The sequence below is a fragment of the Coleofasciculus sp. genome, assembly GCF_046565525.1.
In the GTDB taxonomy this organism is placed as follows: Bacteria; Cyanobacteriota; Cyanobacteriia; order Cyanobacteriales; family Coleofasciculaceae; genus Coleofasciculus.
In genome coordinates, this window is sequence record NZ_JBKHUP010000069.1 from 1 (window position 1) to 45,012 (window position 45,012).

The following is a 45,012-nucleotide window of genomic DNA, read 5'->3' on the forward strand; positions in this document are numbered from 1 at the left end:
ATGCTTCTTAAACCGCTACCGCGTGTTCCTCCCTGGTCTAAAGACACAGGGTTTCCCACAACGAAGGATTTTTATGATAAATGACAAATAAAGACATTATTGAAATCCTCAAACAGGACTATCAACGCTTTCCTGTTGACCAAACCTACAGCATCTACGCCAACGATGTCTTTTTCAAAGACCCCCTCAACAAGTTCCGGGGACTTAATCGCTACAAACAAATGATTGGATTTATCCAAACCTGGTTCATCAACCCCCAACTTGACCTGCATGACATTTCTCAATCCGGCGATACCATCAAAACGCGCTGGACTCTAAGCTGGACAACACCCCTCCCCTGGAAACCGCGAATTTCTATACCCGGTTGGAGCGAATTACGTCTAAATGCAGATGGACTAATTTCCTCCCATATCGATTATTGGGATATCCCCCGTTTTGATGTTCTCAAGCAACTGTTTCGGTGAAAACCCGATACAGTAAATAAATGTAAAGGTTTCTCAGGTGAGCGGAATTATCTATGCGAGTAATTTTAATGACAGGCAAAGGCGGAGTCGGTAAAACCTCCGTAGCCGCCGCAACAGGTCTGCGTTGTGCCGAATTGGGTTATAAAACCTTAGTGCTGAGTACAGATCCAGCCCATTCTCTCGCCGATAGTTTCGACATGGAACTCAGTCACGAACCCCGACTCGTCCGTCCTCACCTCTGGGGGGCGGAGTTGGATGCGCTGATGGAATTAGAAGGGAACTGGGGTGCGGTGAAGCGCTATATTACCCAGGTACTGCAAGCACGGGGACTCGAAGGAGTTCAGGCTGAAGAGTTAGCCATTCTTCCGGGAATGGATGAAATTTTCGGTCTGGTGCGGATGAAGCGTCACTACGACGAAGGCGAGTATGACGTGCTAATTATCGATTCAGCACCCACGGGAACCGCCCTACGACTCCTCAGCTTACCGGAAGTCGGGGGTTGGTATATGCGCCGCTTCTATAAACCCCTGCAAAAAATGTCCGTGGCGTTGAGACCTCTGGTTGAACCTATATTCAAACCCATCGCGGGATTTTCTTTACCCGATAATGAGGTGATGGACGCTCCCTATGAATTCTACGAGCAAATTGAACAGCTCGAAAAAGTCCTCACCGATAATACCAAAACCTCAGTCCGTTTAGTCACCAATCCCGAAAAAATGGTGATTAAGGAATCCCTCCGCGCCCACGCCTACTTAAGTTTGTACAATGTTTCTACAGATTTAGTCGTCGCCAATCGGATTATCCCCGACGAAGTGACTGATCCGTTCTTCCAACATTGGAAAGAACATCAACAAGAGTATCGCCAGGAAATCCACCAAAATTTCAGTCCGCTTCCGGTTAAAGAAGTTCCCCTGTTTGCGGAAGAGATGTGCGGACTTGAGGCGCTAGAACGACTCAAGCAAATCTTATATGGCGAAGAAGACCCAACTCAGGTTTACTACCAGGAAAACACAATTCGGGTTGTCCAAAATCAAAACGAATATAGCTTAGAACTGTATCTACCCGGTGTGCCGAAAGACCATATCCAATTGAACAAAACTGGAGATGAGCTAAATATACGCATTGGCAATCACCGCCGCAATCTCGTCCTCCCCCAAGCCTTAGCCGCGCTAAAACCCGCTGGCGCCAAGATTGAGGACGATTATCTCAAGATTCGCTTTGCTGCGGATACGGCGAAGGTTTAGAGATAAGGGATGGGGATACTCCGGGTGCATGTAGAGACTTAGCATTCTACGTCTGGGAGCAGGGGAGAGAGTAATTCACGCACCAGGTTCCCTCGAAGGTCGTGAAGGGTCAAAACTCAAAAATCAAAACTACTTTCCTCTCCCTGATTGTTCCGAATGTCAACTATCCCCTGTGAAGAATTTTAAAGGTTGGTTGGTGTTTCTGGAGCAATAACTTCAGTGTCGCCTTTAATTCGAGCCTGCTGCTCAGTAATCAAATCGCTGACTTGAGTAATTTCGATACCCATGCGATCGCATGCTTTCTTGAGTTCTGCTGTAAAGGTTGGAATATCGTCTCCATAGCCACAAAGTTTCGCTGCTGTTTCCGGTCCCTGCTTGGCGTTTGCTTTAGCACAATCAACTAAATCAGTGCCTTTGAGCGGAGTTGAAGCTGCCATACTGTAACCTGTCCTTTTTTTCTTTAATCCTCACTCTCAACCTAGTTAAAACGTTGCGAGTACACATCTATCAATAGATGGAAATTTAACTTTTGACAAAGGACAAAGGACAAATGACAAGATTCATTCAGATCCCCAACTTCTTGAAGAAGTCAGGGATCTAATTAATTGGCTCACACGGGAACAGCTAACGATGGTTTAAGGGCTTCTTTGAGCAATTCAGCTTTATCCGTATGTTCCCAAGGTAAATCCAAATTAGGACGTCCAAAATGACCGTAAGCGGCGACATCTTGATAGAAGCGACCGCCTTGTAATCGCGGGAGTTCCAGCAAATTAAAGGCTTGAATAATCCCTGCTGGACGCAGTTCAAAATGCTGTTTCACCAGGTCTAGCAATTTTTCTTCTTCAACTTTACCCGTGCCAAAGGTTTCCACCATAATACTTACGGGTCGGGCAACACCAATGGCATAACTGAGCTGAACTTCGCACTTTTCTGCTAAACCTGCTGCCACAATATTTTTGGCAACATAGCGACAAGCATAGGCGGCAGAACGGTCTACCTTGGTGGGGTCTTTGCCCGAAAATGCCCCACCGCCGTGACGGGAATAGCCACCGTAGGTATCAATAATGATTTTACGCCCCGTGAGACCTGAATCTCCTTGAGGTCCACCAATTACAAATTTTCCTGTGGGGTTGACTAAGAAACGGGTGTGATTATCCGGCTTAATCTCAATATCTCCAAAGGACGGTTCTACCACGGCTGACCACAGGTCGTCTTTTATTTTGGCTTGGACAGCAGCGGCATCGGTAATCTCGCCAATGGTGGCGGTGTGTTGGGTTGAGATTAAGATGGTATCAATGCCGATGGGTTTGCCATCTTCGTAGAGTACTGTAACTTGGGTTTTGCCATCGGGACGCAGGTAAGGCAACTGTCCTGACTTACGGACGGCGGTTAACTGCCGTGACAAGCGATGTGCCAGACTAATGGGCATGGGCATGAGTTCTGGGGTTTCGTTGCAGGCAAAACCAAACATCAACCCTTGATCCCCTGCACCAATAGCATCGAGTTCATCGTTACTCAACTGGTCTCGCGTTTCCTGGGCGGTGGTGACACCTTGAGAAATATCTGGAGATTGTTCATCCAGGGCGACTAATACAGAACAGCTATTGGCGCAGAAGCCGTTATCGGCGTCGGTATAGCCAATTTCAGCAATTTTTTTGCGGGCTATATCAACGTAATTGACATTGGCTTTGGAGGTAATTTCACCCGTAATCAATACCAATCCTGTATTAACCACTACTTCTGCAGCAACACGGCTGCGGTTGTCTTGGGTGAGTAGAGCATCTAAGATCGTATCGGAAATCTGATCGCAGATTTTATCGGGATGACCTTCTGTAACTGATTCGGACGTGAATAGGTAGCGACGAGGCAATGGACTAATCTCCTTAATAAACGGCTGCTTATGGATTAAGGGTTTAAGATGGTGCCTGAGGGTTGTAGCTTGTTATCATACACGATATATCGAGGGGATTGCCCACGGCTCACAGAAATTTAACAGAATGTGCGGAATTCTCCATCCAGATTAGATTAAGTCAGGGAGAGTTTTCTATGGAGGCTGGACTTGAGACAGGATAAGCGCGATCGCGTCCTGGATGGCTTGCCCGCTCAAAGACATAAAAGCCGCTTGATCCGCCGTTTTTTCCCATGCCAATAACTGAGTTTGAAATAGAGGATCGCGTTTCGCCCGCCTGAGCATGGCTTGACGAATGATTTTTTGCACAATATCTTGGGTGGGAATATTCTGTTGACGTAAAAAATCCAACAGTCGCTGTATACCTTCGACGCATTTGTCAGGGGGTTGGGATAGAATAATTTGTTGGATTTGATGAATAACCTCCTTATAGATACGGCGGCGATTATTGACTAAAACTTGAGTCGGGTTGGGTGATGTAGAAGAATTTAACGATGATTTCACCGGGGAGTCTCCAGACTTGTCTATCTCTAGCAATTGCCAAATTGTTCGACGGTGATAGGCAAAACGCTGGTACATTTGGGGATAGAGTTGCAGGATGCGTTGACTCACCGCTTGGGGATTGACTCCTGTTTTTGCCGATAGGTGAAGGATATAGTGATCGATTTTTTTACTCAAGCTTTTGAGTGACAGTTTTAGGTCAGGATATTCCTGTTCAACTTGGGCGAGGGTAAATACCAGTACCTCTCTATTTGGCATCTCCGAGAAAGGAACTTCGATTAAAAACAAATCAGTCATTTTCTCTTGAGTCAGTTGTCCCGGTATCAAGTCACCTGTAGGCGGATAGCGTTTGTTCGCTGTTTTCGTTGCCCAATTAAACTGAGTAAATAGATAGCGACAATTCACGTTTGTCAAATCCACCTCTTCTAAATGCCAGTTGTGGATACAGCATCCGGTGAGTTGGGCTTGCTCAAGTTGGGGGCGAATTAAATAGCTGCCGATCAAATAGGCATCGGTCAAATTTGCCTCGGTTAAAATCGTTTCCTTTAAATAAGCTCCACTTAAATCCGCCTGTCGTAAATCTGCCCCTTGCAGATTAGCCGCCGTCAAATTCGTCTGTAAACAATAGACATTTTGTAGAACCGTGCGTCGCAAATTAGCGCCAACTAAGCTAGCTTTAAGTAAATACGCCCCCATAAGATTTGCCCGACTCAAGTTTACGCGATCGCCTGTGACTTCACTGAGATCTGCATCGGTTAAAATGGCTCGATACAACTCTGCCTGAGTCAGATTGGCACAGCGCAAACAAGCTTGACGTAAGTTAGCTTCGGTTAATATCGCACCGACTAATATCGCGTCTCGTAAATTGGCTCTTTCGAGTAAGGCTTCCCGGAGGTTGGCTGTGGTGAGATTGGCAGCAATAAGACTGGCGTGACAGAGATTAGCCGCCATTAACTGCGTGCTGATTAGCTGGGTTTTATCCAGGGTAGCCCCGGTGAGATTACTATAATTCAACTGAGCTGCCTGGAGATTTGCACCACTCAAGTTACAGTAGGAGGCTTGTACCCAACTTAAATTGGCTTGGCAAAGACGGGCTGAGTGCAAATCCACCTTGCTGAGATTGGCACGGGTCAAGATTGCTTGGTTACAATTACTATGCTTGAGGATTGCGTTATGTAAATCTGCCTGATGCAGACAAGCGCCACTGAGATTTGCATAGTCAAGAGACGCCCAACTGAGGTTGGCGTTCGTCAGGTTAGCCCCGCTCAAGTTAATCGTCCGCAAATCTGCTCCCTTCAGGTTAACACCACTCAGGTCAACCTGGGCAAAATCACGGTCTCCTTGTCGGTAACGAGTGAGAAAGTTCTGGACTTGCATTATTTCCAGTTTTGCATTTAAGGGGATTGGGGAAGTTTTGACCCCACGGGCTTGCTAGTCGGATAGAGTTTGTAGGGGCAGGTTTCACTACTATCTTTTCTGTTTCACAACAGATGTGACTAAACCCGCCCTGAGCGAGTTTTGACCCTTTGCTTCCCTATCTCCGTCTCTTTTATTTTCCCCGTCTCCCCTGCTACTCTGCTCATAGACACACCATGGCACGTCTCTACATGCTTTCAGCTTCAGTTGACACCAATGACTGCTATACGTCCCTACTTTTATAAATTATGTTGATTTTTCTACCTCACAGGGGAACCTTATGTATGAAGCGTAACACTATGGGTTAGCTTAGATACAGTAATTTTGTCTATTTCTAGATGAGCAACTGCAAAAGGGTGAGACGGCGTTTCCAGTTTCATTGACACTGAAAAATTCAATTTTTTCTAGTGTCTCAATGTGAAAAACCTTGATGGGGAATGGGAAGGAAATGCTGCTGAAAACAGATTATCATGAAAGTTTGGGCTTATTTCTCAGTTGTCATTTAGCCGAACTCCACCACGGGAAACTGTCGGTACAGGGCTTGTCGGAATCTTGCGATCGCTATATCATCTTGGACTTTGGACAAAAAAGTATATTAGCGTAATTTCTACGCAAATATATTCTCCAATTAATTGGCAGGAATTTATTGGAGAATGACCGAAAATTTTTACTCGTCTTTGACTCCCTCATTTTCCGAAGAGAGATCCGTTTCAGTTTCTCCCCAGAAACAAACATTCAAGTAACTTTCCTGGAGAGAATTGATAACTCTTTCCAATTCGTCGATAAGTGCTCTTCTTGTTACTTTATCCACCGCATCAATATGAGCCTCACTTCCCGCTTTACCTAAATATAAATATTTGCTTTTTTTATTATCATTAGCCCTAGGAAAAATTGGTTCAGCAGCTTGTAGTTTATAATACCAGTAGATCTGAAGTCCATCATGAGGAGAATTGGTTCCAATTGACCTTGTTAGCTTATGTAAACTTGTGGAGGGCGAGGAAATTAGCTACGGTTTTACCCCGTCCTTGGGAGAATTATTTGACTCAAACTGAATCGCTCAAAGTTACACCCAGCTTAGTTCAACGAGACTTCTACCGAATTATTTCGACTTTGGGTACTCCGGCTCAATCTCCCAAACGTCGAGGTTATTCTCCCGGACGGATTAAAGGTGAAAATATTGAGCCGAGAACCCGCCATCAAGTTATCAAGAAACAACCACTTTGTAAAAACAAAAAGAGTAAAGTCTTCTAAGCTTTACCCTGTAACCCTCACTCCGTAGACATTTCTGAGCTTTTTTGGGAGCTGAGATAGAGGAGCTATTGTCTCTCCTTTTATTTGCGTAAACTTTACGCAAATTATTTTTTTGTCCAAAGTCCAATTCTACAATGGGACGCAATAACCCACTCATAAACACTTCAGCCAGATGAATCTGCCCCGATTCTGGTAGCATGGTTTGCTGAATCAGACGCACCACTGGCAAGGTTACCGGAATCGCCGCCATTAACCCAGCCAAGCGTCGGGCGGTGGGAGACGCCGTTGCCCGAAAGTGCTGGACTAACTCTGATGCTGAATGTGAGGAGATTGTCTGTTCCATCTCCTCTGCCATCGCCTCCATTAACGCCGGATCAAATAACACTCCCGGCATCCGCGTTCCCCCTGTACCCGCCACCAGACGCGCCCACTGTGCCAAGGGTTCAGGCTCCAGTGTTACCACAGGTAATGGTAATGCTGTGGCTAAATTCACCTCCAGCCAAGGGGGTATCTCTTCAATTACCAGTTGGGAATTAGGAACCCCCGGTGCAAACGCCCCCAGTTGCACGGAAATCCCTGCACCTAAACCACTGCGTCTCCAATAGGGTTCGGGTAATAACTGAAGCACTGACACGGGATTCTGATTTGCCCACCGACGCAATAGAGTCTGGATGTTGCCTAAACGCCACATATCAGATACACAGTCGCTAACCAGGAGAATTAACCGCCGCCCTGAGGGATCAATCAATTCCTTGGGGTTGCGGGGGCGTTGTTTGAGTGCGGCTGAACCCTGTCCCGGCAAGAGGTACAATGACTCATTAGCATTGGCATTTAAGCGCCAAGTGCGAACATCGCGAAAGGCACCCTGGCGTTCGAGCAGCGTTTGCAATTCTGCAATCGTTTCTTGCCAAATCGGGAGGGAACTCGATTCCTCGATAACCAGTGCTAAATCTAACCAGCGTTCGGGTGCAGGTTCTAGCACCGGAATCCAGATATTTTTTTCGGCAATTTGTCGGGCTGTGGCTTCTTCATCCAGGATGGTTTCAGTACGAGATGGAACTTTCCGCATCAGGGGACGAATTGCCCGGGCAATGGCTAAAGGATTCCGCAGGGCGGGCGCGGCTGGTGTTTCAAAGGGAAGGAGTTGAGACGGTGGGGGAGAATCCGGCTGAGGGGATGGAGAAGAAGGTAATGGGGAAGAATCCGCCTGGGAGATAGGAGGAGGTGGAGTAGAGGGATAGAGTTCTGCGTAGGGTTCGCTAGCCGTAACTGTTGGTGGATTTAGAGTTATCGGCGGCGTTTCTGGGGAGAAGTGTTCAGGTATTGATTGTTCAGATAAGGGCGTTTTCGAGATAGATGGAGACTCGGATATAGATTCAGTTTCCCCCATTTGCAGCGCCAACCAAAAAATATCGGCAATCTCTTCTGCCGTAAGTTCCAAGCCTACCTGATTGAGAAGTGCGATCGCCTGTTGAATCATAGGCACATTGTACAGCAGGTTTTCTCTAGACTTCTCTCTTTCCTTCTGCTTTATTTGACTTAAGCTACAATTCCTCTCAAACAAACCAACAACCTAGTACAAAACTTCATCCCTTATCCTTTCCGTTATAATGTTTCAAACAATTCAAGCCAGAGATGTCACGCTAGAACAATTAGAAACCCACTTCCAGCTTCAGCGAGTTGACGATGAACAGTTTTTCCCGGAGTGGCAATCCGACTTACCCGAACTCACCGACTGGCAAAAACAACTCCTCGAACAAGTCCGCGCTGGCTATTTCAATTTACTCAAACAACCACCCCTGCTAGAAAAACCCATTAATCTGGCAGTTGTCTCCCCCTTATTATTTATCGGACAATTTTATTTAGCGCCTTTGAATTTAAGAGCCGAGAGCAGTGTTCAAATCTCAACCCCAGATGAAGAACGAGGAATTCTCGTCAAAGGGAACCTCGACACCTTAGTTTTGAAAGACAAACTTTGGGTGATGGTGATTGAATCAAAACAAGCTCATTTCTCCGTCGAAGCTGGATTAGCCCAAATTCTTGCCTATATGCTAGCCAATCCCAATTCAGAGCAACCTAGCTTCGGTATGATTACGAATGGGGGGAGTTTCCTGTTCCTCAAATTAGTCAAAGCCGCTACCCCTATGTATGCCATGTCTGATTTGTTTGGAATTGGCAATCGCCAAAATGGTTTGGGTGATGTCCTGAGAATCTTAAAAAAACTCATTCATCTATCAATCTCTGCAAATGTGAGATAAATAAAGTCAGAATTGTAGGGGCGCACCGACGTGCGCCCTTTCTCTAACGTGTGTCCTTTCTCCAACCTGCGCTCTTTCTGCAACAAGGTTTTTAAGGTGAATGGTACTGAATTAAGGTTTAAGGTTGGTGGGCAATGCCCACCCTACGATAAAGGATTTCGGTGATCCAACAAATGCAAATTTTCAGTGCCATTGTTTTCAAGGTGTAGAATAGTGAATCGTCGGTGGGACGCGCTCTGGATCTTCCCACATTAGGGAAAGATGAGAGCCAATATGCAGTCCCCGCAGGTGGGGATGAGACGAAAAAGCCGCCGCACGTTTTCCTTGTATCATGGTTGGAAGTTCAGAGATACAACACTCTAATAATTGATTTAATTCTTTAGCACAATTTAAATGGGCTAAATTACACCGCACCCAGATCGCTAAAGGTATCGCTGTGCCTAAAATCACATTAAAAACGCTTTCTTTTCCCATCGGTTGAGGAACCTTGGCTAGAGTACAGCCAAGGATATCGTCTTTTCTTAACTCAACATAGAGTTGATTCCAAGCACAATCTCCTGAAGCAACAAGTTTAGAGGAAGGGTAATGGTTGAGGCGCTTGAGTCGCTGCCATTTTTTCTTTTTGAGACAATAATTTGATGAAAGTCGCTCCTCAGAACGCACGACAACGCTACATTCAACGCCAAGGGGAATTAACAAATCCTCACTGATCTCAATTTCCCACCGATCAACCTCATGATTTAGTAACTGGCGAGGTAAGAAAAATTCAAAGGTTAAGTCACTTATCGCACATTTCTGGCTACTTTGAATCAGAATCTCTTTCAGTAACTGGGGAATCTGAGTTAAGGGAAAGGGTTCAGCTTCAGCGTTGGCTAGGGAAATGGGTTCGTAGTCATAGTTGCTTCCACTCAGACTAGATGGGTTAGGAATCGCTAACCAAGCTTTGATAAAATAACAATTCTTTTGTTGCTGGCTGGGCTGAATCCATACCATGAGATAGAATTGTTCTGGCTTGGTTTCCGGTTGAATTTGCGTCAATAATTGGGCAACATCATCAACGTTTTGCTTCAGCCAATCCTGTAACTGTTGCTGTAAATGCGGAGATATCTGAGCATCGGCACTTAGATGTGCCACAAACAGATCAATGCGCTTGTACCCACTATCAGCAGGAGGCATATCAGCTAAATCAGCCAACAGTTGTTCTATAGTGGTGGGAATGGCTGGACGAAAATCACTCCAACTGGAAGGGCGAGATGCTAGGTAAGCTGCCTTGATCCGTTGGGTTGTTGGCGGATCAACGGAGGCTAAAATAGCCATAAGGCGCTGGGTTTGAGTTCCTGTCTCTCCCTGTTTTAGCTGGTTGATCTCCTGCTCAATGTAGTCAATTTGGTTCGCGATCGCATGAAGTTGTCGTTTCAGGTTATTCTGTTCTTGGAGATTAGATTCGCGCCGCTTCTTTTGGTCAATCTGTTTGTAATCTGCCTCTAGCTTTTGCAAGTCATCCTCAAGGCTTTCAATTCTCAGTTTTGTAACTCTCGACAGTTTTTTGCTGGGCTTGTGTGACGTTGGAGTGGGTACAAAACCCCCCGATTCCCGGAGAACCGACCAAGTTTGACTCAGTACCTTTGTCGGAATCATAAACGCCGCCTTAACCCCCTCCCGTTGTCGTTCCGCCGCCACCGCCATCCCCACAACTCCCGACAAGGTTTCATCCCACACAGGCGCACCACTAAACCCCGGTTCTACCCGATAACCGGGAACATTAACCGCTTCCATCTGTATCCAACCATTGCCTAATTCCCCCCGCAGTACCCCCGTCGCCCAAACACCCTCATTATGTCCACTGGGAAAGCCAAACACCCGCACTGGATGTTGCCAAACATCGTCTGCTGTCACTAACCGCCCCCCAAAAATTGTGCCAGTGGAGAAATGTTGATTACTATTAAGTCTGGGAAGTACAACTAGGTAATGCCATGACAATAACCATTTCCCCAGACCAAATCGATCGGATTGTGAGCAATCGACACCATGATCCGTTTGAAATACTTGGGTCTCATCCCATTGAACGGGATGGTAAAACAAGCTGGGTTGTAAGGGCTTACCTGCCTAAAGCAGACGCAGCTTGGGTGATTCGTCCTACGGAACGGGAAGAATACCCGATGCAAGCAGTTAGTCATCCTCATCTTTTTGAATGTGAGATTGATATACCAGAGTTAGCCAACTACCAACTGCGGATTAAAGAAGGCGAGCATGAACGGGTGATCTATGACCCCTATGCCTTTCGCTCTCCGCGTTTGACTGATTTTGATATTCACCTATTTGCCGAAGGAAATCATCATCGCATTTACGAAAAATTGGGCGCTCACCCCACTGAATTTAAGGGCGTCCAAGGGGTTCACTTTGCCGTTTGGGCACCGAACGCCCGCAATGTCTCAGTTATTGGTGATTTCAATAACTGGGATGGACGAGAACATCAGATGCGCCAAACTGGTAACGGAATTTGGCAACTGTTTATCCCGGAAATTGGCATTGGGGAACATTATAAGTACGAAGTGAAAAATGACGTTGGACATATCTATCACAAGTCCGACCCCTACGGCTTTGAGCAAGAAATTAGACCCCAAACCGCGTCAATTGTCAATAGCCTAGACTACACTTGGCATGACGAAGACTGGCTAGAACGGCGTCGCCAGAATGACCCCCAAGAACAACCCATTTCCGTTTATGAGGTTCACTTGGGTTCATGGTTGCATGATAGTGCAGAGAATCCACCCCAACTACCGGATGGGGAAACTCGACCCGTGGTGAAAGTCTCCCAGAAACCCGAGGGACGCTTCCTCACCTATCGGGAATTAGCCGAACGACTGATTCCCTACGTCAAAGAACTGGGATTCACTCACGTCGAACTCCTCCCCGTTGCCGAACACCCTTATGATGGGTCTTGGGGTTATCAGGTTGCCGGATACTACACCTGCACCTCCCGTTATGGGACTCCCCAAGATTTGATGTATTTCATCGACCAATGTCACCAAAATAATATTGGTGTGATTGTGGATTGGGTTCCCGGTCATTTTCCCAAAGACAGGCATGGTTTAGCCTTCTTTGATGGCACTCACCTTTACGAACACGCTGATCCGCGCAAGGGTGAACACAAAGAATGGGGTACATTAGTCTTCAACTACGCCCGTAACGAAGTTCGCAACTTTCTGGTTGCCAATGCCCTATTCTGGTTTGACCGATATCATATTGATGGGATTCGCGTGGATGCCGTGGCGTCTATGCTATACCTGGACTACGATCGCAAACCCGGTGAATGGGTACCCAATCAGTACGGTGGTAACGAAAACCTAGAAGCCGCCGACTTTTTGCGCTATCTGAATTATCAGATATTCGGCTACTATCCCGGCATCCTCTCCATTGCCGAAGAATCCACCGCTTGGCCCCTCGTCTCTCGTCCTACCTATTTGGGAGGCTTAGGCTTCAGCTTCAAGTGGAACATGGGTTGGATGCACGATATGTTGGATTATTTTGCCAAAGACCCCCTGTATCGTCGCTACCACCAAAATAGCGTCACGTTCAGCATCATGTACGCCTTCAGCGAAAACTTCATGCTGGCGCTATCCCATGATGAAGTCGTACATGGAAAAGGCAATCTGCTGAGTAAAATGCCCGGAGATGACTGGCAAAAATTTGCCAATCTCCGCTGTTTATATGCCTACATGTACACCCATCCCGGCAAGAAAACCCTATTTATGGGTATGGAATTCGGGCAACGGAATGAGTGGAACGCTTGGGCAGATTTAGATTGGGGGGCGTTGCAACATGCACTCCACCAACAACTGAAGCGGTTTATGGCGGATTTGAATCAACTGTATAAAAGTGAACCCGCCCTCTATACCCAAGACTTTTCTCATGAAGGGTTTGAATGGATTGACTGTAACGATGCTGAAAATAGTATCGTCTCGTTTATTCGTAAAGCCAAAGACTCGGATGACTTTATCGTCACCGTCTGTAACTTTACCCCTCAACCCCATCCCCACTATTGGATTGGTGTCCCCGAACCCGGTTTCTATGCTGAAGTATTGAACAGTGACGCTGGAGATTACGGCGGTAGCAATATGGGGAATATGGGCGGGCGCTGGACAGGTGAATGGTCTCATCCGAGATGGTCTCATTACATTGATTTGTGCCTACCCCCCTTAGGGGTTTTAGTCCTGAAATTAGACCGGAATAAGTAGGTAGGAACAATCAAAGTTAACGGAGGGGTTTGTCATTTGTCATTTGTCATACTCGCTTTCATCGAGAAGCAAGCTACGTAAGAGTTGAAGTAGGCGGTGGGCGCACAGCCATGCGTCCCTACCCCCAAAACCCTCTGCGCCCCTCTGCGCTTTTCCTCTGCGTCCCTCTGCGTTAAAAAATTATGCCACCGCTTACCGGACAAAACTTTTTTGTTGATTACTGACCAGAGAAACATGACAAAAACCGCAACCAAAAGAACACCCATCACATTAATCGCAGACGAAACCCAAAAACTCCTCGATTGGGCTGACCAAATTCAGCAATCTGATGAAACAATCTTCAACAAAGCCAAAATCATAGCCACCCGTCTCGGTGCCCATTATCGTGCCGATGGACTCACAGAAATTGGCTTCTGGACACCCGAACTCGCCGCAGATATGTTCCAACCCAAGAACATTTATCTAGAAGTTCTCACTCCTCTTGACAAAATTGACCCCACCTTACCTAACCAAAAGGTAAAAGTTCATCGGGAACACCTGCAACTGGAAAAACAAGGCGAATATTTCTGGGGCGTCGTTTCCGGAATGTGTCCAGGAACCAAAGACCAGATGGGTTCCTTCTATTGGCTAAAATACCTGGATTTCCAGAATGAAATCCAAACCATTGGCGATGTTTTAGCCTATTCCTTACCTTATGGCGTCTACGCCCCAGCCGAACTCTATGACCTAAATCGTCTACAAGAAAAACGCCGTGATCTGGATTATTTTGGTCAAGGTGATGCCGATGAATCGGGGATGATTCGCGTTCATCCCCCCCGTAATATCTTACAAATTCATATCACCACCGCCGCAAAAGAAGGCACTCTGGCGGGGTTAACCCGGATCTATCAACGGATTGCCCAAAAATTAAACAGCAATGAAGCCTTAACCCCAGCCGAACAATGCTATATCGGCTATGACGCCGTGCAAATTCTGCCCATTGAACCTACCGTGGAATATCGGATAGAACATGATTTGGGACAAGGGTTTTTTATCTTCAATGAAGATGACTTAGATGAAATCGATCCTGACACCGAACAGGTGGATTACGAAACCGAGGATATTAAAATCACCCTGAAAAAACCGGATATCCAAAACTGGGGCTATGATATCGTTATTTTTGGGTCTTCGGCAACGAATCCATCAGTCCTAGAAACCTTGCGCCCGGATGAATTAGTGGAGTTTATTAGTACACTCCACACCTTCCCCACGGGTTCAATACAAGTCATCTTTGATATTGTTTATGGTCATGGGGATAACCAAGCTATAGACGTACTCAATGGGCGCTTTCTCAAAGGACCGAATATGTACGGTCAAGATGTGAACCATCAAAATCCAGTCGTGCGGGCAATTTTGTTGGAAATGCAGCGGCGGAAAAATAATTTTGGGGTTGATGGAATTCGCGTGGATGGCGCACAGGATTTTAAGTTTTTTAATCCTCTATCAGGGCGGGTAGAATATGATGACGCCTACCTGAAAGATATGGGGGAAGTCGTGCAAGAAATTGGATCACACCAACGGCGACTCTTTGCCATTTTTGAAGATGGACGCCCGTGGCCCGCACAAGGGTGGGAAGAAATTTCTACCTATCGGGATATTGTTGAATTTATGCCCGATGCGTTTCAGTGGGGTCCTTTAATTTTTGCCCATAATACGCCCGGTTTGCAGAAGTTTTGGGATAAGAAATGGCGTCGGGTTTGTGATGTGATGCAGGTTGGCGAAAACTGGATTACTGGGTGTGGAAACCATGACACTCTACGTCGAGGAACCCAGGTGGAACCCGGATTACCAATTAATTGGAATTTGGGGAAAACCTTACCGGAAGTGTTGAATACGGCGTATAATAATCCAGCCGTGACGCTATGGGTGTATGGTTTTAGTCCGGGTTTGCCGATGGACTTTATTAACTGCACCATGGAATCCGCTTGGGGCTTTTTCCGTAATACTGATGATCGGTATGGGGTGAAAGTCGCGGCGGAAGAGGCGGGATTTTTGGATTGGCAGGTGGAAAAGTCTGTTTATAATGACCAAGGGGATATTTTTCCTCGGCTGAAGCAAATGGGGTTCCACAAGATTGATGAATTACGTCAATTTATGCGGGGACTTTATGACGCGATCGAGGAAACGAATTACGATTTAGAAGAAGTGGCAAGTTTATGTCAGCGTTATCTGGGGGCGGAGTCGGAGAAAGAAGAAGTTAAGCAGGAAGCAACGAAACGGAAATCGGCGGCACAATTACAGAAGCTGAATGTACCAGAAAAATCTCAGGTGTTAACTGATTTAGATGTCGGTAAGCTGAAGGTTTTTGCCAGGGCGTTTATGGAAGATATGCACCAAGCTTGTAATGTGTGGAATTATGAGGAGTATTTGGTTTCAGAATTAGCGGCGTTTAATTTAGCATTGCGGCGTTTCCGTCATGATCATTCTTGGCTGCGGCATAATTTATCGGCGTTGGATCGGTTTAACCGGATTAGTGAGGATAACTATACCATTTTCTATGGCTTACGGAGTCAACCTCTAGAAGAGGGGGCGAGTGAAAAGCCTGATCAGTTAGCGATGGTGTCTCACATGGGCGGTGATCCAATTACTGTGACGCTGGGAGACTGGCTACAACTGGATTTGGAGGAATGGCGGGTTGCGATCGCGTCTCCAGGATTAGAGGTGAGTGATTTGCGATCGTTTGAGTTACGAGATACTCAGGCGCTGCTATTGGAACGAGTGGGTTAAAAACTATATCGGTAATTTCTACTGCACCATTGTAGCTTTACCCGGTTGGGTTCGTAGTCAGGGATGCGAGCCCTAAAAAATTGTGGGCGAGTTTTCAACACTCTATATGATAGGTGGGCATTGCCCACCCTACTCAACTTACAATTGTTCTGGGTCAATTCCTCTAGCTCGTAGTTTCTCTATCAATGCTTGATAGCGCTGTTGTTCTTGTTCCAGTTGAGCCATTGCTTCCTCAGCGCGTTGGCGTTCTTCTTCTGCCCGTTGGCGTTCCTGTTCTCTGAGATGATCGAGTTCAACTGGGGTGAGAAATCGTTGTCCATCGGGGCGATAAATGACCAGGGTATCGGGTGTAAGTTCAAAGCGTATTCCTAATCGTGAACTTACCCATCCATTTATATCTTCAATAGGTTCTAACCAATCTCCAGACCGCAATAAACCCGTTAATTCGATGTCATCTGGATCATAAATGTAATATTCTTCAACACCATAGCGTTGATAAAATAAGAGTTTCTCTGCCATCTTTTTGGCACGATTTCCTGGGGATAGAATCTCAAAGACAACCTGGGGGGCAATATTATCTTCTCGCCATTGCTGATAGGAACCTCTGTCACCTTTGGGTCTACCGAAGACAACCATCACATCAGGGGCGTAGCAGATTTTGGGTTTTCCCTGAACCGGATACCAAAGTAAATCGCCAGCTACGAATACGTCAGCATTAGCAGCAAATAATATTTCTATATTTTCCTTAACTGTAACAATCCAGCGAAATTGTTTGGTGTTGTCTGCCATGGGTTGACCATCGCTGTCGGGGTAGATGATATCGGTGGCTGGGTCAGTTTTTAATTGCTGTATCATATCACTAAGTCCCTTGAGTTGGGTTCGTAGTAAGGGATGCGAGCCCTAAAAAATCCTCGGCGAGACTCCAACACTTGTGGACGAGTCTCAGAAAAAAGCTTACTGAGACAAATATAGCGTTCTCATAAGATGAGATACAGGGAGTTAGGGCGCACGTCAGTCTCTTGCCAAAACTTATCCTGAAGTCGATTAACTTCATCTGGAGTAAGCTGATTGGATAATGTATTAGTCAGGGTTTTAACTACGCATCGCTCGCTTGGTGGAATGGCAGGCTCCTGCCAGGCTGGTGGGCAATGCCCACCCTACGGTATATCAAGGGTTTCGGCGATTCCCAAATGCACGCTTTTCAGTGCCATCGCTTTTAGGTGCGATCGCGTGCTAAACCGGAAACAATCAACTAATCACCAATCTATGAATTCAGTGTGGCAACAGCTTACTCTATCAAACTTACGTTTCTATCAGTGGCGCGGCGCTAGCTATTTATATCGCGTCGTGGGATTGCTGCAAGCTTGGCGGCGGGGGAGTTGGCTGCTTCAGTGGGCTCAACCCTTGGGCGCCTTGTTAGTGGCGATTGTTTTTGCAGTTGCGCCCTTTGTCTCTACTGCACTCATTGGGGTGTTGTTAATTGCTTGTGCAGGATTTTGGCTACTGCTGACACTCTCGGATGAGAGAGAACGCCCCCTGGTGACACCGATTCATCTGTTGGTGTTACTGTATTGGTCTATTGCCACCGTTGCTACAGCGATGTCCCCGGTGAAAGTTGCCGCCCGTCAGGGATTGGTGAAACTGACGCTATACTTATTACTCTTTGCCCTAGTGGCACGGGTACTGCGGTCAAACCGTCTGCGTTCTTGGGTAATCGGCGTTTTCCTGCATATCTCCTTAATTGTCAGTGTTTACGGGATGCGACAGTGGTTTTTTGGCGCAGAAGCGTTGGCAACTTGGACTGATCCCACTTCGGATTCTGCGGGTTTGACGCGGGTTTATAGCTATTTGGGGAATCCGAATCTATTAGCGGGTTATCTGATTCCGGCTGTGGCGTTGAGTTTAGCGGCGGTGTTTGCTTGGACGAGATGGCTACCGAAAGCGTTAGCTGTCACCATGTTTGTGGTGAATTCGGCTTGTCTGGTTCTCACCTTTAGTCGCGGCGGCTGGATTGGTTTTGTTGCTTGTCTGTTTGTGTTTTCCGTCCTTGTCGTGTATTGGTATAGTATCCAGTTACCAGAACAATGGCGTCCTTGGGCAATGCCTGTGATGTTGGGAAGTTGTGCGGCGGTAATTATTCTGGCGGTGCTATTTGTTGAACCGGTGCGAGTTCGGGTGGCGAGTATTTTTGCAGGGCGGGAAGATAGTAGTAATAACTTCCGGATGAATGTATGGGCGGCGGTGATTGATATGATTCGCGATCGCCCAATTATTGGTATTGGTCCGGGAAATGATGCATTTAATAAGATCTATCCCCTGTTCCAACGTCCTAAATATACCGCGTTGAGTGCCTATTCTATCTTTTTGGAAGTGGCAGTTGAAACGGGTTTAATTGGCTTATCTTGCTTTCTCTGGCTGCTAGTGGTTACGGTAAATCGCGGGATACAACACATCAACCGACTCCGCACCCTACAGAATCCTCAAGGCTTTTGGTTAATCGCCGCGATCGCAACCATGGCGGGAATGCTGTCTCATGGGTTAGTAGACACGGTTTGGTATCGTCCCCAAGTAAGTACATTATGGTGGTTGATGGTGGCGATTATTGCCAGTTATTATCTGCCTCCCCAGGATACCTCAACGGCTGTAGGCGATAGCTAGGTGTTGACAATAAGAGGGCGCGATCGCGTCCTCTTGTAAAATACCAATAGGTAATTATCCCAACTTATTTCGGAGCTACCTAAACCGATGACAACGCTCAATGCGAAAAACTTAACCTTAGATGAATGTCAGCTACAACAGACTGACTCTGAAGGTTAGCAGACACAACAGCAGATGAGTGCAACTCTATATTGATAAACGTTAGTCTAAAAAAATATCAATTCTTTCAAGTGTAATCTCTATGATCGAAGTGGATCGTCTGAGCAAAATCTATGGCGTCACTCCAGCCATTCAGGATGTCAGCTTTAAGGTAGAACCGGGGGAAATCCTGGGGTTTCTCGGACCCAATGGTGCTGGCAAAACTACCACTATGCGGATTTTAGCAGGGTATTTACCCGCCACCAGTGGTACTGCCCGAATTGCTGGGTATGATGTCCATGAAAATTCTCTAGCTGTGCGTCAACGCATCGGCTATTTACCGGAAACGCCTCCCCTCTACCCCGAAATGACGGTTGAGGGATTTTTGTACTTTGTTGCTCGTCTCAAGGGCGTATCCGCAGGCGATCGCACGAAGCGGGTGAAGATGGCGATCGAACGCTGTAACCTAGTTGAGAAGAGCAAAGTCCTGATCCGGAAACTCTCCAAAGGATTTCGTCAACGAGTTGGAATTGCTCAGGCGATCGTTCATGATCCGCCGGCGATTATTTTAGATGAACCCACCGTCGGACTCGATCCTCGGCAAATTATTGATGTCCGCAACTTGATCAAAAGCCTTGCAGGTGAACATACGATTATCCTTTCTACTCATATTCTGCCAGAGGTGAGTATGACCTGTAGTCGCGTCGCGATTATCAACCGAGGTAAAATTGTCGCCACCAATAGCCCAGAAAACTTGATGGCGCAATTAACTGGAGGAGCTGGCTATGAGTTAGAAGTGGATGGGGATGCGACTCAACTGCAAAAGCTTTTACAAGTTTTACCCGGAGTCTGTTTAGTGGAAATTGTCCCCACTCAACCTTTACCCGCTAATCGCACCTTAATTCGGATTGTGACGACACCCGGTACTGATCCGGGACGGGATATTGCGGCTGTAACTGTGGGCGCTGGGATCGGATTGCGTGAAATGCGCCGCACTCGCGCTACCCTGGAAGATGTCTTTTTAGAACTGACTACCCAGGAACGGAGGGTTGAGAACCGGGAAATAGAGATAGGGAACAATTTAACTGAATCTCCTATCTCTGATTCCCCATCCCAAGTCCCTGAATCCCAAGTCCCTGAATCCCAAACCCCTGAAGTAAAAGTTACTGAATTCCAAACCCCTGAAGCAAAAGTTACTGAAGTAAAAGTTCCTCAATCCCAAGCGCCTGAATCAAAAGTCACTGAATCAGACGTTTCCCAATCTGGAGAAAACACCTAATGCGTATAATATTTGGCAATATCGTGGCAATTTTTCGCAAGGAATTGCAGGGCTATTTTGCATCGCCCTTAGCTTACGTGGTGGCTGGGTTTTTCTGGCTGTTGTCGGGGTTATTTTTTGTATTGATTCTGTTAAGTCCGGAGGGGATTATTCAGCAAGTCGCGCAACTAGATCAACTGGGAATGCCTACACCACCACGAGATGTGGCTTATGAGTTTATAAACTGGTTTTTGAGCGTCATGGGTTCTTTGAGTTTATTCGTTTTACCCATTCTATCGATGGGACTCTATGCGGAAGAACGGAAACGGGGTACTTTAGAACTTTTGGCAACTTCGCCCGTGACGAATTGGGCAGTAGCTGTGGGAAAACTACTCGGTGTACTAACCTTTTTTACAATTATGGTGCTACCGTTACTCCTGTATGAAGTAATCGCCTTGAATGCAGCTAATCCACCCATTCAACCCTGGGTTCCGTTATTAGCCCATGCTGGATTAATTTTACTCGCCGCATCAGTACTTTCCCTGGGAATGTTCATTTCATCCTTAACCGATAGTTCAATTTTGGCAGCTTTTCTCACGTTTGTTTTGGTATTATTTCTCTGGATAATTGATTTAATTGCCAATACTATCGGTGGTGCTTTCGGAGACGCATTAGGTTATTTATCGTTAATGAAAAATTATACCAATCTAGTTCGGGGTGTTCTCGATACCAGTAGTCTTATTTTATTTGCCAGCTATATCTTTCTCGGCATATTTCTCACGGCTCAGTCTATTGAAGCCTTCCGCTTCCAACGGTCTTAATTCCTTCGTCATTTGTCATTCGTCATAAATTATGTAGGGGGCATGTAGGGGGCATGTAGGGGCATGTAGGGGCATGTAGGGGCATGTAGGGGGCATGTAGGGGCATGTAGGGGCATGTAGGGGCATGTAGGGGCGAAGCATTCGTGCCAAAATATTAGTTCTGAGAGGATAAACCTTATCCACGAATGCTTCGCCCAGCCCCCCAATTAAATTGTCAAAAAAATCTCTTATCTATTTGATTAAACTATGACAACTAAGCCGATTAAGTGGACGTATTTAAAATATCTATTTTGGTTTGGTCCCATCCTGACAATTATGGGAATTACCGCCCAAGAAGTTGCTGGTGAGTGGTCTGCAGTATCGTTGGCGCTGCTAATTGCTGGACTGGTGATTATTGGCTTGTGGGTGCTACTTCTCGATCAGTTAGCCCCCGGCTTTTGGGGACGCCGTTCCACCCAGGTGGGGACAAATGCGGTGATCGCGACAGTGGCTATGTTTGTAATCATCGGGCTAATTAATTTTTTAGGCGTGCGTTATGCGGTACAGATTGATTTAACCGAAAATCAACTGTTTACCCTTTCACCTCAATCACAGCAGGTGGTAAGAAATTTAGATCAAGCGGTGAAAGTTTGGATATTTGAAAGCCCCGCAAATCCCGCCGATCAAGAACTTCTAGAAAACTACCGTCGCTATGGATCAAACTTGGAATTTGAGTTTGTTGACCCCCAGCTACAACCTGAATTAGCCCAAAAGTTTAATGTGAATTATATTGGTGAAGTTTATTTAGAATATGGGAATCAACGCGAGTTAGTCCAAACCATCAGCCAAGGAGAACGGTTATCGGAAATCAATCTAACCAATGCAATTGAACGCATCACCCGCAACCGCGCGGAGTTGGATAAGGTCTATTTCCTCCAAGGTCATGGTGAACGCCCCTTAGACACCTCAGAGGAGGGGGGATTATCTCAAGCCGTAAGTGCGTTAGAGACGAAAAACTTTACCGTAGAACCCCTCAATCTCGCTGAACAGCCAGCCGTTCCTGACGATGCTTCTTTAATCGTCATCGCTGGACCCAAACGAGCGCTGTTTGAACCGGAAGTACAAGCATTAGAAGCATATCTGGCTGACGGGGGAAGTTTATTGGTTATGATAGACCCCGATACCAATCCCGGATTAGAGTCTTTACTCTCAGATTGGGGGGTGACGTTAACCAATCAGATTGTAATTGATGCGTCGGGTCAAGGACGGTTAGTCGGTTTGGGTCCGGCTACACCTTTGGTGACTCAATATGGAGATCATCCAATTACCCAAGATTTTGGTAGCGGATTTTCGATTTATCCCTTAGCGCAACCCGTGGATACGCAACCTGTAGAAGGGATTAAGGAAACCCCTCTAGTCCTGACAAACCCCCAAAGTTGGGCGGAAAACACTCCAGAACAACAACCTTTGGAGTTTAACGAACAAGAAGGCGATCGCCCCGGTCCTTTAGTATTAGGTGTAGCATTAAGTCGTCAAGCCGAATCGTCTACCCCTTCACCGAGATCAGAACCGGAAGTAACAGAGACTCCAGAAGCGTCTCCTGACACCGATGAACCGGAAGCAACAGAGACTCCAGAAGCGTCTCCTGACACTGATGAACCGGAAGCAACAGAGACTCCAGAAGCGTCTCCTGACACTGATGAACCGGAAGCCACAGAAACTCCAGAAGTCTCTCCAACTCCTTCACCAGAGGAATCTCCAGAAGCCTCACCTTCACCAATCCAGACAGATAAGTCTCAGGTTGAACAAGACAAGGCTGAATCACGATTAATTGTGTATGGTAATTCAAACTTTGCCACAGATAGTTGGTTTGATCAGCAACTCAATCCTGATGTTTTTGTCAATTCCGTAAGTTGGTTAAGCCAGCGAGATGAACAAGCACTTTCGATTAGTCCTAAAGAACCAGAAGACCGTCGGATTAACTTAACACCCGTTCAATCCGGAATATTGGGGTGGTTAGCACTTTTAATTGTTCCAGCTTTTGGCTTTTTGACCGCAGGTGCGCTGTGGTGGTTGCGGCGGTAAAGGTGCGTCTGTAGGGGCGGGTTTTACGATTATCGTCTATTTTTTACCCAGATGTGACTGAACCCACCCCGACCGAGTAATATCAAATTTGTTCCCATCGACATTATATTTTTTTAAACGCAGAGGGACGCAGAGGTGACGCAAAGGAACGCAGAGGAGTAATGAAAAATGACGAATGACGTAATTTGCTTCTGGCTCTCTTGAGTATGACGGATGACAAATGACAAATGACAAATGACAAATGACAAATGAAGCTACAGAAGACTACTTGGGTTTTATTAATCGTCGCCCTTTTACTGGGAGGGTTTGTCTATTTTTATGAAATCGTGGGAACTCCCCAACGGGAAGCCGCGAAGGAAGCCGAAAAGCAACTGTTTGGTTTTGAAGAAGATGAGATTCAACGGGTAAGCATTTATATCGATGAAGACAGCTTAAAATTTGAGCGGGTGAGTGAACCTGAACCGGGCTGGCGAATGACGGAACCGAAGGATGTACCCGCTAGTGATCCATCGGTTTCATTCCTATTGAATTTGCTGGTTGAAGGAAAGAGCGATCGCACGATTCCCAATGTCTCCCCGGAAACCCTGAAGGAATATGGCTTAGACAAACCCCAAGCCATGGTAACGGTGCGACTCAAAAATGATGAAACTCATGAAATTCTTTTAGGTAAGCCAGATTTTAATAACAGTTTCCTCTATGCTCAAGTTGATTCTTTCTCAGACAAATCCCAGCGTTCTAATGTCTTTTTAGTCCCAAGGGACTTTGAATATGCTGTCAATCGTCCCTTATCAGAATGGGAGCAAAGTAAAGAGGATACACCTGAAGAAACTGCTCCATCCGATATGGAAAACGATGAATCAGCGCCTGAAGCAGAATCCCCTGTAGAGGAAAAAGAATCGTCTGAGAGCCAAGCCAAACCCACCCCTGAGAACTCCGATACCGAAATAGAAGAATCAACTCCTGAAAAAACACCGACATCTGAGAACAAAAAACCGTCTGCATCTCCATCTCCTGAAAACGCTTCGTCTTCCGAAGACAAAAAGCAACCAATAGAGGAAGATAACGCTTCTCCCAGTGAGAAAACAAAACCAGAAAGTACGCCGAATGAATCCGAGGAAGAAGAAGTCCCTGCTGAATAATACCAAATCCGGGTTAGCCACCCCCTTTATAATCTAGTCCGCGCAGGCGGACTTTGTTTGTGTAGCAGCGATTTCAATCGCCTCCTCTTGCTAATTTTGTCCTAGTATTTATTGGTTTAGAGGATGGCTGATGAAGGCATACCTGTTATCAATTCTCACTCTAGCTACCCCCTGATGAAATGACCATACACTATCGAATTGAGGCTTGATTACTAAATTACCCATTTTATTAATATAGCCCCACTTCTCGCCTATTTTTATCGCTATTAATTCTTCAGAAAAATTATAGGTATTATCAAACTGGGGAGCAATTATCGTATTTCCCTGCTTATCGATATAGCCAACTTTATCGTCTATCGAGATTCCGGCGACACCTTGGACAAAATCACCCGCCCAATCAAAATAAGGCATAATCACCAGCTCACCTTGATGATTAATATAGCCCGATTTCATCACTTGATTGGTTACAGATGCTAAGCCTTCCGAAAAAGAACTCGCATCTTTAAATCGAGGTGGAATCACCCAGTTACCAGTTTTGTCAATATAGCCATACTGGTTATTAAGTTTTACCGTAGCCAACCCCTCTGAAAAAGGTTTGGCTTCCTGAAATTGAGGGGAAGCGATCCAGTTTCCGGTATTATCAATATAACTATACAGATTATCATTTTCCACGATTGCCAATCCTTCGGAAAACGAATCAGCATCGTAAAATTGAGCTTGAATAACCACTTTTCCCGTTTTATCGATATAACCCCAATCATCGCCTTGTTTGACGGGGGCTAATCCTTCCGAAAACGATTTAGCACCATCGAATTTAGCTGGAATCACCCAATTCCCTGTTTTATCGATATAACCCCACTTCCCCTCGAGTTTTACCGGGGCTAGCCCTTCAGTAAACGAGTCAGCTAATTCAAATTGAGGCTGAATAACCCAATTTCCGGTTTGATTAATATAACCCCACACCCCGTCAAACTTAACCGCAGCTAACCCTTGGGAAAAATTATTGGCTGACTCTAACTCGAAAGGAAAAACAAGTTGCACAGGAACAGTGTGTTCACTGAGTCGAGAATTGTGGAAACCTCTGTTAACGGTTGATAGAATCTGACATCCTGATAGTTGAGTAACCAGCACTCCTAATAAGAGATGGGTTATATTGAAAAATACTTGATGTTTAATTAAGCGGAAATTATTTAAAAGGAACATAAGCGATCCAATAGTTTCCTTGCCGCTATACGGGAGGCAGAGCCTCGTTCCCTCGTTCCCAGGCAGAGCCTGGGAGCGAGGGAGGGGCAGAGATTAGCGCATTACCGCTTTGCTACCCCTTCATTCCGTGCGGCTTGTTGTACCGCCGCCGAAACGGCTGTCACGACGCGCTCATCAAAAACCGATGGGATAATATGTTCTGGGTCTAAATCCGTGGTAGACATCAAAGACGCGATCGCCTTTGCTGCTTCTAGATACATCGTATTAGTAATCACTGAGGCGCGACAGTCGAGGGCGCCGCGAAAAACACCGGGGAAAGCCAGAACATTATTAATTTGATTGGGATAGTCACTGCGTCCCGTTGCCATAACGGCGACATCATCTAATATCAATTCCGGCTGAATTTCTGGTATCGGATTCGCCATTGCCATAACAATGGGATCTGATGCCATCGAATGTACCATTTCTGGGGTGAGGACACCGGGGACACTGACGCCGAGAAACACATCAGCCCCCACCATCGCACCGGCTAAAGTACCACTGGATTCAACTGCAAATTCCTGCTTTTGGGAGGTTAAATCGGTGCGTTTAGTTGAAAGAATGCCTTTAGAATCACACATCCAAATCATCTTCGCCCCAGCTTGACGCAATAGCCGCGCGATCGCAATTCCCGCCGCCCCAGCACCATTAATCACGATTCGCACGTCTTCCAGAGATTTCTTGACCAGTTTGAGGGAATTAATTAACGCCGCGAGGCTGACAATTGCTGTCCCATGCTGATCATCGTGGAAAACGGGAATATCTAAGACTTGCCGCAGTTTGGCTTCAATTTCAAAGCAACGGGGGGCGCTGATATCTTCTAGGTTAATCCCGCCAAAAACGGGAGCAATGTTTTTAACGGTTTCGATAATCCTATCGGTGTCTTGGTTTGCCAGACAGATGGGAAAGGCGTCAATTCCGGCAAATTCTTTAAACAGCATGGCTTTCCCTTCCATGACGGGTAATGCCGCTTCTGGCCCTAAGTTGCCTAACCCTAATACGGCGCTACCATCTGTAATAATCGCTACCGTATTACTTTTTATCGTGAGGGAGTAAACTTTTTGTGGGTCATCTGCGATCGCAGTGCAAATTCGACCCACCCCTGGGGTATACGCCATCGCTAAATCGGCTTGGGTTTTCAGGGATAGTTTGCTGTCGATGCTGATTTTGCCCCCTCGATGCAGATTGAACGTGCGATCGTAGACATCGATCACCTTGATATGGGCAAGTGCTTTAACCGCTTGCACAATCTGTTCGGCGTGTTCGGTACTCGTCGCATCGATGGTGAGTTCACGAGTCGAAACTTTGTAGGTTTGGTTAATCAGGTTAATCTGTCCCAAGTTACCTCCCACTTGTGCGATCGCCTGAGTAACGGTGGCTAGCATCCCAGAACGGTTGGGAAGTTGGAGACGAATCGTTAAACTGAAACTGGAATTCGGTGTCAGGTCTGCCATGCTGGATTGATGTCGGGTTTCAAGCTTTCAATTGTAGACCCAATTCCCAGTCCTAGGGGAAGCTATTGGTGAACAGGTGCAGGGGAGATGAGGGAGATGGGGGAGATAAGGGAGATAGGATGAGTTATCACCAACTTTTGCGAATAACGAATGACAAATGACAAATGACGAATTATTATGGCAAGTCTCTATACGGAAATCGAAATTAATGCTCCCAAGTCACAAGTGTGGCAGGTTTTGTTGGACAAACAGCAGTGGAAGTATTGGAACACCTTTCTATTTGACCGCGAACCAGAATATCCCTTGGAAAAAGGACAAGCGGTATCTCTATCATTACGACGATTACCAAAGGATGAGGAAACAGAATTTGAACCCTTGGTAACACTCTTACAACCCGAAAGTTGTCTGCGCTGGGTTTCGTCTATTCCCGGTTTTCGCAATGAGTACGTATTTGAGTTACAAGAGATTGGTCTAGGTCGGACTAAATATGTCCATAAAAGCCGTTTTTATGGCATGTTAACTCGTGTTTTTGTCCCTTTTATTCGGCAAGATGAGCATCGGGGAATGCAACGCATGGCGCGGGAGTTGAAGCGGTATGTTGAGCATTTATAATGGTGGGAGATATGGCTCTTGAGACCAAACGTTCTGCTATTCCTTATGTTATGACTACCATATTAAACTTAAAGCCAATTACCACGACATTGACGCGATCGCAGTTTTATCAACTGTGTGTAGCCAACCCTGATGTACCATTAGAACGTTCGCCCCAGGGAGAGTTAATTATCATGACACCGATTGGTGGAGAAGGTGGTAGCCGAGAAGCCAGCTTAATCTCTAGAGTCGTCGTCTGGAATGAGCAGACTCAGCTTGGTGTAGTCTTTAGTTCCCAAACGGTCTTTAGTTTACCTGGTGGAGGCGATCGTTCTCCAGATGTCGCTTGGGTGGAATTAGGACGATGGCAACGTTTGAGTCAATCGGAACGAGAAAAGTTTCCGCCGCTTTGCCCAGACTTCGTGATTGAGTTGCGCTCTAGCACCGACCGATTAAAGCCACTTCAGGATAAGATGCAGGAATATTTGGCAAGTGGTTTGCGTTTGGGTTGGTTCATTAATCATCAGGATCGGCAAGTGGAGATTTATCGAGGGGGAACAGATGTGGAAGTTGTGGCGATGCCTGTTGTATTGTCAGGGGAGGAAATATTGCCAGGGTTGAGTTTAGAAATTCTGTAGGGACGGGTTTAGGGATTCAATTAAAGATATCACCGATCACCTTTCAACAAAACCCGCCCTTTTCCTAGGTTTCGCTCATCCACCCTGCATTCATAATAATAGCGATTACGTCCTATGTTTGACAAAATGGTGGGTTACGTTTAGTTAATGTAGCCTAAGTGGGTAAACCTGTCAATTTGTCAAGATTACAGTGATAGGAATTTTTCGCGATCGCTCCTGGCATAGTGGTCAATGTTCAGATCATCCATGTCCAGCAATTCAGCGTGAAAACCGACAGTATCTTCTATAACCTGTTTCTCGAATTCCCAGGTATTTTATTTGAACTCATCGATTCAGACCCAGAGGAAGCCGCGATTTATGAATTCACCTCCCGTGAAATCAAACAACCCTCCTTCCGGTTAGACGGCTTGTTCTTACCCACGACAGAAGACGCAGAAAAACCCTTGTATCTGCTAGAGGTTCAGTTTCAACCCGATGAGGAGTTATACTATCGATTATTTGGTGAACTCTTTCTCTACTTGAGGCAATACCAACCGCCTCACCCTTGGCAGGTTGTCGTGATCTATCCCACTCGTAGGATTGAACGAGAACAAGCGTTTCAATTTGGTGAAATCCTTGCCCTCAATCGAGTCACACGCATTTATATTGATGAATTAGGAGAAACCCCATCCGGTTCGCTGGGGATTGAAATGGTTAAGCTGGTGATTGAGAATGAGGACACTGCACCGGAACGAGCAAGACGATTAGTCGCACAAGCTCAAATACAGATAGATGATGAAGCAAGCCAGCGCAACCTAATCAAATTAATTGAGACAATCCTTGTTTACAAACTACCCCAAAAAAGCCGCGAGGAGATTGAAGCGATGTTCAGCTTAAGTGAACTCAAGCAAACTAAAGTTTATCAAGAAGCCTTAGAAGAAGGTGAAATTAAAGCCAAGTTAGCCGCGATACCGCGCATGATAGAATTTGGCTTAAGGTTGCCGCAAATTGCCCAGTTGCAAGATTTACCGCTAGAGGTTGTACAACAGACAGAACGGTTATTTCAGAAACAAAAAGTTGCGGCTTTTATTGAACTCTTAACGAATCAGCGTGACTTGTTTTCGACTCAAGACTTGGCACAGTTACAGCAGTGGGTTGCACCTGTACCGGATCAGGTTGAAGACTTATCCCAGGCGATCGCACAATGGTGCAATCAGGAATCCCATACCCGACAGCGTCAGGCTTGGCGTCAAGTCCTGTCTGATTTATGGAAGGCGACGGTGGAAACCATATTGAAAACGTACCCCAAGACTCTGGATTTAACATCTTCTCCCCTAACTAAAGAAATGTTGCAACAGGGAATTGAAGGGAGTCGACACCGGGAACCGTAGAGACGTTGCATGCAACGTCTCTACAACGATTGTTGATCAACCTTACTGCTGCATCTGAGTTGGCAAAGCACCGGGTTGTACGGTGACCTCAATATCTTTGCGATCGCGGCGTAATTCTAGGTTTAAATCGCTACCTATTAACGTCGTTTCCACCGCATTTTGTACATCTTCGGCATCTTTGATCGACTCACCATTAATTTTATGAATCACATCTCCGGCTCGCAATCCAGCTTTGTCCGCAGGGGAATTCCTCATGACTCTGGCAATTAGTACCCCTTTATTTTCATCAACGGTAAGACCAGAATTCGGATTTTTATTGATGTTTTCTTTCAATTCTGGGGTTAATGTGACCATCTGAATTCCTAAGAATGGATGTTCCACTTTCCCGTTGGCGATTAATTGTTGTGCAATCCGTTGCGCTGTATTAATCGGAATAGAAAATCCTAACCCTTGAGCGCCTTGAATAATTGCTGTATTCATCCCAATCACTTCACCTGACGCATTCAGCAGCGGTCCGCCTGAGTTACCGGGATTAATTGCGGCGTCAGTTTGGATAAATTGGACACGCTTATCGGGAACTCCAACTTCTGAACTGGAACGTCCTGTCGCACTGATAATACCTGTGGTGACGGTATTATCTAATCCTAACGGATTCCCGATCGCGATCGCCCATTCCCCAGGTTTGAGTTGCTCCGAATCCCCTAAGGTGACAATGGGGAGATTATCAGCTTCAACTTTGATTACTGCTACATCGGTTACGGGGTCACTTCCTAGCACTTTTCCAGCAAATGTGCGACCATCTTTGAGAATCACATCCACTTGATCCGCACCATCAACAACGTGAGCATTGGTGAGAATCATCCCATCAGTGTTGATAATAAATCCCGAACCCGTTCCCCGTTCTACTCGCTGCTGCGGTTGTTCCGGAAATTGAGACCCGAAGAACTCGCGGAAAAACGGGTTATTAAATGCATCGGGAACTCGAGACGTCACAGTTTTGGAGGCGTTAATCCGCACTACCGCAGGTCCCACGGTGTCTACAACGTTAGTAATAAAGTTGCTGTTTTGGGGAGTGGACAGGTTAGCTGGAGGAATGATTCCTCCTAAAACCTGAGAGGATTGGGGAACTAGAGATTTGGTTGAAATTTGGGGATTACCGGAGATGAAAGAGTTGGCGCCAAACGTAACACCAGCGCCGAGCAACATTAGGGATAGATAAGTAACGGCTTTTTTTACAGGGGAAGCGTCACTATCATGAGATTTGGATGTTTTCGTGTCGAATACCATAATGATTTTACTCTTGAAATACGATTGATTTGGATGATGTCAGCTACAGTTTGTCAGAGTCGGTTGATTCGTTTCCAGGTAGAGAAAACCCGAATCATGATCAATCTTCTCTTACCTACCCATGGCTAACACCCCAATTGACTCTGTGATAATTATTTGCTGATAAGGTATTAACCGGGTCTGGCGTTGTTTGGTGAATCAGTTGACTATCTGGAATCACGATGACCTATCGCTTACATTTATCAATGTAGATACTCTTTGTGACGTGCTTATGACAGTGTGGTTTCGCTGATGTGAAGATTTCTGGATTTGTGCTGTAGCCTTCCAAGTTCTTCCTGCTCCCCCAGCTCCCCCTGTTCTCTGTTCCCTATTCCCAGTTAAACCGACTTCAAAATCCCTCCCTCTAACTGATAAATCGCTGCCATAATGCCATTGTCTGGATTATCTAGCAACGACGCCTTGACTTCTTGTAAATAATCCCGAATCGCTTCCCGTAAAACAGGACGCTCAACTTTCACGGTATGCTGATAATCCCAAACATCCCAGATAATAATTCCCACGCCAACAATCGGATCAAGAAACTGAGCGCCAAATTTACCAGCCACAGCCCCTCCAGTTTTGGCTGCCATTTTAGCGGACGCTTTCCCAGCAAAGGATACAGCAACTTTACTGCCAATTTTGGTAACAACGGGAATCATGGCTTTGGCAAATAAGTACGTACTCCCCCCAACTAATACCTTTAACGATAAGTTAGAAAGATTGCCTTCAGTATCTTGGATAGTTATCGCAATATCATCTAAATAGCGCTCCCATTCTCCTTGAGGAATCTGGTACTGAGTTTGAATGTTAGAAATGTTGTTTTCTAAGTCAGCGATATACAAATTCACTGTATCTCTGGTGATATGTTCCAGTTCGAGTTGAGCAATTTTAGGTCGGAGGACTCGTTTGGTGAATTCAGTTTGAAATTCCTCGGTCATTTTTTCGGCGACGGCTTGATTGGGAGCCTGTTTAGTGGTGTCCATCCAGTGAGAGACGGCTGAAGATACCCAGACGAAGGGAGCGCTAAACTCCAGTTTCTTTTGATTAAAATAATCAAAATACCAATCCAGGAAATTGCCATCAACGCGACTCATGAGTTGATCAACCCACTCATCAAGTTGGTCTTTTGCGAACTGTTCTGCTGTATGATGAGCATGGGTGATAGCGGTTGCGATCGCGCGATCGATCTGATCCTGATCCGGTACAGTCCGATCAATGGTGACAATCTCACGGGTAGGCTTGTGTGAACTCCCAGAATCGGTTGATAATGAACTGGCAATAAAACCACTGCCGATAAGCGGGATAATCACAATCAGGATAACCGCCACCCAGATATAAGGAGTCACTGACTTAATCAACTGACTCCAAGCTTGTAGGCGAGTCGTCTTTTCCGTATAGGTTGGTTTTTCAGATGGATTGGCTGGGGACAAGGTTTGGTTATGAGTAGGATTAGACGGCTTTTGGGAATTATCCCCAGCGTTAGTTGATAGTGGCGCAGATGGGTGAGTAGAAGTATGATCTTGGAATTGCTCTTGGTTCATTGGTATTCTTAGTTTGATAAGACCGCTAATCTCCTTTTAACTCACATCTTGCACCAGTCTCACCAACCGCCTTGGGTTTCAACCCACCGAACTGTCCGATCACCCGTTGCGGGTTACGGAAGGATGCGCTGGTATCATAGTCTACAATCATCTGGCTGGCGCGATCGCTCTTGCTCCAAATCACTCCATGCTCACTACTCACGTCGCCACTAGCCACCCCATACGGGATCTGTGGACGCATTTTTTCTGAGGTGATCATCCCAGGTGCATTACTCTGATCGTATCCTGATTTGGATAATAAGTTGGCACTCATCAATCCGCCACTGGTTAAGGCTGAGGTAACCAGAAAGCGGCGACGGGTAATTAGCGGCTGATTTTTCCCTACCACAAATAAAATGCCCCAAATGCGAAAAGTAAATTGGTAATATAATTCAATCCAACATTAGCGTTGACGCCCAGACCAGACAGAGAAACGACTGAGATTGGCATCATTGAAGGATAAGCCTATTTTAGGTAAGGTAGGTACAGGCAACAAAGCGAGGAAAGCGACTCAACAGAGTTCGGTGACAAACTGGGGTTGATCTGGCACGAGTACCGTTTCCATTGACCTCAAAACTACTGTTCCTGATGTAGCCGACTATAGCTGTATAAACCTAAAACTCAAAAGTCTTTTGTCATCAGAGGTTCAGCTTGTTTGCTGGGTTGCTAAATTTACGCTTTGCTGTACTTATATCAAGCGCTGTTTTGTTAGAGAGTGAGTATCCCATCTATAATTAACATGGTGGACATCGGACTCCCCGGAGTCAGGTGAACAGACTCTAACATACAGTGTTTCGATAAACCTGTCGGGTAAGCAGGAGTGAAATAACCTCAAACTGATCGAACAACAGTTATCGGTCAAGGTTATTATTGCAGAGAAAAAAGGGGTGCTGATTCTGCGGCAAACTCTCGTCGGTGAATTTGCTCCCCTCTGGGAAAAAATAAAAATGAACTCATGTTCAATTGCCTGATGAATAATAAGACAAGTGAGTGGGGTGCTGTTATCCATGCGATTACTAATTAGACTTGTCTGAAAATTAGTCAAAAACCCTTTGAATCTTGGGGTTGACCTGTAATTTCTGGACTTGTCTAGTGATGAAGAAAAATTCAACAGGGGCGCTGACAAAAACGATGGTGTCAGGTTCTCAAGACGCTTGGGACAATAAACCTCTAGGCGGACGCTATCACGTTATCGAAAAACTAGGGGTCGGAGGGTTTGGTCAAACCTTCTTGGCGCGGGATATGCATTTGCCCGGTCATCCCCAATGTGTAGTGAAAAAATTAAAACCTCAAGTGAGTGATGAGGAGAGCTTGCAAACGGCGAGACGCCTTTTCCAAACAGAAGCTCAAGTCCTCTATCGACTGGGTAATCATGAACAGATTCCCCGGCTTTTGGCTCATTTTGAGGAAAATCACGAATTTTATCTGGCTCAGGAATATATTCAAGGGCAACCCCTAAGTAAGGAGATAGAAACCTCTGTGCCGTGGTCACAGGAAAACGTGCTATCTCTCCTGCAAGATATGTTGCAGGTACTGGCATTTGTCCATGAACAGAATGTGATTCACCGTGACATCAAGCCAGCCAATTTGATGCGCCGCGCCTGTGATGGCAGAATCGTGCTGATTGATTTTGGCGCAGTGAAACAAGTCAGATGTGAGTCGCTCCCTCCGGAAACGGGACTGACAAATGTGACCATTTCTATCGGCACAAAGGGGTATATGCCCAATGAACAATTAGCCGGGAAACCTCGCTATAGTAGTGATGTTTATGCCGTGGGTATTATTGGGATTCAGTTATTAACGGGGATTCAGCCGAAGCATCTTAGAGAAGACTCGGAGACGGGTGAACTAAACTGGCGGCAATATGCCAAGCAGATTAGCTCAGAATTTGGGGAAATTCTGGATAAGATGGTACGCTATGATTTTCGCGATCGCTACGGGACAGCAGAAGAAGCCCTGTTGGCATTCCAGAGTTTACCCACGACATTATTGGAGTCGGCGTCACCCCCCCCACCTTTAGCACCTGAGCCTGAATTGCCACCCCTGGTTGATCCACAAGCACCGACGGATCGGGAGAGCCGAAATTTCCCCCCTGATTCAGCCGAGACGCGGGCGTGGGAGGCGACACCAACGGAATCGACTCTGATTGAAGTCCAAGAGTCGAATAGCGAATCATCCTCTAGCCAGACACAAGAAACAGCACGCACCCAAACCTCTCAGCCAAATCAGGGGCGGACTGATGTCACCGTATCCCTAAGTCAACCCCAGGAGTTTGAACCAACTGCAACGGTGTCAACAGCCTCTAGAACCTACGGATTTCGCCAATGGTTGATGCAGCCTTGGACAATCTTCGCGATCGCGATCGCGGTTAGTTCCACGGTTGCCATTACCCTGATTCTACTCCCCTCTCAATTGAACCATCAGTCTCAAGTTGAGGATGTCCCGGTGGAAAGCCCAACCCCAACTCCCACTCCCACTCCCACTCCCTCGCCAACCCCTGAACCTACCGCCGAATCCTTGCTCTCTGAAGCAGAAGACTTAAGAAAAGCTGGAGACTATGAGGAAGCGATTGAGGTTTACAATCAAGCCCTCGCACTCCAATCCGACTTAGCCCCTGCCTATTGGGGACGTTGCTACAGTCTCAATGAATTAGGACAACCAGAACTTGCCTTAGTCGCCTGTAATGACGCCCTCGCCTACCAATCCAATTATGCCGAAGCCTTAGTTAGCAAAGCCGATGCCCTACGGCAACAAAACCAGATCATAGATGCGCTGCAACTTTATGAACAGGTAAGTGAATACTATCCAAATTTTGCCCGAGGTTGGATTCGCTATGGCATAGCACTACAAGGGGTGGGACGTTCCGCTGAGGCAGTTCAAGCGTTAGATAAAGCCATTGAACTGGAGCGTAACTCCGCCGACGCTTGGGCAATTCGTGGTGAGGCGCTGATGGCGTTAGGGCGCACCACGGAAGCGATTCCTTCTCTGGATAAAGCCCTGCAACTCGAACCGGATCATGAAAAAGCTGCCAGCCTGCGGGAAAAGGCGAGGGAAACACTCGGGCGTTAGGGCGTCGGTTCAGCATTGGCGAACGCCCGAAAAAACCTAACATCTATTCCACCATTTGTCATGCACTAGGGTATCGATTTGGATGTCTCAGAGGCTTCAATTTGCTGGGCTATGGCGGCTAACACCGCATCATGAATCGCCCTATTACTGGCAATAATCCCCTGATTGTTGAAAAGCTTAGTTCCACAGGCAAAATCTAGAGCTTTACCATGCATATCACTGACTCGTCCCCCGGCTTCCTCCAGGACAACTACACCCGCTGCATGATCCCATATATTTTGCCGTTTTGACGACTCTAGGGGAAACGGTAAGCGGATGTAGAGATCGGCTTCTCCTCTAGCAATGATGCCGTATTTTACCATGGAATCAATCTGTAGGGAAGGGTTGATAAAACCAAGGGATTGAGTGATAGCCGCTTCCAATTCGGGGTTTCCATGAGAGGATTCTACGCTTTGGACTAATCGTAGAGATTCGATGCGATCGCATTCATTGACCCGGATCGTCTGAGGTTGACCTCCGCCTAGGGGTATCAGGGTTGTCCCTTGTCCTTTTACTCCGACAAATAGAACGCCGCGATCGCTCACGGGTTGGTTGGGATGAATCGGGATAGCTGGACATCCTAACACCCCCAGTTTCACCTCACCCGCTTCAATTAACGCTAAGGCGATCGCGTAATTGTCACCCCGGACATAACCTTTTGTCCCATCAATCGGATCAAGTGTCCAATAGCGATTCGCGACTTGACCCGTACCCCGATCAATCCAGGTGATAACGGTTTCCGGTGTCGCTTCAGCAATCTGAGACTTAACATAATGGGTGACACCTGTCAACTGTTGAGTCATGGCAGGTTGTCGCAATAAGCTAGAGTTTTCCTCTCCAACAACTGGATCACCAGGAAACGCCTCGGCTAATACCCGACATATAACCGCTTGTGTGCCAAAATCAGCCACAGTTACCGGAGAGCGATCGGGTTTGGTTAGGGTTAAGGAACCCTGTTCCCGACGAACTTGTTCACATAATTGAGCCGCAGCCGTTACAGCTTGGATGGCGATCTGTTTTTCTCGCTCGTAGGACATGGTTTAATGCTGAGATCCTATCTTGACCCCGTTAGTATAGGGGTTGTTCACTCTAAATAGGTTAAGGTATCCATAGTTATCGTTCTACTTCCTGAGCGTCTTGACAAGAAATGTCAGAATCAGCATCGGTATCAGAAGCGACAGCCAGAGTAGTCTGGGATTTTGTTTCGTTCAAAGGATTGGAGAAAAAGTCTCCCGTCTGAGGCGGTAAGGTGGGGTCAAGGACAATTTCCGCCAAACTTTTCACTACCCCCGTCACCGGAATCGCCAGAATGACGCCCAAGATTCCGCCAATTTTAGCCCCCAACAACAAAGACGTTAGAATAATCACAGGCGATAAACCGGTTAAGTTGCCCATAATTCGGGGCGCAATTATATTATCTTTGACCTGTTGCAAGGCGACAGATACTCCCAAGACTTCCAAGGCTAGCCACCAATCAATAAACGCGACGACAATGACTACGGTAGCAATTCCCAGAGTGGCGCCGACAAAGGGAATAATCTCCATGAAGCCGATAAAAACAGCAAACAGCAGAAAAAATGGCACTTGTAATACACGAAAGCCTAAGGTTAAAGTTGTTGCCATAAACAACCCTAGTAAGAGTTGACCGGATACAAACCGCTGAAGATTGCGTCGCAGTGCTTGAGTTAAGCTATCACGGATTTTGGCAGAAAAAATACTGGTAAGACCACGCCATAGTCGCTCACCATCAATGAGCATGTAAAATGAAAGAACTAGGACTAAAATTAAGTCGATAAACCAGTTAAATGTCCCCACAACCAAGCCCAAACCCGTTGACGCGATCGCTTCGGCTTGAGCTTGGATACGTGCCAACAGTTGAGAGCCGAAAATCCGCACGTCAAACGGCAAATTATGCTCAATACTCCAAGCTTGAAAGTCCACCAATTGCTGTTGTCCTTGTTCCAGCAATTCGGGAAACCGAGTCACTAATTGCCGTCCTTGGTTAAATACAGGTGGTGCTAGCGTTAAGGCAATGAATACAACAAAAATGGCAGCAACTAAATAAACCAAAATCGCCGCCACTGTCCGAGGTAAGAAAGGTCGCAGTCCCCCAACGGCATAGTTGAGCAAAAACGCAATCAGAGACGCCGTGAGCAAAATACTAATGATTTCCCCCACATAACTCAGCCCACTCAGCGTCAGCCAACCTGTGACTAAAAGCAGCAGCCATGTGATTAGGAGTTTTTGAATCGGTGAAAATATAGAAGTCATCGCAGTTTTCTGGTTAGCAAAACCTGGCATCCACTATTATTAGGTCGCCATTGAGTCAGATAAGACCTAAAACTGATATTAGCAGGTTATTGAGCAAGTTTCAGATCAGATGGAGCCACCCATTTAAAATCTTGGATTGTAGCCGCTTAGCTTTAGGGTGGGTTGCATCCGTTAGCATCCATAGACCAGCAAAAGTAATGCTATAATCTGGAGATATAATTCCGTTCAAGGCTTCTGATTATCCTGGCTAAACCCATGCAAGATCCCAAGAAGGTGTCTCATACAGCGAGCCAAACCTGGCAACTATTCAAAGATGTGGGACTAAAAGCTATTCCTATTATTCAGCTCAGAGAATCCCTCTTGAAAGATTCAAAGCTAACTCAAAACTATTTAGTGCTGATTGTTAGCTCCTGTTTAATTGCTTCATTTGGGTTACTCTTGAATAGTGCTGCTGTAATCATTGGTGCGATGATTATTGCCCCCTTGATGATGCCACTGCGGGGATTTTCATTTGCTACATTAGAAGGAGATTTGAAACTGCTATGGCGAAGTTCTATTTCTATTTTTTCCGGAACAATGCTGGGGATTGCTTGTTCATGGATAGTTGGCACAATTATCAGTATTCCTGAGTTTAAAGAGCAAGTTTTATCCAGAACTCAACCCAATCTTATTGATCTTTTAATTGCTTTAGTCGCCGGCGGAGTGAGTGGTTACGCAAAAATTCGTCCAGAGATTGGTGATGCTGTTCCAGGTACAGCGATCGCGGTTGCCCTTATGCCGCCGCTTTGCGTAGTTGGACTTACACTCTCCCAGGCAGAGTGGGGATATACTCAAGGAGCTTTTCTGCTCTATATCACCAATTTGATTGGAATTATCATCCCCCTTCTATTACAGTTGTTGTTCGCTCGGTAGAGCCAATCACACCTCAAGATGTGACACTATTGGAAGATTTAATCAAAACTAAGATTGGACGAACATTTAAAGTGGTGTTCGATGTGACAGCATCTACAAAAGTTGAATCCCAAACGGAGTCACAAAAATCAAATAATTGACTCCCGGAAAATCTACGGCTCATTTTCTCATTTTTTAGTTTCACATTTCATTCTGAAGATGGATAATGTTATAATTAAACTGTGATATGGGCTTTAAGGCTAAATTATTTGGCGTCATCGAATCGACTTCAAGTACCCCCAAGTTCTGAGTTATTCCCTCTAGAGGATAATTTATTTGTTAGTCTAATCAATAGATGGAGTTAGAGGGGGTAGCTTAGTTGTATTGACTAGTTACCACTACCTGAGAAGTCAAACGTCTCGTCAAAAGTCTGTGGTCATGCCTAGGTTCAACCTTTTGAGCCTGTTGGGGGGTTGGTACATTCGGAGCCATCGGCGTGCCATGGAACAAGAGAGTACCTTTGACACTGAATCGGGTTAAATCTCTAATGAGTTGAGGACTGAATTAACTCTATGCTATAAATAGAGTCTTTGAAATCTTATTGGGTGGAGTAGATCGAGTAGAATGAAACAAGTGGGAACTCATCTGGTCGTTGACGCATGGGAAGCGCCTGAAGACCTTCTCAATGATCCTGAAGGAATTCGCCGCGCCTTGATTGATGCGATTTCTGTTGGAGAAGGAACTCTCATTGATTTATGTGTACACCAGTTTAGTCCCCACGGAGTAACGGCGACAGCGACATTGGCGGAGTCTCATATTGCTATCCATACCTGGCCCGAACATGGCTATTTTGCCGCTGATTTGTTTTTTTGCGGGTGTGGTAAGCCAAAAGAAGCCATGAAACTGCTACAAACAGCGCTCCAAGCTAAACAGGTGCGGATGAGGGAAATTGTACGCGGTTTTGATTTGATACCGGAAATTCATGAGCGAATCGAAGATTCAGTCTATCAGATGGTGAGGTAGGTGGTTTTTTAAGATCATTTCTCAAAAAGGGCAAGGCTAATTCAACCTTGCTTTTTTTTTGGGAAAGCTTATAAATTGGTTATCACGAGACAAGCTAGAGTGGTTCTATAGGGTTGGGCGATTACCTGAGAGACGAGAGTTAGGGCATAGCGGTGTCATACTCAAATTACACTTAAATGACCGAACCATTGAGCCAGTAGAGTCACCCTGGAGGAAAAAAGCATGTTAGAGACAATTATAGTGTTTGTCTTGGGTTTGACCCCCCCAGTGCTTTCCATCTGGGTGATGCACCGAGCTAAGGAACAGGCGCAAATTAGGTTAAGAAATTCTATTCAAGCATCAACGGCTAGGGTACTACCAAGAAATCCATTACCGCCTGATCAGTATTATCTCGAAGGCGTTGGTTATTTAATCGGTGATATTACCTGTCGATTTAATGCTCGTTCGGCTTATATCCGCTGCGCGGTTAATCCCTCAGGTCCTTGTGATAACTGTTGCGACTACGAACCCAGGGAATTTTAATCTTCCGATTTGATGTAGGTAGTTCACTGTTTCTTTTGAAAGTAAGCGGTAGCTAATTGAGTGAGGTATTGAATTTCGCTTACATCAGGACTCTGAATTTGACTATCCATTCTGAGCCAGAGTAGATATTCAATATTACCTGCAGGACCGGTTATGGGAGACCAAGTTAAGCCTTGATAGAGCCAGCCTAAATCCTGAGCGGTTGGTAAAACTTGTGCGATCGCGCCAGCCTGATCCTTAGGATCGCGCACAACGCCCTTTTTGCCAACCCGTTCTCGTCCCACTTCAAACTGTGGCTTCACCAGCAACACCACCTCACGCGGCGCTTGCAGCAGATTCCATAAGGCTTTCAGGATTTTCGTCAGGGAAATGAACGACACATCTACAACCCCTAAATCTGGATAAATCCCCTCCTTGTCTTCTTTGTCTACTTCAAGAGATTCTCCATATAAATCAGCAGGTTCTAGATAGCGTAAATTTGTGCGTTCTTTCAAAATCACCCGGTGATCATTTCGCAATCTCCAAGCCACTTGTCCATACCCCACATCAACACCATAAACCCGTTCTGCCCCCCTTTGCAGTAAGCAGTCGGTAAAGCCGCCGGTGGAAATACCCCCATCTAAGCAAATACGTCCTTCGACAGCAATGCCAAACTCGTCTAAGGCTTTAGCTAACTTTTCCCCACCTCTAGAAACATAAGGGGATTTCTGAGCAATTTTAATCTCGGCGGTTGTCTCTATTTCAGTTCCGGGTTTATCGACAAGCTGCTGATTGACCCGCACTTCTCCCGCCCGAATCAACCGCTGTGCCTGTTGCCGGGATTCGCATAAGTTAAGGTCTACTAATAAGGTATCCAATCGTTGTTTCAATCGTCTAATCGATTAACCCATAAATCTCCCCTATTATCATACTCATACCAAGGAACCCCCTTTTGCCATGGCGATTGAAATCGCACCTACACAAACTAAAGTCCGCCTGCTTCGGAAAGAGGGCATGGCGCGTCTTTCCGGGGCGGGTTTCACTACTATCTTTTCGGTTGCACAAGGGATGTGACTAAACCCGCCCCGATGCAGATGTCTAACTTTCCATGAAAATCAGTTATTTGTAGTGGCGTGGCACACCTAGACATTCTCGCATTCTCGTTCCCAGGTCTGAGAAGGGAATGCCTTTGGGAGGCGGAGCCATTGAACAGCATTTCCACCCTAAAGGGGTTTGGGAACCAAACCCCTACTGTTTGAAACCCCCATCTCCTTCATCTTCCAGACGTGCCATGGCACGTCTCTACACCGCTCCCCTCTCACCCTCATCTCCAGTTTTTAGGGTGAACTTAAGGTAAAGTTATTGATAATCTTGGCGATATCTGTTGCTTGAGTGGGATAGAGTTTGGCGAGATGTCCACACATTTTATAGGCCGCATCTAGGTAGTAGGCACAGGGAATTAACAGATGTTTGAAGTTTTCTTTATCGCCTGTCTCGACAAAGGCAGCCGCGATATCGGGAAGGTGTTGATTGCGGTTGATGAGAATTTTCTCGGCGGTTAAAAGTGCCTGTTCAATGCTTATGGCTTTTACCTGTGCTTTGGCAATCTCAACCAGCGCCCATGCCCGTTTGGATGAATCCTCAATTTGCTTAGGGGTGCGGATGGCGGCGGTGAAATTTTCTGCTGTTGGCTGAGTTTTGGCAATCTCAAGAAGCGCCCTTGCCCGTTCGTAGGAATCCTCAATTTGCTGAGCGGTGCGGATGGCGGGGGTGAAATTTTCTGCTGTTGGCTGAGCTTTGCCAATCTCAAGAAGCGCCCTTACCCCTTCGTAGGAATCCTCAATTTGCTGAGCGGTGCGGATGGCGGCGGTGAAGTTTTCTGCCTGTGCCTGAGCTTTGGCAATCTCAAAGAGCGCCGATGCCCGTTTGGATGAATCCTCAATTTGCTTAGCGGTGTCTAGGGCGGCGGTGAAGTCACTCCCTTCGACAAGGTTCTGGCACAGGTTGGCGAGACTATTATCATCTAAAATTAGCCTTGAGAGCGCCTTAAACGTCCCTTTTGTCGCTGTCAATAGATGCGTCAGTAAGTAAACAGCACAATCGCTCATCCAAGATGTTGATAAACGGGGCAAATCCTTCTGCTGCAATCGCTCCAAGGTTTCCCTCGCTTGCTCCATTTTCTCTGTATCCTGGGTGTCATTTGTTGCCAACTCCCACGCCAGCAGCAGATACCACAAGATACAGCGTTCAATATCAAACTGCTCCGCCAGCGCCCAGGCTTTGGTGATACTGCCTGCTCGCAACGCCTCCAAGGGTGACTCTTGGGTGGTTATCTGTATCAGTCGCCCTGCGTGTAGCAGCAGAAACTCTGCCATCCCAGCCGCATCATCGGTTTTGGCTTTATTCCACAACGCTATCTGCACCGTCTTTAGGGGCAAATCCGGCTGCTCTGGTAACTGTTGCCGTTGAGCCGTAACATAGTCTTGAGGTTTATCGATACGGCTATGACTAATAAAGGCTTTCTTGCATTATTCCATATTATAAATAATGGCACTATTATAAACGCCTCTTGGTGTTTGATGCATTATCGGGAACCCCCCACCTGGTAAGGGCACGGCAATGCCGTGCCCCTACAGGGATACATTTCTTACAGACTTGAGCCAGTTTGAGGGTAGGATTTGTATCATCACAGACAAATGCCTTAACCCCATTTCTCTACACTATTTTGTATCGAGTCAGCTAAGTGCCAATGTAGAAGATTGAATACGTGCGATCGCGGCAATCAATTATATAAATCTTGAGGTTTACCAAGACAAGAATAGAGTGATTCCATTTGAATCGTAAACATACGGGTATACTGCAGATGGTCACAATCTGAAACTTTGTCAGGGTTTGCCTAGAGCGCCAGTCCAGTAATCAAAATAGATACAAAAATAGCCAAAAAACTGTAACAAAAACGACAAAATTTTCCCTTTTGTAGAGACGTTCCGGCGGAACGTCTCTACCAACTCTATTAGAAGTTGCTTCGCTTTTGGTTCCATGGGGGAAGCCAGCGGATGCGGGAGCTTTTTGTTGCACGGGGGGAACCAGAAATTAATCAAAGTCCCCCTTTAGATCCCCCTTCCGTCCCCCTTTTTAAGGGGGAAACCAAAGGATGCTTCGCTTTTTGTTCCATGGGGGATTTAGGGGGATCTAAACTTTGAGCGCTAGTTATACAAAGTTTTAAGTTGACACCAATGGGCATTGCCGTACCCCTTCTATAGATATTCCCCTCAAGGAATAGCTACCAAAACAACGAAACCCAACCGAAAAATTTCAGCACTAACGCTTAACCAAACTGCTCCTCAATCTCCAAATTAAACAGCGTTTGCAGCGTCTGCATCGCTTGGCGTCTGGCTTCAATATCCTGCTGCGCCCTTAACTGCACCATCGGATCATGGAGAATTTTATTCACAATTCCCCGTGTCAGCGCTTCGATAATTTCTTGATGCTTATCGGCAAACTCTGAACCCAACCGGGATAGGGCTTTTTCTAACTCCTGCTCCCGGATACTTTCGACTTTCTCCCGCAGACTACTAATTGTACTCACCGTTTCGAGCGATCGCCACCAAACCTCAAATGCTTCCACCTCTTCTTCCAGTAAGCTTTCCGCTTCCATCGCCATCTGACGGCGGCTTTCGGTATTTTGCGCCACCACCGCTTTTAAGTCGTCCACATTAAAGGCTTGAACCTGTTCGAGTTCATTGACATCGGCATCCACATTACGGGGTACGGAAATATCAAATAGCATTAAGGAGCGACTGGGAACAAGATGGACTTCCAGTTTAGCGCGATCCAGGATCGGTTCTGTCGCACTGGTACTCGTAAACACCATATCCGACTGCGTAATCACCGCTATCATCTCAGATAGAGGATGTACCGTTAACTGAGCATTTTCAAACTGCTTTGCCAACTCTTGGGCGCGTCGAGTTGAGCGATTAATAATGGCGATTGACTCAGCACCTTTAGAAAGCAGGTGTTGTACCAGCAGACGCGACATCTTCCCAGCACCGATAATTGCCACTCGGTAAGCCGCCAAGTTTTGCACTTCCATCTGGGCGAGTTCCACCGCAGCGGAACTAATCGAAACCGCCCCTGTACCAATGCTGGTTTCAGTGCGGACTCGCTTACCTGCGGTAATCGCTTGTTTAAACAGTCGGTTAAGCAGGCGTCCAATTCCCTTGTATTGCTGACCGACTTTATGGGTATGCTTCACTTGAGATAAGATTTGCCCTTCGCCCAGGACTAGACTATCAAGTCCCGCCGCAACGCGCATCAAGTGCATGACTGCATCGTGATGTAACAAAATGAACAAATGGGGGCGTAATTGATGCAAGGGTACATGAGAGTTATCTGAAAGGAACTGACTGACTTCACGAACACCCTTTTCCGTTTCCTTCGCCACAATATAAATTTCCAGGCGATTGCAGGTACTGAGGATCGCCACTTCTTCAACATGGGGGTAGCTACAGAGTTGTTGCATGGCGTCTTCTAGTTGGGCTTCGGGAATGCTCAGTTTTTCCCGTACTTCAACTGGCGCTGTTTTGTGGCTTAAACCTACGACGGCAATATTCATTGTGTTCTCCGAATCTCTATCGTTGGGTTGGGTCAACTATTAGGCTTGTTTTAAAGATAAAGAAAATTGAGAAATTTTTCTGAAAGCGATAGGCAATTGGGCATACGTTCACAAATTACCCGGGGAATTTACTGCCCTGTCGTACTTGATTCCGATCAAGAATCTGATCAATCAACGCTAAGCCAGAGTAAGTAGCATTATCATAAAAACTCTTCCGTTGCGGGAAACTCCGTGTCTTCAGACCGGAGAGGAACGCGCGGTAGCGGTTTAAGAAGCA

34 protein-coding genes and 2 pseudogenes are annotated in these 45,012 nt (G+C 46.2%); 19 read left to right on the forward strand and 17 right to left on the reverse strand.

What is annotated here, in order from left to right:
* The first annotated feature begins 80 nt into the window (after nt 1-80).
* Both ACLGGO_RS22890 and ACLGGO_RS22895 read left to right on the forward strand, forming a co-directional pair.
* Nucleotides 81-464, forward strand: coding sequence for a DUF2358 domain-containing protein (locus ACLGGO_RS22890; RefSeq protein WP_446358462.1), 384 nt, complete (start codon nt 81-83; stop codon nt 462-464).
* Between the two features lie 53 nt (nt 465-517).
* Nucleotides 518-1,708, forward strand: coding sequence for a TRC40/GET3/ArsA family transport-energizing ATPase (locus tag ACLGGO_RS22895; protein ID WP_446421035.1), 1,191 nt, complete (start codon nt 518-520; stop codon nt 1,706-1,708).
* 182 nt (nt 1,709-1,890) lie between these two features.
* On the opposite strand, the gene ACLGGO_RS22900 is transcribed toward ACLGGO_RS22895, so the two are convergent.
* The 3 genes from ACLGGO_RS22900 to ACLGGO_RS22910 form a co-directional block, all read right to left on the reverse strand.
* Nucleotides 1,891-2,145 (reverse strand): hypothetical protein, encoded by a 255-nt coding sequence (locus ACLGGO_RS22900; RefSeq protein ID WP_446337640.1) that lies wholly within the window; start codon nt 2,143-2,145, stop codon nt 1,891-1,893.
* 173 nt (nt 2,146-2,318) lie between these two features.
* Entirely contained in the window at nt 2,319-3,578 is a 1,260-nt protein-coding gene (gene metK / locus ACLGGO_RS22905; RefSeq protein ID WP_446337641.1) for a methionine adenosyltransferase, read from the reverse strand.
* A 174-nt stretch (nt 3,579-3,752) separates the two neighbouring features.
* A complete protein-coding gene (locus ACLGGO_RS22910) occupies nt 3,753-5,495 on the reverse strand; it encodes a pentapeptide repeat-containing protein (protein WP_446421036.1) in 1,743 nt (580 codons plus the stop codon).
* Nucleotides 5,496-5,982: 487 nt separating this feature from the next.
* On the opposite strand from ACLGGO_RS22910, the gene ACLGGO_RS22915 reads away from it, so the two are divergent.
* Nucleotides 5,983-6,138: a hypothetical protein gene (locus ACLGGO_RS22915; protein ID WP_446421037.1), complete on the forward strand. Its 156-nt coding sequence runs from the start codon at nt 5,983-5,985 to the stop codon at nt 6,136-6,138.
* A gap of 63 nt (nt 6,139-6,201) precedes the next feature.
* On the opposite strand, the pseudogene ACLGGO_RS22920 reads toward ACLGGO_RS22915, so the two are convergent.
* Nucleotides 6,202-6,462: pseudogene (locus tag ACLGGO_RS22920) on the reverse strand (hypothetical protein); the annotation flags it as partial.
* Nucleotides 6,463-6,464: 2 nt separating this feature from the next.
* On the opposite strand from ACLGGO_RS22920, the pseudogene ACLGGO_RS22925 reads away from it, so the two are divergent.
* A pseudogene (locus tag ACLGGO_RS22925) lies at nt 6,465-6,785 on the forward strand (NF041680 family putative transposase); the annotation flags it as partial.
* Here the strand turns inward: ACLGGO_RS22925 and ACLGGO_RS22930 are convergent.
* A complete protein-coding gene (locus ACLGGO_RS22930) occupies nt 6,739-8,265 on the reverse strand; it encodes an SAV_2336 N-terminal domain-related protein (RefSeq protein ID WP_446421060.1) in 1,527 nt (508 codons plus the stop codon). The pseudogene ACLGGO_RS22925 and the gene ACLGGO_RS22930 sit on opposite strands and share 47 nt — an antisense overlap.
* A 130-nt stretch (nt 8,266-8,395) precedes the next feature.
* Between ACLGGO_RS22930 and ACLGGO_RS22935 the strand changes: the two genes are divergently transcribed.
* Nucleotides 8,396-9,043: a restriction endonuclease subunit R gene (locus ACLGGO_RS22935; RefSeq protein WP_446421038.1), complete on the forward strand. Its 648-nt coding sequence runs from the start codon at nt 8,396-8,398 to the stop codon at nt 9,041-9,043.
* A gap of 198 nt (nt 9,044-9,241) precedes the next feature.
* Here the strand turns inward: ACLGGO_RS22935 and ACLGGO_RS22940 are convergent, their stop codons facing one another.
* Entirely contained in the window at nt 9,242-10,939 is a 1,698-nt protein-coding gene (locus ACLGGO_RS22940; protein WP_446421039.1) for a VMAP-C domain-containing protein, read from the reverse strand.
* Nucleotides 10,940-11,016: 77 nt separating this feature from the next.
* Here ACLGGO_RS22940 and glgB point away from each other — a divergent pair, with 77 nt between their 5' ends.
* Nucleotides 11,017-13,281 (forward strand): 1,4-alpha-glucan branching protein GlgB, encoded by a 2,265-nt coding sequence (gene glgB, locus ACLGGO_RS22945; protein WP_446421040.1) that lies wholly within the window; start codon nt 11,017-11,019, stop codon nt 13,279-13,281.
* Nucleotides 13,282-13,515: 234 nt separating this feature from the next.
* Nucleotides 13,516-16,047, forward strand: coding sequence for a glucosylglycerol hydrolase (gene gghA / locus ACLGGO_RS22950; RefSeq protein ID WP_446421041.1), 2,532 nt, complete (start codon nt 13,516-13,518; stop codon nt 16,045-16,047).
* A gap of 138 nt (nt 16,048-16,185) precedes the next feature.
* Here the strand turns inward: gghA and ACLGGO_RS22955 are convergent, their stop codons facing one another.
* A complete protein-coding gene (locus ACLGGO_RS22955; protein ID WP_446421042.1) occupies nt 16,186-16,902 on the reverse strand; it encodes a Uma2 family endonuclease in 717 nt (238 codons plus the stop codon).
* 411 nt (nt 16,903-17,313) lie between these two features.
* Between ACLGGO_RS22955 and ACLGGO_RS22960 the strand changes: the two genes are divergently transcribed.
* From ACLGGO_RS22960 to ACLGGO_RS22980, 5 genes are all read left to right on the forward strand, one after another.
* Entirely contained in the window at nt 17,314-18,705 is a 1,392-nt protein-coding gene (locus ACLGGO_RS22960; protein ID WP_446421043.1) for an IctB family putative bicarbonate transporter, read from the forward strand.
* Nucleotides 18,706-18,946: 241 nt separating this feature from the next.
* Nucleotides 18,947-20,122, forward strand: coding sequence for an ABC transporter ATP-binding protein (locus tag ACLGGO_RS22965; RefSeq protein WP_446421044.1), 1,176 nt, complete (start codon nt 18,947-18,949; stop codon nt 20,120-20,122).
* Complete coding sequence (locus ACLGGO_RS22970; protein ID WP_446421045.1) at nt 20,122-20,922, forward strand: ABC transporter permease; 801 nt, start codon at nt 20,122-20,124, stop codon at nt 20,920-20,922. Before ACLGGO_RS22965 ends, ACLGGO_RS22970 begins: the two co-directional genes overlap by 1 nt.
* Before the next feature lie 246 nt (nt 20,923-21,168).
* On the forward strand, nt 21,169-22,986 hold the full coding sequence (locus tag ACLGGO_RS22975) for a Gldg family protein (RefSeq protein ID WP_446421046.1): 1,818 nt from the start codon (nt 21,169-21,171) through the stop codon (nt 22,984-22,986).
* Between the two features lie 248 nt (nt 22,987-23,234).
* Entirely contained in the window at nt 23,235-24,125 is an 891-nt protein-coding gene (locus tag ACLGGO_RS22980; RefSeq protein WP_446421047.1) for a DUF4340 domain-containing protein, read from the forward strand.
* 108 nt (nt 24,126-24,233) lie between these two features.
* Here ACLGGO_RS22980 and ACLGGO_RS22985 read toward each other — a convergent pair whose 3' ends face one another.
* Both ACLGGO_RS22985 and ACLGGO_RS22990 read right to left on the reverse strand, forming a co-directional pair.
* On the reverse strand, nt 24,234-25,328 hold the full coding sequence (locus tag ACLGGO_RS22985; RefSeq protein ID WP_446421048.1) for a WG repeat-containing protein: 1,095 nt from the start codon (nt 25,326-25,328) through the stop codon (nt 24,234-24,236).
* 101 nt (nt 25,329-25,429) lie between these two features.
* On the reverse strand, nt 25,430-26,821 hold the full coding sequence (locus ACLGGO_RS22990; protein WP_446421049.1) for a malic enzyme-like NAD(P)-binding protein: 1,392 nt from the start codon (nt 26,819-26,821) through the stop codon (nt 25,430-25,432).
* A gap of 177 nt (nt 26,822-26,998) precedes the next feature.
* Between ACLGGO_RS22990 and ACLGGO_RS22995 the strand changes: the two genes are divergently transcribed.
* The 3 genes from ACLGGO_RS22995 (at nt 26,999) to ACLGGO_RS23005 (ending at nt 29,420) form a co-directional block, all read left to right on the forward strand.
* Nucleotides 26,999-27,433 carry an SRPBCC family protein gene (locus ACLGGO_RS22995; RefSeq protein ID WP_446336737.1) on the forward strand — a complete coding sequence of 145 codons (435 nt, stop codon included), beginning with the start codon at nt 26,999-27,001 and terminating at the stop codon, nt 27,431-27,433.
* 50 nt (nt 27,434-27,483) lie between these two features.
* Nucleotides 27,484-28,050, forward strand: a complete 567-nt coding sequence (locus tag ACLGGO_RS23000) for a Uma2 family endonuclease (RefSeq protein WP_446421050.1) — start codon at nt 27,484-27,486, stop codon at nt 28,048-28,050.
* A gap of 224 nt (nt 28,051-28,274) precedes the next feature.
* Nucleotides 28,275-29,420: an Rpn family recombination-promoting nuclease/putative transposase gene (locus ACLGGO_RS23005; protein ID WP_446421051.1), complete on the forward strand. Its 1,146-nt coding sequence runs from the start codon at nt 28,275-28,277 to the stop codon at nt 29,418-29,420.
* A gap of 42 nt (nt 29,421-29,462) precedes the next feature.
* Here ACLGGO_RS23005 and ACLGGO_RS23010 read toward each other — a convergent pair whose 3' ends face one another.
* The 3 genes from ACLGGO_RS23010 to ACLGGO_RS23020 all read right to left on the reverse strand — a co-directional run bounded on the left by ACLGGO_RS23010 (nt 29,463) and on the right by ACLGGO_RS23020 (nt 32,675).
* On the reverse strand, nt 29,463-30,707 hold the full coding sequence (locus ACLGGO_RS23010; RefSeq protein WP_446336734.1) for an HhoA/HhoB/HtrA family serine endopeptidase: 1,245 nt from the start codon (nt 30,705-30,707) through the stop codon (nt 29,463-29,465).
* A gap of 377 nt (nt 30,708-31,084) precedes the next feature.
* The gene (locus ACLGGO_RS23015; RefSeq protein WP_446421052.1) at nt 31,085-32,287 is read right to left on the reverse strand and encodes a hypothetical protein; all 1,203 of its coding nucleotides are present in this window, start codon (nt 32,285-32,287) and stop codon (nt 31,085-31,087) included.
* 25 nt (nt 32,288-32,312) lie between these two features.
* Nucleotides 32,313-32,675, reverse strand: coding sequence for a hypothetical protein (locus tag ACLGGO_RS23020; RefSeq protein ID WP_446421053.1), 363 nt, complete (start codon nt 32,673-32,675; stop codon nt 32,313-32,315).
* A 746-nt stretch (nt 32,676-33,421) separates the two neighbouring features.
* On the opposite strand from ACLGGO_RS23020, the gene ACLGGO_RS23025 reads away from it, so the two are divergent.
* Entirely contained in the window at nt 33,422-35,395 is a 1,974-nt protein-coding gene (locus tag ACLGGO_RS23025; protein WP_446421054.1) for a protein kinase domain-containing protein, read from the forward strand.
* A gap of 65 nt (nt 35,396-35,460) precedes the next feature.
* Here the strand turns inward: ACLGGO_RS23025 and ACLGGO_RS23030 are convergent, their stop codons facing one another.
* Together ACLGGO_RS23030 and ACLGGO_RS23035 are read right to left on the reverse strand one after the other, a co-directional pair.
* The gene (locus ACLGGO_RS23030; RefSeq protein ID WP_446421055.1) at nt 35,461-36,471 is read right to left on the reverse strand and encodes a 3'(2'),5'-bisphosphate nucleotidase; all 1,011 of its coding nucleotides are present in this window, start codon (nt 36,469-36,471) and stop codon (nt 35,461-35,463) included.
* A 76-nt stretch (nt 36,472-36,547) separates the two neighbouring features.
* On the reverse strand, nt 36,548-37,705 hold the full coding sequence (locus ACLGGO_RS23035; protein WP_446421056.1) for an AI-2E family transporter: 1,158 nt from the start codon (nt 37,703-37,705) through the stop codon (nt 36,548-36,550).
* 255 nt (nt 37,706-37,960) lie between these two features.
* Between ACLGGO_RS23035 and ACLGGO_RS23040 the strand changes: the two genes are divergently transcribed.
* The 3 genes from ACLGGO_RS23040 (at nt 37,961) to ACLGGO_RS23050 (ending at nt 40,141) form a co-directional block, all read left to right on the forward strand.
* Nucleotides 37,961-38,617 carry a DUF389 domain-containing protein gene (locus tag ACLGGO_RS23040; protein WP_446421057.1) on the forward strand — a complete coding sequence of 219 codons (657 nt, stop codon included), beginning with the start codon at nt 37,961-37,963 and terminating at the stop codon, nt 38,615-38,617.
* 603 nt (nt 38,618-39,220) lie between these two features.
* The gene (gene speD / locus ACLGGO_RS23045; protein WP_446336727.1) at nt 39,221-39,619 is read left to right on the forward strand and encodes an adenosylmethionine decarboxylase; all 399 of its coding nucleotides are present in this window, start codon (nt 39,221-39,223) and stop codon (nt 39,617-39,619) included.
* 222 nt (nt 39,620-39,841) lie between these two features.
* Nucleotides 39,842-40,141, forward strand: a complete 300-nt coding sequence (locus tag ACLGGO_RS23050; protein WP_446336726.1) for a DUF6464 family protein — start codon at nt 39,842-39,844, stop codon at nt 40,139-40,141.
* A gap of 23 nt (nt 40,142-40,164) precedes the next feature.
* Here the strand turns inward: ACLGGO_RS23050 and ACLGGO_RS23055 are convergent, their stop codons facing one another.
* The 3 genes from ACLGGO_RS23055 to ACLGGO_RS23065 all read right to left on the reverse strand — a co-directional run bounded on the left by ACLGGO_RS23055 (nt 40,165) and on the right by ACLGGO_RS23065 (nt 44,735).
* Nucleotides 40,165-41,010, reverse strand: coding sequence for a TlyA family RNA methyltransferase (locus tag ACLGGO_RS23055; RefSeq protein ID WP_446336725.1), 846 nt, complete (start codon nt 41,008-41,010; stop codon nt 40,165-40,167).
* Between the two features lie 447 nt (nt 41,011-41,457).
* Complete coding sequence (locus tag ACLGGO_RS23060) at nt 41,458-42,558, reverse strand: tetratricopeptide repeat protein (RefSeq protein ID WP_446421058.1); 1,101 nt, start codon at nt 42,556-42,558, stop codon at nt 41,458-41,460.
* An 890-nt stretch (nt 42,559-43,448) separates the two neighbouring features.
* A complete protein-coding gene (locus tag ACLGGO_RS23065) occupies nt 43,449-44,735 on the reverse strand; it encodes a glutamyl-tRNA reductase (RefSeq protein ID WP_446421059.1) in 1,287 nt (428 codons plus the stop codon).
* Nucleotides 44,736-45,012 lie beyond the last annotated feature (277 nt).

Bases quoted from the DNA above. Each gene is read 5' to 3' on its own strand.
- ACLGGO_RS22890 (WP_446358462.1), top strand. From the start codon at position 81: ATGACAAATAAAGACATTATTGAAATCCTCAAACAGGACTATCAACGC.
- ACLGGO_RS22895 (WP_446421035.1), top strand. From the start codon at position 518: ATGCGAGTAATTTTAATGACAGGCAAAGGCGGAGTCGGTAAAACCTCC.
- ACLGGO_RS22900 (WP_446337640.1), bottom strand. From the start codon at position 2,145: ATGGCAGCTTCAACTCCGCTCAAAGGCACTGATTTAGTTGATTGTGCT.
- ACLGGO_RS22910 (WP_446421036.1), bottom strand. From the start codon at position 5,495: ATGCAAGTCCAGAACTTTCTCACTCGTTACCGACAAGGAGACCGTGAT.
- ACLGGO_RS22915 (WP_446421037.1), top strand. From the start codon at position 5,983: ATGCTGCTGAAAACAGATTATCATGAAAGTTTGGGCTTATTTCTCAGT.
- ACLGGO_RS22930 (WP_446421060.1), bottom strand. From the start codon at position 8,265: ATGATTCAACAGGCGATCGCACTTCTCAATCAGGTAGGCTTGGAACTT.
- ACLGGO_RS22935 (WP_446421038.1), top strand. From the start codon at position 8,396: ATGTTTCAAACAATTCAAGCCAGAGATGTCACGCTAGAACAATTAGAA.
- glgB (WP_446421040.1), top strand. From the start codon at position 11,017: ATGACAATAACCATTTCCCCAGACCAAATCGATCGGATTGTGAGCAAT.
- gghA (WP_446421041.1), top strand. From the start codon at position 13,516: ATGACAAAAACCGCAACCAAAAGAACACCCATCACATTAATCGCAGAC.
- ACLGGO_RS22955 (WP_446421042.1), bottom strand. From the start codon at position 16,902: ATGATACAGCAATTAAAAACTGACCCAGCCACCGATATCATCTACCCC.
- ACLGGO_RS22960 (WP_446421043.1), top strand. From the start codon at position 17,314: ATGAATTCAGTGTGGCAACAGCTTACTCTATCAAACTTACGTTTCTAT.
- ACLGGO_RS22965 (WP_446421044.1), top strand. From the start codon at position 18,947: ATGATCGAAGTGGATCGTCTGAGCAAAATCTATGGCGTCACTCCAGCC.
- ACLGGO_RS22970 (WP_446421045.1), top strand. From the start codon at position 20,122: ATGCGTATAATATTTGGCAATATCGTGGCAATTTTTCGCAAGGAATTG.
- ACLGGO_RS22975 (WP_446421046.1), top strand. From the start codon at position 21,169: ATGACAACTAAGCCGATTAAGTGGACGTATTTAAAATATCTATTTTGG.
- ACLGGO_RS22980 (WP_446421047.1), top strand. From the start codon at position 23,235: ATGAAGCTACAGAAGACTACTTGGGTTTTATTAATCGTCGCCCTTTTA.
- ACLGGO_RS22985 (WP_446421048.1), bottom strand. From the start codon at position 25,328: ATGTTCCTTTTAAATAATTTCCGCTTAATTAAACATCAAGTATTTTTC.
- ACLGGO_RS22990 (WP_446421049.1), bottom strand. From the start codon at position 26,821: ATGGCAGACCTGACACCGAATTCCAGTTTCAGTTTAACGATTCGTCTC.
- ACLGGO_RS22995 (WP_446336737.1), top strand. From the start codon at position 26,999: ATGGCAAGTCTCTATACGGAAATCGAAATTAATGCTCCCAAGTCACAA.
- ACLGGO_RS23000 (WP_446421050.1), top strand. From the start codon at position 27,484: ATGACTACCATATTAAACTTAAAGCCAATTACCACGACATTGACGCGA.
- ACLGGO_RS23010 (WP_446336734.1), bottom strand. From the start codon at position 30,707: ATGGTATTCGACACGAAAACATCCAAATCTCATGATAGTGACGCTTCC.
- ACLGGO_RS23015 (WP_446421052.1), bottom strand. From the start codon at position 32,287: ATGAACCAAGAGCAATTCCAAGATCATACTTCTACTCACCCATCTGCG.
- ACLGGO_RS23025 (WP_446421054.1), top strand. From the start codon at position 33,422: ATGAAGAAAAATTCAACAGGGGCGCTGACAAAAACGATGGTGTCAGGT.
- ACLGGO_RS23030 (WP_446421055.1), bottom strand. From the start codon at position 36,471: ATGTCCTACGAGCGAGAAAAACAGATCGCCATCCAAGCTGTAACGGCT.
- ACLGGO_RS23035 (WP_446421056.1), bottom strand. From the start codon at position 37,705: ATGACTTCTATATTTTCACCGATTCAAAAACTCCTAATCACATGGCTG.
- ACLGGO_RS23040 (WP_446421057.1), top strand. From the start codon at position 37,961: ATGCAAGATCCCAAGAAGGTGTCTCATACAGCGAGCCAAACCTGGCAA.
- speD (WP_446336727.1), top strand. From the start codon at position 39,221: ATGAAACAAGTGGGAACTCATCTGGTCGTTGACGCATGGGAAGCGCCT.
- ACLGGO_RS23050 (WP_446336726.1), top strand. From the start codon at position 39,842: ATGTTAGAGACAATTATAGTGTTTGTCTTGGGTTTGACCCCCCCAGTG.
- ACLGGO_RS23065 (WP_446421059.1), bottom strand. From the start codon at position 44,735: ATGAATATTGCCGTCGTAGGTTTAAGCCACAAAACAGCGCCAGTTGAA.